The organism is Microbulbifer rhizosphaerae (assembly GCF_014191725.1).
In the GTDB taxonomy this organism is placed as follows: Bacteria; Pseudomonadota; Gammaproteobacteria; order Pseudomonadales; family Cellvibrionaceae; genus Microbulbifer; species Microbulbifer rhizosphaerae.
In genome coordinates this window covers 57,672-115,342 of the sequence record NZ_JACHWZ010000002.1, presented here as the reverse complement: position 1 = coordinate 115,342, position 57,671 = coordinate 57,672, and the positions used below count along the sequence as shown (strand labels likewise).

The 57,671-nt window shown below is 61.1% G+C and carries 39 protein-coding genes, 1 tRNA gene and 1 riboswitch (2 of these 41 cut by a window edge); of the genes, 32 read left to right on the top strand and 8 right to left on the bottom strand.

What is annotated here, in order from left to right:
* From nirB to FHS09_RS02270, 5 genes are all read right to left on the bottom strand, one after another.
* Positions 1–197, bottom strand: partial view of a nitrite reductase large subunit NirB gene (nirB, locus tag FHS09_RS02290; protein ID WP_183456303.1) — the 5' portion only. The gene continues 2,332 nt to the left of window position 1, outside the view; the window shows 197 of its 2,529 coding nt (coding positions 1–197); the start codon lies at positions 195–197; its stop codon lies beyond the left edge, outside the window.
* Positions 198–541: 344 nt separating this feature from the next.
* Entirely contained in the window at positions 542–2,266 is a 1,725-nt protein-coding gene (locus FHS09_RS02285) for a bifunctional protein-serine/threonine kinase/phosphatase (protein WP_183456301.1), read from the bottom strand.
* On the bottom strand, positions 2,256–3,719 hold the full coding sequence (locus tag FHS09_RS02280; RefSeq protein ID WP_183456299.1) for a NarK family nitrate/nitrite MFS transporter: 1,464 nt from the start codon (positions 3,717–3,719) through the stop codon (positions 2,256–2,258). Before FHS09_RS02280 ends, FHS09_RS02285 begins: the two co-directional genes overlap by 11 nt.
* Positions 3,720–3,897: 178 nt before the next feature.
* Entirely contained in the window at positions 3,898–4,965 is a 1,068-nt protein-coding gene (locus FHS09_RS02275) for a CmpA/NrtA family ABC transporter substrate-binding protein (RefSeq protein ID WP_183456297.1), read from the bottom strand.
* Between the two features lie 29 nt (positions 4,966–4,994).
* On the bottom strand, positions 4,995–5,579 hold the full coding sequence (locus tag FHS09_RS02270; protein WP_246394330.1) for an ANTAR domain-containing response regulator: 585 nt from the start codon (positions 5,577–5,579) through the stop codon (positions 4,995–4,997).
* 397 nt (positions 5,580–5,976) lie between these two features.
* A riboswitch (molybdenum cofactor riboswitch) is annotated at positions 5,977–6,118 on the top strand.
* Here FHS09_RS02270 and moaA point away from each other — a divergent pair.
* The 13 genes from moaA to FHS09_RS02205 all read left to right on the top strand — a co-directional run bounded on the left by moaA (position 6,107) and on the right by FHS09_RS02205 (position 17,566).
* Positions 6,107–7,075, top strand: a complete 969-nt coding sequence (gene moaA / locus FHS09_RS02265) for a GTP 3',8-cyclase MoaA (RefSeq protein ID WP_183456295.1) — start codon at positions 6,107–6,109, stop codon at positions 7,073–7,075. Its footprint overlaps the riboswitch before it by 12 nt.
* Positions 7,072–7,659 carry a molybdenum cofactor guanylyltransferase gene (gene mobA / locus FHS09_RS02260; protein ID WP_183456293.1) on the top strand — a complete coding sequence of 196 codons (588 nt, stop codon included), beginning with the start codon at positions 7,072–7,074 and terminating at the stop codon, positions 7,657–7,659. The genes moaA and mobA overlap by 4 nt, the downstream gene beginning before the upstream one ends.
* 177 nt (positions 7,660–7,836) lie before the next feature.
* Positions 7,837–8,355, top strand: coding sequence for a molybdenum cofactor biosynthesis protein B (gene moaB / locus FHS09_RS02255; RefSeq protein ID WP_183456291.1), 519 nt, complete (start codon positions 7,837–7,839; stop codon positions 8,353–8,355).
* Entirely contained in the window at positions 8,355–8,852 is a 498-nt protein-coding gene (gene moaC, locus FHS09_RS02250) for a cyclic pyranopterin monophosphate synthase MoaC (protein ID WP_183456289.1), read from the top strand. Before moaB ends, moaC begins: the two co-directional genes overlap by 1 nt.
* Positions 8,849–9,097: a molybdopterin converting factor subunit 1 gene (gene moaD / locus FHS09_RS02245; protein WP_183456287.1), complete on the top strand. Its 249-nt coding sequence runs from the start codon at positions 8,849–8,851 to the stop codon at positions 9,095–9,097. Before moaC ends, moaD begins: the two co-directional genes overlap by 4 nt.
* A 3-nt stretch (positions 9,098–9,100) precedes the next feature.
* Complete coding sequence (gene moaE, locus FHS09_RS02240) at positions 9,101–9,553, top strand: molybdopterin synthase catalytic subunit MoaE (RefSeq protein ID WP_183456285.1); 453 nt, start codon at positions 9,101–9,103, stop codon at positions 9,551–9,553.
* Positions 9,547–10,434: a molybdate ABC transporter substrate-binding protein gene (gene modA / locus FHS09_RS02235; protein WP_183456283.1), complete on the top strand. Its 888-nt coding sequence runs from the start codon at positions 9,547–9,549 to the stop codon at positions 10,432–10,434. The genes moaE and modA overlap by 7 nt, the downstream gene beginning before the upstream one ends.
* Positions 10,431–11,159, top strand: a complete 729-nt coding sequence (gene modB / locus FHS09_RS02230) for a molybdate ABC transporter permease subunit (RefSeq protein ID WP_183456281.1) — start codon at positions 10,431–10,433, stop codon at positions 11,157–11,159. Before modA ends, modB begins: the two co-directional genes overlap by 4 nt.
* On the top strand, positions 11,156–12,271 hold the full coding sequence (locus FHS09_RS02225) for an ATP-binding cassette domain-containing protein (RefSeq protein WP_183456279.1): 1,116 nt from the start codon (positions 11,156–11,158) through the stop codon (positions 12,269–12,271). Before modB ends, FHS09_RS02225 begins: the two co-directional genes overlap by 4 nt.
* Before the next feature lie 264 nt (positions 12,272–12,535).
* Positions 12,536–14,080 (top strand): Re/Si-specific NAD(P)(+) transhydrogenase subunit alpha, encoded by a 1,545-nt coding sequence (locus tag FHS09_RS02220; RefSeq protein WP_183456277.1) that lies wholly within the window; start codon positions 12,536–12,538, stop codon positions 14,078–14,080.
* A gap of 18 nt (positions 14,081–14,098) precedes the next feature.
* Positions 14,099–15,490 carry a Re/Si-specific NAD(P)(+) transhydrogenase subunit beta gene (gene pntB, locus FHS09_RS02215; protein ID WP_183456275.1) on the top strand — a complete coding sequence of 464 codons (1,392 nt, stop codon included), beginning with the start codon at positions 14,099–14,101 and terminating at the stop codon, positions 15,488–15,490.
* A gap of 68 nt (positions 15,491–15,558) precedes the next feature.
* A complete protein-coding gene (locus tag FHS09_RS02210; protein WP_183456273.1) occupies positions 15,559–17,175 on the top strand; it encodes a S41 family peptidase in 1,617 nt (538 codons plus the stop codon).
* 4 nt (positions 17,176–17,179) lie between these two features.
* Positions 17,180–17,566 (top strand): hypothetical protein, encoded by a 387-nt coding sequence (locus FHS09_RS02205; RefSeq protein ID WP_183456271.1) that lies wholly within the window; start codon positions 17,180–17,182, stop codon positions 17,564–17,566.
* A 114-nt stretch (positions 17,567–17,680) separates the two neighbouring features.
* Here FHS09_RS02205 and FHS09_RS02200 read toward each other — a convergent pair whose 3' ends face one another.
* Positions 17,681–17,983: a YhbY family RNA-binding protein gene (locus tag FHS09_RS02200; RefSeq protein WP_183456269.1), complete on the bottom strand. Its 303-nt coding sequence runs from the start codon at positions 17,981–17,983 to the stop codon at positions 17,681–17,683.
* Between the two features lie 35 nt (positions 17,984–18,018).
* On the opposite strand from FHS09_RS02200, the gene rlmE reads away from it, so the two are divergent.
* The 19 genes from rlmE (at position 18,019) to FHS09_RS02105 (ending at position 55,691) form a co-directional block, all read left to right on the top strand.
* Entirely contained in the window at positions 18,019–18,639 is a 621-nt protein-coding gene (gene rlmE, locus FHS09_RS02195; protein ID WP_183456266.1) for a 23S rRNA (uridine(2552)-2'-O)-methyltransferase RlmE, read from the top strand.
* Positions 18,640–18,909: 270 nt separating this feature from the next.
* Positions 18,910–20,820: an ATP-dependent zinc metalloprotease FtsH gene (ftsH, locus tag FHS09_RS02190; protein WP_183456265.1), complete on the top strand. Its 1,911-nt coding sequence runs from the start codon at positions 18,910–18,912 to the stop codon at positions 20,818–20,820.
* An 83-nt stretch (positions 20,821–20,903) separates the two neighbouring features.
* Positions 20,904–21,749: a dihydropteroate synthase gene (folP, locus tag FHS09_RS02185; RefSeq protein ID WP_183456263.1), complete on the top strand. Its 846-nt coding sequence runs from the start codon at positions 20,904–20,906 to the stop codon at positions 21,747–21,749.
* Between the two features lie 196 nt (positions 21,750–21,945).
* The gene (glmM, locus tag FHS09_RS02180) at positions 21,946–23,289 is read left to right on the top strand and encodes a phosphoglucosamine mutase (RefSeq protein ID WP_183456261.1); all 1,344 of its coding nucleotides are present in this window, start codon (positions 21,946–21,948) and stop codon (positions 23,287–23,289) included.
* 108 nt (positions 23,290–23,397) lie between these two features.
* Positions 23,398–24,126 carry a triose-phosphate isomerase gene (gene tpiA / locus FHS09_RS02175; RefSeq protein ID WP_183456259.1) on the top strand — a complete coding sequence of 243 codons (729 nt, stop codon included), beginning with the start codon at positions 23,398–23,400 and terminating at the stop codon, positions 24,124–24,126.
* Positions 24,127–24,194: 68 nt separating this feature from the next.
* Positions 24,195–24,623 (top strand): preprotein translocase subunit SecG, encoded by a 429-nt coding sequence (gene secG, locus FHS09_RS02170; protein ID WP_183456257.1) that lies wholly within the window; start codon positions 24,195–24,197, stop codon positions 24,621–24,623.
* A gap of 10 nt (positions 24,624–24,633) precedes the next feature.
* Positions 24,634–24,719, top strand: a tRNA-Leu gene (locus FHS09_RS02165).
* Between the two features lie 491 nt (positions 24,720–25,210).
* Positions 25,211–25,720, top strand: a complete 510-nt coding sequence (locus FHS09_RS02160; RefSeq protein WP_183456255.1) for a hypothetical protein — start codon at positions 25,211–25,213, stop codon at positions 25,718–25,720.
* 102 nt (positions 25,721–25,822) lie between these two features.
* Positions 25,823–27,742, top strand: a complete 1,920-nt coding sequence (locus tag FHS09_RS02155) for a tetratricopeptide repeat protein (RefSeq protein WP_343057381.1) — start codon at positions 25,823–25,825, stop codon at positions 27,740–27,742.
* A complete protein-coding gene (locus FHS09_RS02150) occupies positions 27,739–30,930 on the top strand; it encodes a tetratricopeptide repeat protein (RefSeq protein ID WP_343057380.1) in 3,192 nt (1,063 codons plus the stop codon). Before FHS09_RS02155 ends, FHS09_RS02150 begins: the two co-directional genes overlap by 4 nt.
* A gap of 48 nt (positions 30,931–30,978) precedes the next feature.
* Positions 30,979–31,575, top strand: a complete 597-nt coding sequence (locus tag FHS09_RS02145) for a tetratricopeptide repeat protein (protein ID WP_183456251.1) — start codon at positions 30,979–30,981, stop codon at positions 31,573–31,575.
* An 11-nt stretch (positions 31,576–31,586) separates the two neighbouring features.
* Complete coding sequence (locus tag FHS09_RS02140; RefSeq protein WP_246394327.1) at positions 31,587–31,868, top strand: hypothetical protein; 282 nt, start codon at positions 31,587–31,589, stop codon at positions 31,866–31,868.
* 123 nt (positions 31,869–31,991) lie between these two features.
* Positions 31,992–32,762: a MotA/TolQ/ExbB proton channel family protein gene (locus tag FHS09_RS02135; protein ID WP_183456249.1), complete on the top strand. Its 771-nt coding sequence runs from the start codon at positions 31,992–31,994 to the stop codon at positions 32,760–32,762.
* Positions 32,762–33,343 (top strand): ExbD/TolR family protein, encoded by a 582-nt coding sequence (locus tag FHS09_RS02130; RefSeq protein ID WP_183456247.1) that lies wholly within the window; start codon positions 32,762–32,764, stop codon positions 33,341–33,343. The genes FHS09_RS02135 and FHS09_RS02130 overlap by 1 nt, the downstream gene beginning before the upstream one ends.
* Positions 33,340–33,879, top strand: a complete 540-nt coding sequence (locus tag FHS09_RS02125; RefSeq protein WP_343057379.1) for an ExbD/TolR family protein — start codon at positions 33,340–33,342, stop codon at positions 33,877–33,879. Before FHS09_RS02130 ends, FHS09_RS02125 begins: the two co-directional genes overlap by 4 nt.
* 9 nt (positions 33,880–33,888) lie before the next feature.
* Entirely contained in the window at positions 33,889–35,262 is a 1,374-nt protein-coding gene (locus tag FHS09_RS02120) for an AgmX/PglI C-terminal domain-containing protein (protein WP_183456245.1), read from the top strand.
* Between the two features lie 955 nt (positions 35,263–36,217).
* Entirely contained in the window at positions 36,218–49,882 is a 13,665-nt protein-coding gene (locus tag FHS09_RS02115) for a DUF11 domain-containing protein (protein WP_183456243.1), read from the top strand.
* Positions 49,883–49,923: 41 nt separating this feature from the next.
* Entirely contained in the window at positions 49,924–55,158 is a 5,235-nt protein-coding gene (locus FHS09_RS02110; RefSeq protein WP_183456241.1) for an OmpA family protein, read from the top strand.
* A gap of 83 nt (positions 55,159–55,241) precedes the next feature.
* Complete coding sequence (locus FHS09_RS02105; protein ID WP_183456239.1) at positions 55,242–55,691, top strand: REP-associated tyrosine transposase; 450 nt, start codon at positions 55,242–55,244, stop codon at positions 55,689–55,691.
* A gap of 71 nt (positions 55,692–55,762) precedes the next feature.
* Here the strand turns inward: FHS09_RS02105 and FHS09_RS02100 are convergent, their stop codons facing one another.
* Positions 55,763–56,881 carry a PepSY-associated TM helix domain-containing protein gene (locus tag FHS09_RS02100; RefSeq protein WP_183456237.1) on the bottom strand — a complete coding sequence of 373 codons (1,119 nt, stop codon included), beginning with the start codon at positions 56,879–56,881 and terminating at the stop codon, positions 55,763–55,765.
* A 48-nt stretch (positions 56,882–56,929) separates the two neighbouring features.
* Positions 56,930–57,671: the final stretch of a TonB-dependent receptor gene (locus tag FHS09_RS02095; protein WP_183456235.1), read on the bottom strand. The gene runs 1,358 nt beyond the window's last position; the window shows 742 of its 2,100 coding nt (coding positions 1,359–2,100); the start codon falls outside the window, past its right edge; the stop codon is at positions 56,930–56,932.

The window sequence follows — 57,671 nt, the reverse complement described above, 5'->3', positions numbered from 1 at the left end:
ACCTTGCCCAGCGCCAGGTCGTCGGCGGAGCGGCCGGCGAAATACTCCGAGAGGTGCACCCGATCGTAGGCGGGCCTGGGTTCGGCACAGAAGACGGTGACGTCGAAGAGAGCCTTTTCCGGCCGCCCGGCCAGTTGCTCGAGAAAGTGGTGGCCCACCATGCCGTTGCCGATCACGATCAGTTTTTGCTTAACCATAAGTCCTGCCATCTTGTTCTGAATTTTCGGCAGGGAAGGCGCGGTGGCGTGGCACAGACGCTTCCTCTTCTGCCGAAGAGTCCAGGCGCCGTTGCCTCGTTAGGGGAATGAATTTTTGTGTTGGTACCTGTAGACATTCAAGGTTTGTGCCAACCGGGGTTTTGCGGGGTTTTGCGGGACGCCGAGGCGATATGTCGGGTCGCCTTGCAATAAATTGGTGCGCATTAAAACTGTTTGCCCCCGAATGGTGCCTGTAGCTCGTAGGAGCGGCCGTTGGTCGCGATCGGACTTGCAGGCGGGCCTGCGGCCCGCAAGCCGAGCTGGAGTTCCGCGGTTCCGGGGATTCAAAGCAAGTGCAGCAGGTGCGAGAGCAGCAGCAACAGCGCGACAAGCTGCCAGAACAGCAGCGGATTGCGCTCCATCAGAGGGCGGTCTTCTCCCGCGGCAAATTCTGCGTTGGGGGTGTGCAGGTCGTGCACGAATTCCGACAGCGCCGGATAGCGGTAGCGCGGGTCCGGAGCGCAGGCCTTCTGCAGGGCGCCGTCTATCCACTCGGGGATATCGGCGCGGTGCTGCCGGGCACTGGTGTACTGCATCCCGGCGTAGCTTTTCAACTGGTAATGGCGGCTGCCGAAACGCTCCCGGTAGGGATAGTGACCGGTGAGCAGTTCGTAGGTGATCACGCCCAGGGAAAAGATGTCCGAGCGGTGGCTGGGACTGTCGCCGAAGAAGTATTCCGGGGCGGCGTAGTTCTTGCTGCCCGGTGGCGTGCCGTCGCGAAAGCGCAGGTGTTCCGCCAGGCCCGCGGCGCTTGCGCCGCCCAGGTCGATCAGTTTCAGGCGGCCGTCCCTGGTCAGCATGATGTTTTCCGGCTTCAGGTCTCCGTGAATAATCTCCATCCGCTGCAGCCGGCGCAGGGCGCTGACCAATTGGCCGATAAAGTCGCGCACCTGCTCCAACTCCGGCCGGGGGTTCAGCTGCATCCACTGGCGCAGGTTCTGGCCGTCGATCGCCTCCATTACATGGTAGAGAAACTGCCGCTCGGGTTTGGGTGGATGAATCCTGATGATGCCGGGGTGGTCCAGGCGGCGGCCGGTCCACTCCTCGGCGATAAAGCTCTCGATATAGGCCGGGTCGTCGGCAAAGTTGACCGACGGGGTTTTTATCGCGCAGAGAGAGCCGGTTTCCGTGTCCCGCGCCAGGTACAGCTGGCTCCGGGGGCTCGCCTGCAGCTCCTGCAGGATCAGGTAGCCGTCCAGTTTGTTGCCCGGGCTCAGGTCCGGGGGAAAGGGAAGCTGGCGGTTGTGGGCCAGCAGGTCATCTCCCTCCGGCTGGGCCACCCGCTCAACCCGGCACACGGCCGCGCTCAGGTTGTCGCCGGAACCCGCGGCCAGAGCGGCGTCCACCAGTGCCCGGGCCGGATCGTCATCCCCGCGCTGCAGGATTTCCGCCATCGTCGCCGGGGGCAGGTGTTCGTGCACGCCGTCGCTGGTCAGCAGGTAGATATCCCCGGGGTGCAAGGGTTCGCGGCGGTAGTCCACTTCCACATGGGCGTCCATTCCCAGGGCGCGGCTCAAAAAGGTCCGGCCGGGGCCGAGGGCGCGGCTGTGGTCGCGGGTGAGGCATTCCAGCCTGCCGTCGCGCAGCCGATGGATGCGGGAATCGCCGATATGGATCAGGTGGGCACTGGCGCCCTTGAAGATGACCGCGGAGAAAGTGGTGAGCCAGCCCTGGGCTATCTCCCCGCCGCCTCCCTGGCGGTGGAGCCAGCCGTTCAGGGATTGCAACACCCGCGCCGCGGCCTGTTTTATGGTCCAGGTCTCGGGGGTGCTGTAGTAGTCGGACAGGAAGCCGCTGACCGCCGCCCGGGCCGCCGCGCCACCGGCTTCCGCGGAGGCGACGCCGTCGGCCACCGCGGCCAGGGCGCCGCGGTAGCGCAGTTCGACACCGCCGGGCACGCAGGTCGCGCAGGCATCGTCGTTGTGCTCGCGGCGGCCGGCGAGAGAGGCACTGGAGAATTCCAGGGCCTCGACGGTGGTACGGCTCGGTGCTTCCAGCTTAAGCGACATCGATCAGCGACACGCTGCCGTCCGGCAGTACTTCGGCCATGTGCCCCTCGGGTTCTTCCATCAGAAGGGTGGCGGCGAAGCCCAGCACCGCGGTGGCGGCGATCACCAGGAAGAAGACCTGGTAGGAAACCAGGCTGAGCACGGTGAGGTAGAAGACCGCACCGACATTGCCGTAGGCGCCGGTCATACCGGCGATCTGGCCGGTGAGGCGGCGCTTGATCAGCGGCACCACCGCAAACACCGCGCCTTCGCCCGCCTGCACAAAGAAGGAGCAGGCCATCGCCGCGCATACCGCCAGGTACAGGGGCCACTGCGCATTGATCTGGCTCATGGCGAAGTAGCCCAGCGCCAGGCCGATAACCAGGATCAGCAGGGTGGACTTGCGTCCATAGCGGTCGCTGAACAGCCCCCCGGCGGGGCGCGACACCAGGTTCATGAAGGCGTAACCGGAGGCCAGCAGGCCGGCCTTGACCGGGTCCAGCTCGAAGGTTTCGGAAAAGAACAGGGGCAGCATGGAGACCACCGCCAGCTCGGAGCCAAAGGTGGCGAAATAGAGCAGGTTGAGCACCGCCACCTGTTTGAATTTGTAGCGGTGGATGGGCGCCGGCGGGTTGGTGAATACCTCGCGGTTGATGCTCCAGGTTTTCCTGGCGTCGAGCAGGTAGAGAAGTCCCAGGCCGCAATAAATCAGAGTGGCCCAGAAGCTGGATATCATGTTGACCCCCGTGGAGAGCTTCCAGGTGAGCAGCGCCAGCGCCGCGTACATGGGCACTTTCATCACCAGCAGCAGTACGAAATCCCCCGTGCTGGTCACTTCCATGGCACCGATTTTCTTCGGCTTGAAATAAGTGGAACCCTTGGGGGTGTCTGTGACCGTGGCGTAGTAGATAAAACTGTACACCAGCGCCATCAAACCGGTGAGGCCGATGGCGTAGCGCCAGCCGTCGTCCCCGCCGAAAATCAGCGCGACGGTGGGCAGGGTCATGGCCGCGGCGGCGGAGCCGAAATTGCCCCAGCCGCCGTAGATGCCCTCGGCGGTGCCCAGTTGGCGCGCCGGAAACCACTCGGACACCATGCGGATACCGACCACAAAGCCCGCGCCGATAAAGCCCAGCAGGAAGCGGCCCACGGCGGCCTGCACGAAGCTGTCCGCCAGCGCGAAGATAAAACAGGGCACGCTGCCCACCGCCAGCAGCAGCGAATAGGTGAGGCGCGGGCCGTATTTGTCGGTGAGCATGCCGATCACGATGCGCGCAGGGATGGTCAGCGCCACATTGAGGATCAGCAGGGTTTTCACCTGGTCCGGGGTGAGCGACAGGCTGTCGGCAATGGCCATCAGCAGTGGTGCATGGCTGAACCAGGCGAAGAATGAGATAAAGAAGGCCACCCACGTGAGGTGGAGGATTTTGGTTTTCCCGCGGAAGGAAAACAGGTTCAGGGTATCGCTGGACATGGTGGTTTCCTTTTATTCGATTTTGCCGCGGGCATAAAAAAAGCCCACGGGGTTCGGCCTGGGGCCGCTGCCGGTGGACTTCGTTGTCCGTTCATTGATTTTTTGCCACAGGGGCGAACACAAGGTTCGCCCCTACACGCAAATCGTCATGTGGGTTTGGTATTCAAATTACGTGCCATCACTTTTGGCGCTGCAGGAACTCCTCTGTCTGCCGGTACAGCTCCGGGCGGAATGCCCCCGCGGCCTGCGCATTTACCTGGGAGAATTCCCCGCAGAGTTCCAGCAGCTGTGCTGCTTTCTCCTCCGTGGGGCTGCCGTAGTCTCCATCGGCGAACAGGTGCCAGCCGCTATTGGCCGCGGCATCGGAATCGCTGCGGCGATACAGCTGGTCCGCCAGTGACGGTGCCACCACCTCTTCCGGCAGCCCCAGGTATTCCTCCCGCGCCAGCAGCGCGGTGGCGTCCCGGCGTTGGGCGGGCTCTGCCAGCCAGCGGCAGGCCTGCAGCAGTGCGGCGCGCAGGGCCATGTGGGCAACCGGGTGAGCGTTGTGCCAGCTTTCGGTGACCGCCAGCACCTTCTCCGGCATGGCGGGCAGCAGTGTATTGCAGGGGGTGGCGATTGCGCCGATGCCCCTGCGCGCGGCCATGGTGTTCCAGGGTTCACCCACGCAATAGCCGTCGATTTCCCCCCGCTCCAGGTTGTCCACCATCTGTTCCGGCGGCAGCACCAGCAGTTGCAGGTCCCGGTCCGGATCGATCTTCGCGGTGCGCAGCCAGTGGCGCAGCTGCAATGCGTGACTGGAAAATGGGTATACGGTGGCGAAGCGCAGCGGCGCTTCGTCACTTGGGCGCGCGCGCAGGTATTCCTTCAGCGCTCGGCCGACCTGCCCGCCGTCGCAGTCGCAGTCACCCGCTGGCAGTGGCAGCTTGCGATAGAGGGATTCCGCCAGGGTGATGGCGTTGCCGTTGCAGCTCAGGATCAGGCCGCTCAGCAGTCGCTCTCCACACTGGGGGAGGGTTTGTGCCAGGGTCAGCGGCATGGGGGCGAGCATGGCGGCGGCGTCGGCGGCGCCGCCGATCAGCTTGTCGCGCAGAGTGGCCCAGGAGGTCTCCCGCTGCAGTTGTACTTTGAGCCCGAAGCGGCTGAAAAAGCCCATTTCCCGGGCGACGATCAGCGGCGCGCTGTCGGTGAGGCGCAGGTAGAGCAGCTTGAGGTGATTCTTTTCCGGGCTCAGGGAAGTAGGCATGGGTCGCTCAATTTTTTGGGGCTGAAGGCTCAATTTCCGGGCTGAAGATGTTGAATAATTCGCTCCGCCACCACGCGCATGGTGGAGTTACTGCTCATGGCCAGGTTGCGCAGGGTCTTGTGCGCGGCCTCTTCGCTGAGGTTCTTCTTGGCCATCAGCAGGCCCTTGGCCCGCTCGATGGCCTTGCGTTCGTCCAGTTGCTGGCGGGTGCGCTCCAGGGATTGGCGCAATTGCTGGTAGCTGCGGAACTGCGCCATGGCGATCTCGATCGCCGGTGCCACCCGCTCTGCGCTGATGCCCTCGGCCATATAGGCGCTCACACCGGCCTCCACTGCGCGGGCGATAAAGCCCGCGTCGCCGCGGGGGGAGAACATGGCTACCGGGGTGGGATTCTGGCGGTTGATGATCGCCAGGCTTTCGAGGATGTCGCGGTCCGGTGACTCGATATCGATCAGCACGATATCCGGCCGGTGTCTCTCCACATGGAGGAGCAGCCCCTCGGCGCTATTGAGCTGGGCCAGCAGTCGATAGCCGGCCGAGCGCAGCTGGGCACAGACCATTTCCGCCCGTTCGGGGTGGTCGTCGACCAGCATTATGCCGAGAGATTTATTCATCGCTATTCAGTGTCTTATTGTCAGTGACCGGTCTCTGCAGTCCGGTGCCAGCAGTTCGGATCAACAACCCGGTGACACCGAATGCCGCCGGGCTTTCTCTTGCCGCTGGGGAAAAGCAATCAAAAGCTGTGCCAAACGCCAATTTCCAGGTAAACCGCCGGTGGCGGGCTGTGCTACCTTTAGTGGGACCTGTGGCTTTTGCACATTCATGGTGCGGGAGGTGATATGGCGGCCTGTTTTTGGTGCGCATTGAATGTCCCTGCCTTGTTTTGGGCCTTGTGAGGGTGCGGGAACCGGTGGCATGATGATTGCGTTGAATTTTGACGTTGATTTTGAACCCGAACTTGAGCGTTCTCCCGGAGGCTGCCAGCTCAGGACATCCAAACCGATACAAACAAACATTCACAAACACCGAGCCCTCAAACCTAAGTTCTCCGAATAGGGTTTGTTGGCCGTGAACCGGTCTGTCCGGTTCACCAGGGTCGGCGGAGAAATCCGTCGGCCTCCCGAACTTGGAAAGGCGTTTGATGCTAGAAGACAATCTCGGGCGCAGGTTCTATTACCTGCGCCTGTCCGTGACCGATGTGTGCAACTTCCGCTGCAACTACTGCCTGCCGGAAGGCTACACCGCGGCGGACGACAGCCCTCACCTCACCTCCGCCGAAACGGCGACGGTGATCCGCGCCTTTGCCAGCCTGGGCACGCAGAAAGTGCGCTTGACCGGCGGAGAGCCCTCCCTGCGCGCCGATCTCCCGGAAATCATCGCCGCTGCCAAAGGCACCGCCGGCATCCGCCGTGTGGCGGTGACCAGCAATGGCTATAAGCTGCCCAGGGTGATCGATGGCTGGCGGCGGGCGGGTCTGGATCAGCTCAATATCAGCATCGATAGCCTGCAGCCGGACGAATTCGCGCGGATTACCGGCCACGACTGCCTCCCGAAGGTGCTCGAAGGAATCGACCGCGCCCTCGAACTGGGCGTGACCACCAAGGTCAACGCGGTGCTGCTCTGCGACGGTGCGGGGCGGCGCCTGCGGGACTTCCTGCGCTGGCTCCGGGACACACCGGTCACCCTCCGCTTTATCGAACTGATGCGCACCGGAGACAACCGGGAATTCTTTGCCAGCAACCACCTGCGCGGCGAGACCATCGAAGGGCAACTGGTGCGCGACGGCTGGCAACTGTTGCCCCGCGAGCGCGACGCCGGTCCGGCGCGAGAATACAGCCACCCCGATTTCCGCGGACGCATCGGCCTGATTACCCCCTACAGCGAGGATTTCTGCAGCAGCTGCAACCGCCTGCGGATTTCCGCCCAGGGGCGCCTGCACCTGTGCCTGTTTGCGGAGCAGGGCATGGACCTGCTCGAGGAGATCCGCCGCGGCGACACCGAGGTGCTCGCGGAGAGAATTCGCGCGCTGGTGACACAAAAAGCACCCAGTCACTATCTGCAGCAGGAGCGGGTGGGAGCCACGCGCAACCTGGCGATGCTCGGGGGATGAAAGTCTGCCCCGTGATACTCGCCGGCGGCCAGTCCCGACGAATGGGGCGGGATAAGGCGCTGCTGCAATTGCCCGGCGGGCAGACCCTGCTGCAGCGGGCGCAGTCGCTGCTGAGTAGTCTGCATGCTGCCGCGGGTGTGGAGTTCCTGCCTCCGCTGGTCAGCGGAAACCGCCCCAGCGGCATTGCGGACAGCGAACCCGTCCGCGGACCACTGGGCGGACTGCACGCGGTGGCTGAACACCTCCGCCGGGAACAAATAGCCTGCGATGCGCTGCTGGCCATTCCGGTGGATATGCCGCTGCTGGGGGCCGAGCAGCTGGAAAAACTTTGCGCCGAAGGGGTTGGAAGCGGAGAGGGAGCACTCTGTTTTGGTCGCTGTTATCTGCCGCTTTGGCTGCGCCTGGATGAATCCAGCCGCGATTGCCTTCAGGGGGCCATAACGCCGGGAAAAGAGGCCTCGGTAAAGGCGCTGGTCAGGGAATTGGGAGGGCGGCAGCTGGAAATGCCGCCGGGAAACTGGCACATCAACGTGAATCGCCCGGAAGAATTTGCAGAAATCTACGGGGCAGAGAGGCTTTTGTAACTTTGTAGGATGGGCAAAGCTCGCGTAACGGGCGTGTCCATCAAATACTGGTATTTACTACAACGGTTATTTGTAACTGCTCATCCCCGCCGCTCCTACAGGGTGGTTCGCTTAAGCCAATGCACATTCCCTATGAGTGAGTAGTTACGGTTATTTTTGAAAATTGAGAGAATTTCAATGCAGCAGACAGAAAAAGGCACAGCGCTAACCATCGCCATACTGACAGTATCCGATACCCGCACCGAAGAGACGGACACCTCCGGTCAATACCTGGCTGAAGTTGTCGGGGCTGCGGGTCACCGGCTGTGGGAAAAGAAAATTGTTCCCGACGATATCTATCAGCTGCGCGCCCAGGTTTCCCAGTGGATCGCCGAGCAAGGGGTGCAGGTGATCCTGACCACCGGCGGCACCGGCTTCAGTGGCCGCGATTCCACCCCAGAGGCGCTGGCGCCACTGTTCGACAAACAGGTGGAGGGCTTCGGTGAACTTTTCCGGGCCATTTCTTTCGAGGAGATCGGCTCTTCCACCATCCAGTCCCGCGCACTGGCCGGGATCGCCAACAACACCTTGATCTGCTGTATGCCCGGCTCTACCGGCGCCTGCCGTACCGCCTGGGAAAACATCCTCCGCGAACAGTTGGATTCGCGGCACCGCCCGTGCAATTTCGTCGCGCACCTGAAGGGGAGGGCACAGTAATGAGTCTGACGCACCTCAACCGGCGCGGCGAGGCCTGTATGGTGGATGTCACCGACAAGTCGGTGACCGAACGCAGCGCGCGCGCTGAATCCTGCGTGCAGATGAGTACGGATGCCTTTGAGCAAATGCTCGCGGGGCAGAATAAAAAGGGCGACGTGTTGGCCACCGCGCGTATCGCCGGCATCCAGGCGGCGAAGAAAACTGCCGACCTGATCCCCCTCTGCCATCCACTGGCGCTCACCAAGGTGCAGTTGGATTTTGTTTTGGAGCGCGAGACCCTCAGCGTCAGAATTCTCAGTTTCTGCCGCCTGGCCGGGCGCACCGGGGTGGAAATGGAAGCGCTGACCGCGGCTTCGGTGGCGGCGTTGACTATTTATGATATGTGCAAGGCGGTGGACCCGGCCATGGTGATCGGCCCCACTCGTCTGTTGGAAAAAAGCGGCGGCAAGCTGGGTCACTGGCGACGGGCGCCGGACCTGGAGGAGGAGTACTGGTGATCAGGGTATTGTTTTTCGCCGGGCTGCGGGAAAAGCTCGATTGCGCCGCACTGGAAGTGGACAGCGGGGGCCTCGAGACCCTGGCGGATCTGCGCGAGAAACTGGGCGAGCGCGGCGATCCATGGCGGCGGGCGCTGGCAGACGCCAGCCTGCAGATGGCGCTCAACCAGCATCTCGCTACGGCGGCCAGCCCGGTGGCGGCCGGTGACGAAGTGGCTTTCTTTCCGCCAGTCACCGGAGGCTGAAAAATGGCTGTTTCGGTAGCGGTGCAGCTGGAGGCCTTCGATGTGGGCGCGGAGTATGCGCGGTTGCGCGAGGGGAATACCCGCGACGGCGCCGCGGCGATGTTTGTGGGTTCGGTGCGCGATTTTAACCTGGGTACCGGCGTCAGCCGCCTGGAGCTGGAACACTACCCGGGCATGACCGAACGGGTGCTCGGAGATATCGCCGAACAGGCGCGCCAGCGCTGGCAGCTCGGCCGGGTGTGCATCGTGCACCGGATCGGCCCGTTGGACCCCGGCGAGGATATCGTCTTTGTGGGGGCCACCGCGGAACACCGCCAGGCGGCACTGGACGCCTGTGCCTTTATCATGGACTGGTTGAAGAGCCGCGCCCCTTTCTGGAAAAAAGAGAGAGGTCCGGGCGGCGAACGCTGGGTGGAGGCGCGGGAAAGTGACCAAGAGGCACTGGAAAAGTGGTAAAAAACCTGTTCTTCGGAATTTTTTGCTGCCTGTTTCTGCTGTCTTGCAGTGAGCCGCCGCAGGCAAAACTGCGTATCGCCACCGCTTCCAATTTCCGCCCGGCACTGGAAATCCTGCGGGTGGATTTCGAGAAGAGTTGCCACTGCCGGTTGGAGATCGCCAGCGGCGCCACCGGTATGCTGTACAGCCAGATCCGTGAGGGCGCACCCTACGATATTTTTCTCGCTGCCGACAGCGAGCGGCCGCGCCTGCTGCAGCGCGACGGTCTGATAGCACCGGGCAGCTACCGCACCTATGCCCGGGGCCGGCTGGCGCTGTGGATCGAGCGCAGCCTGCTGCGCACCGAGAGCGGGGCGGATCTCCCGGGGTTCGTGCCCGCGGCGCAGATTGCGCCGCCCCATTTGGCCCTGCTGCTGGAAAACTGGCGAAGCAAAGTAGTGATTGCCGATCCCCAACTGGCCCCCTACGGAGATGCCGCCGTGCGGCTGCTGCGCCGGCTGAAGCTGTGGCGCCACCTGCGCGGACAGATGGTTTACGCCGCCAATGTGGGGCACGCGCAAATACTTCTGCGGGAGGGGCACGCGCAGCTGGGACTGATTCCAATGAGCCTGGCGCTGGCCTCCGGAAAGGGGGGTGACTATATGGCAATTCCGGAGGATCTCTATCCGCCCCTGGAACAGCGGATGGTGATATTGAAAAGCAGCCGCAACAAAGCGCTGGCACAGCAATTCGCCGACTACCTGCTGGCCCCGAAAACCCAGCAGCGTCTGGGGGAACTGGGTTATTTTTCGGCGGCCGGCGCCCCGGTGGCCGGCACTCCGGTGGCCGGCACTCCGGTGGCCGGCACTCCGGCGGCCGGCGCTCCGGTGGCTGGAACATGAATCTCTCCGCGACAGACTGGCAGGCGCTTCTGCTGACCCTCAAGCTGGCGGGGGTGACCACTCTGTTGCTGGCATTGCTGGGTATTCCTCTCTCCTGGTGGCTCGCCAACCGTCGCGGACGGCTGCGCCCATTGCTGGAAGTGGTGCTTTCGTTGCCCCTGGTGTTGCCGCCGACGGTACTGGGCTTTTACCTGCTGTTGCTTCTGTCCCCCAACCAGCCGCTGGGCGCGCTCTGGCAACAGCTGTTTAACCGGCCGCTGGTGTTTTCCTTCCCCGGTCTGGTGGCGGCCTCCATGCTCTACTCGCTGCCGTTTATGGTGCAACCGCTGCTGGCCGCCTTCGACCAGCGCGCGCTGCCCCTGGCCCAGGCGGCCGCGGGGCTGGGCATGCCGCCCCTGGCGCGCCTGCGCTCTGTGGTACTGCCGGCTTGCCGCTCGGCACTGGTGGTGGCGCTGTCCATGACCTTTGCCCACACCCTGGGAGAGTTCGGCGTGGTGCTGATGATCGGCGGCGCGATTCCCGGAGAGACCCAGGTAGTCTCCGTAGCGCTTTACCAGCATGTAGAGAATCTCGATTACGGCGGCGCCCACCGCCTGGCACTGGTGCTGTTGCTGCTCTCCGTTCTGCTGTTATTGCTGGGTCGTTACTGGGGTGGGCGCCTCTCCGGTGTACTGCTGCCCAGCCGGAAATCGTCTGTGGAAAGCGCGCTGGAGGCGAGGCCGTGACTACGTTATTGAGCGAGGTTGCGATAAAAGCGGCACTGGCGAAGGGCACCGAAGGTCTGGTCGTCGACGGCCTGTGTACCGGGGTGCACACAACACCTGTCGATTTGCAATTGCCGGTGTCCGGGGTGATTGGGGTTTGTGGTCCCTCCGGTGCCGGCAAGAGTGCGCTGCTCTCAGCGCTGGCGGGGCTGATGCCGGCCCGGGGCTCTGTCTCCTGGTGCGGTCAGCGTTGGCAGGGCCGGCGTTTCTCCCTGCCGATGCACCGGAGATCGTTGTCCCTGGGTTTTCAGGAGGCGCGGCTGTTCGCCAATCTTACGGTCGCCCAGAACCTGCAGTTGGCAGAGCGCTACTGCCGACGCCCGTTGCAGGAGCCGGAGCGGGAGGCGCTGCTGGATGCTCTGGCCCTGAAGCCGCTGCTGTCGCGCCCTGTGGAGCAACTGTCCGGGGGGGAGGCACAGCGGGTGGCGCTGTTGCGCCAGTTGCTGAACAACGCTCCAGTGCAGTTTTTTGACGAACCATTATCCGCGGTGGATATGCCATTGCGTATTCAGCGTATCGTCCCCGCTCTGAAAAAGTTCTGGCGTGACAATCCGGCGCTGGTTTTATGGGTAAGTCACGATGCTGATGAGTTGCAACTGCTTGCGGAGCATTTTGTGCACGTGACTGAAGGGAGAGTGACCGTTGCAGAAAAACCACCGGCGTCTCTCCACAGCGAAAATCCCCTTTCGGCTGCCCTTAGCCATTTGACGTTGCGGGTGCGTGAATTCCTGCCGGAGCATCAGCTGCTGGTTCTCGACCTGGAGGGCGAAGTTCTCTACGCCGATCGTGCCCGCGGGCGCTACCGCGCCGGGGAGACTGTGCGTGCGATGCTTTCCGCAGCGGATATCAGCCTCTCCGTCGGCCGGCCGTCACCGAGCAGCCTGCTCAACTGCCTGCCGGTGACCCTGGTGGACAGCCGCCCCCTGGACGACGGCCGCGTGCGTCTGCACCTGGACTGTGATGGTCGGAAACTGTGGGCGGAAATCTCCAAATATTCCTACAAAAAGTTACAGTTGAAACCTGGGCAATCACTTTTTGCACAGTTCAAGGCGGGGAGTTTGCAGGGGTTGTAGAGGAAGTTAGTGTGTAGCGGCGGTCCTCCAATAGCATACCGTTGTTCTTTGAGCATCGATCGCGATGCGAAGACCTCAGATCCCATAACTTGTACTACATGTTATAGGTCCTACTAATTGCCGTTATTAATGAATTTGCTTTTCATCTTCTTCGAGGGCGTTTACACTCTCGCCGATCTGGTCTGACCAATTATTTTGAGGGTAGTAATAACAGGGAATAGTTTAATTTGTAACTAAATGACGGTTATTGGAGGGAGCATAGCGGTGATTATAGCGATACCAAAAGAATCCGTGGCGGGTGAAGCACGAGTGGCCGCCACGCCGGAATCTGTGGGGCGCCTGCGCAGCCTGGGTTTTTCCGTGGCGATGGAAAAGGGGGCCGGTGCCCCGGCCAGTTTTACCGACGAGGCCTACCGCGAGGCCGGTGCGGAAATCCGTGACGATATTAAAAGCTGCCTGGATGGGGCGGGCCTGGTACTCAAGGTACAGGCACCCACCGACAGCGAGCTGGAACTGATCCCCTCAGGGGCGACCCTGGTGGCCTTTCTCAAACCGGCGCAAAGTCCCGAACTGCTGGAAAAACTGGCCGGAAAAAATATCAACGCACTGGCTGTGGAATCCGTGCCGCGCATTTCCCGCGCGCAGAAAATGGATGCTCTCAGCTCCATGGCGAATATTGCCGGTTACCGCGCGGTGATCGAGGCTGCGCACAATTTCGGGCGCTTCTTTACCGGGCAGATTACCGCTGCGGGCAAGATACCGCCGGCCAAGGTGCTGGTGATCGGCGCCGGCGTGGCCGGACTCTCCGCCATCGGTACGGCCAAAAGCATGGGCGCCATAGTGCGCGCTTTTGATACCCGTGCTGAGGTGCGCGAACAGGTAGAGTCCATGGGAGCGGAATTCCTCACTATTGAAATCGAGGAGGAGGGCTCCGGTACTGGCGGTTACGCCAAGGAAATGTCCGAGGAATTTATTGCCGCGGAAATGGCCCTGTTCCGCGAGCAGGCCAAAGAGGTGGATATCGTTATTACCACCGCGCTGATTCCCGGCAAACCCGCGCCCAAGTTGTGGCTGGCCGACATGGTGGACAGCATGGCCGAGGGCTCGGTGGTTGTGGACCTGGCGGCGGAAAACGGCGGCAACTGTGATTACACGGTAAGCGGTGAAAAGGTGGAAAAAAGTGGTGTGACCATTATCGGTTACACCAACTTGCCCAGCCGTGCGGCCACCCAGTCCTCCAGCCTCTATGCGACCAACCTGGTTCACCTGCTGAGCGAGCTCACCCCGGAAAAAGACGGTGAGATCGTCATCGATTTCGACGACGAAGTGATCCGCGGTGCGACTGTGGTGAAGGAGGGTGAGGTTACCTGGCCGCCGCCCCCGCCCAAGGTTTCCGCGGCGCCGCAACAAAAACCCGAGCCGGCGGCTCAGGTGCAAGCGGAGAAAAAACCTGAAAAGAAAAAATCGCCCCTGTCGTTGCTGGTTTTCTGGCTGGTGGCGGGCGGTCTGCTGCTGACTCTCGGACGGGTGGCGCCGGCAGAATTCGTATCCCATTTCACCGTATTTGTTCTGGCGGTGTTCGTCGGCTGGCAGGTGATCTGGAATGTAACTCACGCGCTGCACACGCCGCTGATGAGTGTCACCAACGCCATTTCCGGCATTATTGTGGTGGGCGCACTGTTGCAGGTGGGAGGCTCTGGCTCAGGCCTGGTGACCCTGCTCGCATTCGTCGCGGTACTGGTGGCAAGCATCAATATTTTCGGTGGCTTCTTCGTGACCTACCGTATGCTGAAAATGTTTCGTCGCTAAGGAAAAAGGAGAAAGACAATGAACGGTATGATTTCCATGGCTTATCTCTTTTCCGCGGTGATGTTTATTTTGAGCCTCGGAGGATTGTCCAGCCACGAGACCGCGCGCCGCGGCAATATCTACGGCATGGTCGGTATGGCGGTGGCGATTATCGCAACCATTGCCGCTATCGTTTCCGGCGCCTATTGGATGGTGGCGCTGGCGATGGTAGTGGGTGCGGTGATCGGTCTGTCGCTGGCGCGGCGGGTAGAGATGACGCAGATGCCGCAGTTGGTGGCACTGCTGCACAGCTTTGTGGGCCTGGCGGCGGTGCTGATTGGCTGGGGCGGTTTTCTCGATCCCCGGGTACAGCTCACCGGTGCCGAACATATTGTGCACAATACCGAAATTTATCTGGGGGTATTCATTGGTGCGATCACCCTCACCGGTTCTCTGGTTGCCTTCGGTAAATTGCAAGGGCTGGTTTCCAGCAGACCGCTGACCCTGCCCGCGCGGCACTGGCTCAACCTGTTGGCGCTGGTGGCGACCGTGGTACTGGGCGCGCTGTTTGTGCCGGCGGACCTCTCCGCGGGCACGGTAACCAACCTGCTGATCATGACCGGCATCGCCCTGCTACTGGGCATTCACCTTATCGCCGCCATCGGCGGTGCCGATATGCCGGTGGTGATTTCCATGCTCAACAGCTACTCCGGCTGGGCCGCTGCGGCCACCGGCTTTATGCTGGGCAATGACCTGCTGATCGTGGTGGGCGCGCTGGTGGGTTCCTCCGGTGCCATCCTCAGCTACATCATGTGTCGCGGTATGAACCGCTCCTTTGTCAGCGTGATTCTCGGCGGCTTCGGCTCCGACGGCAGCGCGGAAGTGGAGGGAGATATCGACGGCGAGGTGCGCGAAACCTCCATCGACGAACTGGCGGACGACCTGAAGGCGGCCGACAGCATCGTGATTACCCCCGGCTTCGGTATGGCTGTGGCCCACGCCCAGCAGGCGGTGAGCGACATCACCGACAAGTTGCGCAAAGCGGGCAAGACCGTGCGCTTTGGCATCCACCCGGTGGCCGGCCGCCTGCCCGGGCACATGAACGTGCTGCTCGCAGAGGCCAATGTGCCCTACGACATAGTGCTGGAGATGGACGAAATCAACGGCGATTTTCCCGATACCGACCTGGTGCTGGTGATCGGCGCCAACGACACCGTCAACCCGGATGCGGTTGAAAAGCCCGGCTCCCCCATCGCCGGCATGCCGGTGCTGGAAGTGTGGAAAGCGGGCAAGGTGGTGGTGCTGAAACGTTCCATGGCCTCAGGCTATGCCGGCGTAGCCAACCCGCTCTTCTACAAGGAGAACGCGCGGATGCTGTTTGGTGATGCCAAGGACAGTTTGCAGGCGGTGTTGGGTAAATTGACAGGTTAGGTCTATCGTCCGGCGGTGGAGGGAATGGTAATCTTGGAGGCTTCAATAAGTACAAGGAGCCCCGAATCATGGAAGTTACCTTCCACCGCTTGAGTCTGTCGACTTTTTTTGCCCTGAGTGCCTCTGTCCTCGCCGCCTGTGGCAGTGGCAGTGGCAGCAGTAATGAAACCACCACCCTTAGTGGCAATAACCCCCCAGTGGGTTGGCAGTCGGGTGTCTTTCAGAGTGCGGACACTTTCGCCACCCGATGCGCCTCGCCGCGCTCCGGTACCGATCCCAGCACCGATAAACCCTATCTGGATGTGGCGGGCTCGGTGCTCGACGAAAACAACTGGCTGCGCTCCTGGAGCCACAATACCTATCTCTGGTACGACGAAATCGAGGACCGCGACCCGGCCGGTTACGTCGATCCCACCAAATATTTTGAGGTGCTTAAAACCGACGGCTTAAGTCCCACGGGTGCAGCGAAAGACAACTTCCATTTCTGGATGCCCACGGACGAGTGGAACCAGCAGTCGCAGTCCGGGGTTTCGGTGGGCTACGGCTTCCACTGGGCGATCGTCCAGTCCACTGCGCCGGGACGGGAGATATTGGCTGCCTACAGCGATAGGGAAAGCAGTTGGCCGGAGGGGATCTCCCGCGGCGCCAAGGTGCTGGCGGTGGACGGTGTGGACGCGGTCAACGCCGACGACCAGGCCAGCGTGGACGTCCTCAACGCCGCTTTCTTTCCCTCGGAGAGTGGCGAAACCCACGAGTTCCAGGTCGAGTATCTGGATGGCACCACCGCTACCGTTACCTTGACCGCGAGTGCCGTTACCTCGGAACCGGTGCAGAATGTGAATGTTTTCGAGACCTCCGGGGGAGAGCGAGTCGGCTATATGCTGTTCAACGACCATATCGCCACTGCAGAGAAAGGGCTGGTCGATGCGGTCAACGAACTGAAAACGGGCGGCGATATCCAGGAACTGGTACTGGACCTGCGCTACAACGGCGGCGGCTATCTGGCGATTGCCAGCCAACTGGCCTATATGATTGCCGGTGGTGAGGCCACTGCCGGAAAGACTTTCGAGCAGTTGGAGTTCAATGATCAGCATCCCACCCGAGACCCGGTCACCGGCGAGCCGCTGGACCCTATACCCTTTATCGATGTTACGGTCGGTCTGTCGTCGATGTCGGAAAACCAACCGCTGCCCACCCTGAACCTGGACCGTGTCTTCGTGCTTACCAGCCCAAACACCTGCTCCGCCAGCGAGGCGATTATCAACAGCCTGCGCGGTGTGGACATAGAGGTGGTGCAGATAGGTGCGGGGACCTGCGGCAAGCCCTACGGCTTCTATCCCACCGACAATTGCGGCACCACCTATTTCACCATCCAATTCCGCGGCGTAAACGACAAGGGCTTCGGCGATTACTCCGACGGCTTTATGCCCAACAGCAACTTCGACGATGGACAAGCCGTGGTGCGCGGCTGTGAGGTGGGAGATGATTTCAGTCGCCCCCTCGGTGATACCGGCGAGGGGCGTTTGGCCACAGCGCTAAACTATATCGAGGAGGGGAGCTGCGGCAGTTTCTCGGCCAGCAGCTTTTCCACCGAAGCGGCATTTGGAACTCGTCTCTCCGCCAGTGACGGCCGCATTGCCAAATCCGCCTGGCGGCAGAATCGCATTATGCTGATGAGCAGGTGATGGTATGAAAGCGATAAATATGACCTTGTCCATGGCCGCTCTGGCCCTGCTTGTCGCCTGCAATTCGCAGCCGGCCCGGGGTGGGGAGAAGCCGGCTTTGATCGCCGGGGCTACGCTCGAAAGCCGTGCCGAACTTCAGCGTCTGGTCAGTGAGGCGCTGCATGGCGCTCCGGTGACCCTGGCAGAGGATGCATTCACCCGCGAGAGCACCCTGATCATTGAGCGTAATCCACCGCAGAACCTGCAGCAGCGTCCCCTTCAAGGGCGCGATATGGACCGACCAAAGAAGTTCCGATTGCTGCTCAGCGGCGAGCGCTGCTGGCTGGAGCGGGAGTCCGACGGTGAGCGCTGGGAGCTTCTGCAGGCGAAGTGCGTGCCCGCCGGCGGTTAGAGGCTTACCCGCCACCCTATCCATTGTAGGAGCGGCCGTTGGCCGCGATCGGTCTTGCTTACGTAGCGCAGGCTGATCGCGGCCAACGGCCGCTCCTACATAGGATAAGGAGGGTCACCGCAACAGATTGGAAAGCCTGGCGTCAGGTTTCTCCGCGGCACGGTAGATCAGCGCTATCTTGCCGATCTCCTGCACCAGCTCGGCGCCGCTCTTCTCACACAGTTCGCCGATCACCCGATGGCGCAGCTCCCGGTCGGTCACCGCCAGTTTCACCTTGATCAGCTCATGGTCCTCCAGCGCCCGGTTCAGCTCCTCCAGTACGCCTTCGGTCAGCCCCTTGCCGGCAACGGTGACCACGGGTTTGAGGTTGTGGCCCAGGGTGCGTAGGGCTTTTTTGCGGTCGGCGGTTAAAGGCATACAATACTCCATCCTTATTTAAGCGTTGTATTGTAATGGGCCGATCCAAGAGCAGCCACCGCTGGCTGCGCGAGCATTTCAATGACCAGTACGTCAAGCAGTCACAGAAGGAGGGCTACCGCTCCCGTGCCAGCTATAAACTGCTGGAACTGCAGCAGAAAGACCGACTGATCAAGCCGGGTATGATGGTGGTGGATCTGGGGGCGGCGCCGGGGGGCTGGTCCCAGGTGGCGGCGGAGCTGGTGGGTCACAAGGGGCGGGTGCTGGCTTCGGATATCCTCCCGATGGACCCGATCGCCGGGGTGGAGTTCGTGCAGGGCGACTTTACCGAGGAATCGGTGCTGAACCAGCTGCTGGAGCGGCTGGGCGGGGACCGGGCGGACCTTGTGATTTCCGATATGGCCCCCAATATGAGTGGAGTGCGGGACGTGGACCAGCCCGCGTCCATGTACCTGGTGGAACTGGCCGTGGATATGGCCCGGCAGGTGCTGAAGCCCGGTGGCGGCTTTGTCGCCAAAGTGTTTCAGGGCGAGGGCTTCGACCAGTTGATTCGCGATCTGCGCGCCAGCTACGCCAGTGTGGTGACCCGCAAGCCTGGCGCCTCCAGGCCTCGCTCACGGGAGGTCTATGTAGTGGCGCGGGGTTTCAAAGGCTAGTAGTCCTGTCGGACTTAGGCGTTGTTTGGGTAGTGTCGACAGACGAGACTTTCGGTTATTTCTGACCTCAGCCCCCGATATGGTATAAGGGCTTCGCGAACCCTCTCGCCAGGGGCGGGCGCGGAGATACAGAGTCGCATGCCTATAATGGTGTGAATGCAATTGAACCGGCGTTGGTGGACCTTTGCTCCCGCGGGTCCCGCAGGCCGCCACCGGCGGCGGCCAGAGAGCTGGATAAACGAAGGCAAGAGGGCGATCCTTTTGAACGATATGGCAAAGAATCTCGTACTGTGGTTGATTATCGCGGCGGTGCTGCTGATGGTCTTCCAGAACTTCAAGCCGCAGTCGCGGGATGAGTCCCTCAGCTATTCCGACTTTGTGCAGGATGTGCAGGCCGGACAGGTCAAGAGCGTGGTGGTGGACGGCCTGGTGATTACCGGCGAAAAGGCCGATGGCAACCGCTTCAAGACCATCCAGCCGCAGATTATCGACGACGAACTCACCAACGAACTGGTGCGCAGCAATGTGCAGTTCGTGGGCCGCGAGCCGGAGTCTCCCAGCATCTGGCAGCAGCTGCTGGTGGCCAGCTTTCCGATCCTGATCATTATCGCCGTCTTCATGTTCTTTATGCGTCAGATGCAAGGGGGCGCCGGCGGCCGTTCCGGGCCCATGGCGTTCGGCAAAAGCAAGGCGCGCCTGCTGGGCGAAGACCAGATCAAGACCACTTTCGCCGATGTGGCGGGCGTGGACGAAGCCAAAGAGGATGTGCAGGAACTGGTTGAATTCCTGCGCGACCCGTCCAAGTTCCAGCGCTTGGGCGGCAATATCCCCCGAGGTGTGCTGATGGCGGGCCCTCCCGGGACCGGCAAGACGCTGCTCGCCAAAGCCATCGCCGGCGAAGCCAAGGTACCTTTCTTCTCTATCTCCGGCTCCGACTTCGTGGAGATGTTCGTGGGTGTGGGCGCCTCGCGGGTTCGGGATATGTTCGAGCAGGCCAAGAAGCAAGCTCCCTGCATCATCTTTATCGACGAGATCGACGCCGTGGGCCGCCACCGGGGTGCCGGCGTGGGCGGCGGGCACGACGAGCGGGAACAGACCCTGAACCAACTGCTGGTGGAAATGGACGGCTTCGAAGGCAACGAGGGCGTAATCGTCATCGCCGCTACCAACCGCCCGGATGTTCTCGACCACGCGCTGCTGCGCCCGGGCCGCTTCGACCGCCAGGTATTCGTCGGTCTGCCGGATATCCGCGGCCGGGAGCAGATCCTCAAGGTGCATATGCGCAAGGTACCGGTGGACGACAAGGTGTCCGCGCAGACCATCGCCCGCGGCACTCCCGGCTTCTCCGGTGCCGACCTGGCCAACCTGGTGAACGAGGCCGCGCTGTTTGCCGCGCGGGCCAACCGTCGCACTGTGACCATGGACGAGTTCGAGCGCGCCCGCGACAAGATCATGATGGGCGCTGAGCGCAAATCCATGGTGATGAGCGAGAAGGAAAAGACCAACACCGCCTACCACGAGGCCGGTCACGCGATTATCGGCCGGCTGGTACCGGAGCACGACCCGGTGCACAAGGTCACCATCATCCCCCGCGGCCGGGCCCTGGGCGTCACCCAGTTCCTGCCCGAGGAGGACAAGTACAGCATTTCCAAGCGCGCCATCGAATCCCAGCTGTGCTCCCTGTTCGGCGGGCGCATCGCCGAGGAGATGACCCTGGGGGTGGACGGTGTGACCACCGGCGCCTCCAATGATATCGAGCGGGCTACCGAACTGGCGCGCAATATGGTCACCAAGTGGGGCCTTTCGGAGAAGCTCGGCCCGCTGCACTACGGCGAGGACGAGAGGGGCCAGCCCGGCGCCGGCAACCCTGTATCCGGCAAGACCACCTATGAGATCGAGGCCGAGGTACGCCGCATTATCGACAGTTGCTACGAGCGGGCGAGCCAGCTTCTGGAAGAGAACCGGGATATCCTCGAGGCGATGAAAGATGCGCTGATGGAATATGAGACCCTCGACGCCGAGCAGGTGAGCGACCTGATGGCGCGGCGCAAGGTGCGCCCGCCGAGGGATTGGCACGACAACAACCTCGGCGGTGGCAGCGGCCCGGCGGAGGACACAGACAAGAGTCCCGCCGCCGACGACAAGGGCAACCCGGTGGGTGGTCCCCTCTCCGGACACTGACCAATAAATGATGAATGCGGAATGCTGAATGCGGAATGGGATAATCCACTCCGCATTCAGCGTTCCGTTTTTTGTATCTGCTTATGAAAATAACTTGCGGCAAACACACCCTGGACCTCACCCGCCATGTCGTCATGGGTATTCTCAACACCACCCCCGATTCATTCTCCGATGGCGGCACCTACTATGCCGGCGGCGCCCTGGATACGGATCTGGCGCTCAGGCGCGCGGAGCAGATGGTGCGCGAGGGCGCGGCGATCGTCGACGTGGGTGGCGAGTCCACCCGCCCCGGCGCCGCGCCAGTCAGCGAAGCGGAGGAACTGGAGCGGGTAGTGCCGGTGGTGGAGGCCATCGGCGCCGAGTTGGATGTTGTGATCTCCGTGGATACCAGCTCCCCCGAGGTAATCCGCGAATCCGCGGCGGTCGGGGCCGGACTGATCAACGACGTGCGCGCCCTGGAGCGCCCCGACGCCCTGGAGGCGGCGGCGGCCACCGGATTGCCGGTGTGCCTGATGCATATGCGCGGCCAGCCGGGCAGTATGCAGAGAGATCCGCACTACAGTGATGTGGTGGCGGAAGTGGCCGCTTACCTGCGCGAACGCCAGAGAGCCTGCGAGGCGGCGGGCATTGCCAGGCAGCGGCTGATATTTGACCCCGGTTTCGGCTTCGGCAAGACCGATGAACACAATCTGGTCCTGTTGCGGAACCTGTCCGAACTGGCGCCATCGGATATCCCGTTGCTGGTGGGGTTGTCGCGCAAGTCGATGATCGGCCGCCTGCTGGACCGGGAGGTGGATCAGCGCCTCCCCGGCAGCCTGGCCCTGGCTATGCTCGCCGCCCAGCGCGGCGCGCGGATACTGAGAGTGCACGATGTGGCGGCCACGGTGGATGTGTTGCGGATGCAGCGGCTGGTAGATAACCCGCAATAATCTTCGGGACTCGGGACTCGGGACTCGGGACTCGGGACTCGGGACTCGGGACTCGGGACTCGGGACTCGGGACTCGGGACTCCAGCTCACCGTGGCATATCCTGCTCCCCTCTCCCGCTTGCGGGAGAGGGGTTGGGGGAGAGGGGCGGGCCATGGCCCGCTGTAGGGAATAAAGAAGACGGAAGAGAAGTAATTGATGACGAGACGATATTTTGGCACCGACGGCATCCGCGGCAAAGTGGGTGAGGGAGTCATCACTCCGGAATTTATGCTGCGCCTCGGCTACGCCGCCGGCAAGGTCCTGGGGGTGCAGAAGGGCGGTGGCCGCTCGCGCATCCTGATCGGCAAGGATACCCGCGTGTCCGGCTATATGTTCGAGGCCGCGCTGGAGGCGGGCCTGATTAGTGCCGGCGTCGACGTGGGACTGCTGGGCCCCATGCCCACCCCCGCCATCGCCTACCTGACCCGTACTTTCCATGCCCAGGCAGGCATCGTGATCTCCGCCTCCCACAACCCCTACCAGGACAATGGTATCAAGTTCTTCAGCGCCGAGGGCGGCAAGCTGCCGGACAGTGTAGAGCAGGATATCGAGGCGGCGCTGGAACTCCCGATGACCACCTCCGCGGACCTGGGCAAAGCCTGGCGGATCGACGATGCCGTCGGCCGCTACATCGAATTCTGCAAGGCCTCCACTCCCTGGGGCTTCTCCCTGGAGGGGATCAGTCTGGTCCTGGATTGCGGCAACGGCGCCACCTATCATATCGCCCCCAAGGTGTTCCGCGAGTTGGGGGCCGAGGTTTCCTCCATCGGTGTCAGCCCGGACGGGGTCAACATCAACCTGGATTGCGGTTCCACCAAACCGCAGCAGCTGCAGAAGGCGGTGCTGGAACAGGGCGCCGACCTGGGTATCGCCTTCGATGGCGACGGCGACCGGGTACTGTTTGTGGACAGGAACGGCGAACTGGTGGACGGCGACCAGTTGTTGTTCACCATTGCCATGCACCGCCAGCAATTCCTGGGCGGCTGCAACGGTGTGGTGGGTACCCAAATGAGCAATTACGGATTCGAACTGGCGCTCAGGGAGCGGCAGATCCCTTTCGCCCGCGCGAAAGTGGGTGACCGCTATGTGCTGGAGAGGATGCGCGCCAACGGCTGGGCCCTGGGCGGCGAATCTTCCGGACACATTATCTGCGCCGACGCCACCACTACCGGTGACGGCATCGTTTCCGCGCTACAGGTATTGCGCGCGATACGCGATTTTGATGAACCCTTGCACCAGCTCAAGGGGCGCATGAAAATGCTGCCCCAGCACATGATCAATGTACGCTTGGCGAGCCGCGACGGTGTGCTCGAACACCCGGATGTGACCGCTGCCGTTGCCTCTGTGGAAGGGGAACTGGCGAGCCGTGGTCGCGTACTGCTGCGCCCCTCCGGTACCGAACCCCTGATTCGCGTCATGGTGGAGGGGGAGGACGCCGCTCAGGTGGAGCAACTGGCCGCGCAGATCGCCACGGTGGTGGAGCGGGCAGGTGGTAAATGAATGATGAGTGCGAATTCGTCTTCTTGCAGAACTGAGTTATACCGCGCATTCATCATTTACATCCCCCGCCAATGCCGCTAAGATTTGCGCCCCTTGGAAGGAGCACTTATGCGTACGCCGCTGGTAGCAGCCAACTGGAAAATGAACGGCAGCCGCGAGTTCGCCGAGCAGTTTTTCAAGGGCCTCGACCTGGAAGGGGTCGGTGCCCAGGTGGCTATCTGTCCTCCTTTCCCCTACCTGTCGCTGCTGGCGGAGAAGGCGGGAGAGCGGGTCGCAACAGGAGCGCAAAACCTCAGTGAGCAGCCCAGCGGCGCCTTCACCGGGGAGGTCTCCGCGTCCATGCTGGAGGATTGGGGTGTCCGCTATGTTATCGTGGGACACTCGGAGCGACGCTCCCTCTACGGAGAGAGCAGTGAGCTGGTGGCGCGCAAGTTCAGCGCCGCCCGGTCCGCGGGCCTGATTCCGATTCTCTGTGTGGGCGAGTCCCAGGAAGAGCGGGAGCAGGAGCGCACGCTGGATGTGATCGATGCGCAGCTGCAGGCGGTTGTCTCGATCAACGGCGGCGACTGCTGGGAAAATGCCGTGGTCGCCTACGAGCCGGTCTGGGCCATAGGTACCGGAATGACAGCCACTCCGGAACAGGCGCAGGAAGTCCACCGGTTTATTCGCAACCGTCTGGGCGAGGCCGGGGCCAAAGTGCAAATACTCTATGGCGGCAGCGTCAAGAGCGGCAATGCCGCAGCGCTTTTTGCCCAGGCGGATATCGACGGCGCACTGGTGGGGGGAGCCTCACTGGATGCGGAAGAATTCTCAAAGATCTGCCGCGCCGCACAATGAGGCCGCAGCGGAAACAGAATTTTGAACAACAGGGTTGATAGAACCCGGGGAAAACAGGTTTCCTGTCAATGGAAAAATTGGTTTTAGTCGTACACGTCCTGACCGCGCTCAGCATTGTCGGTCTGATTCTGCTGCAGCAGGGCAAGGGCGCGGAAGTGGGAGCCTCCTTCGGAGGAGGAGCCTCGGGCACGGTATTCGGCAGCGCGGGTAGTGGCAACTTCTTTTCCCGCCTGACTGCCGTTATGGCCACCGTATTCTTTGTGACCAGCTTCGGTCTCGCTATACTGGCGCGGCAGAGCGCGGACGCCAATATCGAGGAAGGCCTGCCGGAGATTCCCGCGGTGGTGGAGCAGCCCGGCGACGTGCCGGAAGTGACCACGCCGGAGGCCGGTGCTGATATCCCCCAGTTGGACGCCCAGCCGGCGGATGAAGTGCCGAGTGCCGAGGAGGCTCCGGCCGCTGAAGAGGAGGCCCCCGAGGCCGACGAGCAGCAGTAACAGTTTTTTTGCCCAGGTGGTGGAATTGGTAGACACGCTATCTTGAGGGGGTAGTGAGCATAGCTCGTGCGGGTTCAAGTCCCGCCCTGGGCACCATCTTGAAAAGCCGGCTCTGAGAGCCGGCTTTTTTTGTGCTGGGCTACAACAGAGCACAAATTTGCCTTTGGGTCGTTGGCTGCGCTCTGCGCAGCGACGACTCTGTCTTATCAGTGGAAGACTGAGCCGGTAGCGCATTCCGTCCCCGCAAAGTGGGATTTTCTTCTTTCGCTATCCTAAACAGCTTCACATCTTTGGAAGTTTGTTCCCTCCAATTGCGCACACCATCACCTTTTAAGGTTGCAGCAGATGCCATGCTGCTGCAGCTAACACGGCTGAATAAAATCCCGCGACAAGTTTTTTTTCTCGGGCGGGGAACAATTCAGCGCGCTGGATCGCGTAAGATTTGACCTGCCTCACATTTGGCTGTGCCCCGATTGCAATACAATCCCGCAGGCAGCGATGTGGATCAAAAGCCTTTTTTATACACCCCGAAGCGGCTATTGGGGCAAGGGCGTTCATTGTTAGAGGTAGGGTCAGAGGTAGGCAATATGTGTAGAATTCTACAAATAACAATACTGATGCTGCTGGCGTCTGTCTGTTTCGCCCAGAGTGTGAGCCGCGACGAGATCCGCGGGCTCGATGAACAGATTCAGGACGTCAAAAAAGATGTGATCGACCTCACTGCGGAGCTGGCGCAGTTGGAAGAGAAATTGCTCTTCCCCTCCAATACCCAGGCTTCCTTCTTTGTCTCCCTGGCGGGTGATAATGCTTTCAGCCTGGAAGCTGTGGAACTCAAATTGAACAACGAAATTGTCGCCCACCACCTGTATACCTTTCGGGAAATCGAAGCGTTGCAGAAAGGCGGTGTACAGCGTATTTACACCGGCAATGTACAGACCGGCAACCACCCACTGGAGGTGAGCTTTATCGGCAAGTCGGCGTCAGGGAAGGAGTATCGGGCCAGTGCTAATTACACTGTAGACAAGGAAGTGGGGCCCAAATTTGTCGAAATCAAAATTGCCGGGGCCGAGTCCGCGATCAATTTCAAGGACTGGTAAACAATGCTGCCGCGTCTGGTTTCGACTCCGCTCGGCGTCGCGCTGTCTTCGCTGTGCACGTTTTCCTTTGCGTTGGGGATATCCTCCGCAGCAGCCGCTCCTGTGCGCGAGAAGGAAAACCTCCGGGATCTGTTTTTCGGGCAGGCGCTATTCCAGGCCTATCAGGAAAATTACTTCGATGCCATTGTCTCCCTGGACACCGAGCTGAACCAGTACCGCCGGCTGGATGAGCCGGAACTGGACCCTTTTACCACCCACTACGGTCAGGCGGAGTTCTCCGTCGGTGACCTGGAACTCTCCTACCGCATGCACCGCGAGGCCGGCCGCGCAATCGAAGCGGTGCTGAAGGGCAATGTGCCCCAGCCGGTGCGCAACGAAGCGGCCTATCGGCTGGCGAAAATCCAGTACCACAAACAGCAGCCGCAAAATGCCCTGCACGCCCTGGAGATGATCGAGGGGCGGGTTCCCGAGCGCGTGCGTGCGGAAGAGCGCTTCCTGCGCGCGCGGGTGTATATGGAGCTGGGCCGTTTCGAGGAAGCCGTGGAGCTATTGAAGGACCTGAAGGGCGAGTCCTCCCTGGCAGGCTTCGTGGAGTACAACCTGGGCATCGCGCAGATGAAAGCGGGCCAGGAGGAGCGGGGTGTCCTTGAACTCACCGCGCTGGGCAAGACCGGCAGCTCCGATCCGGCCAGGCAGGCACTGTCGGACAAGACCAACCTGCTGCTCGGTTATCACCTGATGGAGACGGGCGAGCTGGAACTGGCCAGGCCCTATTTCGACCGGGTGCACCTGGAGGGGCCTTTTTCCAATAAGGCGCTGCTGGGGGCCGGCTGGGTCGAGGCCCGGGCCGGCCGTTTTGATCGCGCACTGGTGCCGTGGAAGTTGCTGCAGGATCGCCAGGCTACCAATGAAGCTGTGCAGGAGGCGCTGCTCGCCGTGCCCTATGCCTACGGCAAGCTGGACGTGCACAGTACAGCGGCAATCAACTACGGACGCGCGCTGGAAACCTTCAGCCATGAAATCGATGTGTTGAGCAACTCCATCATCAGTATTCGCGAGGGCAAATTCCTTGAGGCGCTGCGCCGCAAGGAGGCGGACCAGGTGCAGAACTGGGTAGTGGCCCTGCGCAATCTGCCCGGTGCACCGGAAACCCATTACCTGCTGGATCTGATGGCGTCCAACGACTACCAGGAATTCCTGCGCAATTACCACGATCTCAACGACCTGTTCGAGCGCAACGAGAGCTGGCTCGGCAGCCTGACCGCTTACGAGGATATTATCGAGCTGCGTCGCTCCTACTACGAGCCGCTGCTACCGGGTATCGACGACAAGTTCCGCGAGCTGGATGCGCGCATCAAGCTGCGCATTGAACAGCGGGATAAGTTTGCCAGCCGCATCGAACAGATGCTGGTCAGCCGCCGCCCGGAATATCTCGCATTCGCCGATGAGCAGGAGGCGCGCCTGAAGCTCGCGCGTATGCGCGAAATACTCGCCCGCGGTCCCCGGCACTACAGCGAGGAAGCTGAGGCGCGTATCGCGCGCCTGGAAGGTGTTCTCGAGTGGCGCTTGTCCACCGAGTACGACCAGCGTCTTACGGAAGCCTACAAGCACCTGCAGCAACTCAATGAAGAAATTAAAAAACTGCAGGTGGTGTATCACTCCTTTGTGCGCAGCCGCCAGGCGGCGACCCACAGCTATACGGGCTATAACGACACCATCGCACAGCTGCGCAGCCGCCTGAAAATGGCACAGACGAAGCTGGAAATCCTGATGGCGCGCCAGGGCACCATGCTGGAAGCCCTCGCCGTCAACGAACTGGACCGCCGCCGCGCGCAACTGGAGAGCTACCAGATCAAAGCCCGCTTCGCCCTGGCGGACAGCTACGACCGCGCCAACGAATTGCAGGAACAGCGCCTCGACCAAAGGAAGATCGAACAGCACCGCAGCTCCCAGCCGGAAGCCCTACCGCAGGACAACCCGCCGGAACTGGAAGCGTCCACCGAAGAGGGGGACGACGCGTGAAACTGCCATTGTCCCTCTCTGTAGGAGCGGCGGGGCGGCCATCCGCCGCTGGCCGCGAACACTCTTTCCGGCTGGCAAAAACCTATCGCGGCCAGCGGCCGCTCCTACAGTACGTCACTCTGGTATCGGTGACTGTGCTGCTGAACGCCTGCGCGACTAACAGCGGCAAGACCATCGCCAGCCTCAAGAAAGTCGATATCGAAATCAAGGAACAGCATATCGACGGCAGCTTGGAAAAAGCTTTGGCCAGCTACCAGAAATATCTGCAGGAAACTCCGGAAACCGCGTTGACGCCGGAGGCCATGCGGCGTATCGCCGACCTGAAAATCAAGCAGGCCCACCGCGCGGAAGATGCGGTGATCGACAATGCCGTCACCGCGGCAAACAGCAGCGGTGCGGTGGTTTCCATTGATGCCGAGGCGGCGGACAGCAACGACCAACGTCTCGACGCCCCCAGCCGTATCGACGCCCCGGTAGGTACAGCCCCACCCGCCGCCTCCGGCAGCATTGCCAGCCGCGGGGGTGAGTCCGACCGCGCATTCGAAGAGCGCGCCAGCGCCGGTGTGGATATCGCTGCCGATGACAGCCCGCTGGCCGTGCCCGGTGGCGATTCCGATTCGGTCCTTTCTGCCAATGCGCGCGAGGCGATCGCGCTGTACAAAGACCTGCTGGCGAAGTACCCGTTATACGACCGCAACGACCAGGTGATGTACCAGTTGTCCCGCGCCTACGAAGAGACCGGGGAAATAGACAACGCGGTGGACGTGTTGCACCAGATGGTGGCCAAATACCCCAACTCCCGGCATATCGACGAGGCCTATTTCCGCCTGGGCGAATATTACTTTATCCGCAAGAAATATCTGGACGCCGAGGAATCCTACGGCAAGGTGATCGGAATCGGCGTCGCCTCAAGTTTCTACGAGCTTGCGCTGTACAAGCGCGGCTGGTCCCTGTTCAAGCAGGACATGTACGAGCTGGCACTCGACGACTACGTCGCCATGCTCGACCACAAAGTGTCCCAAGGCTACGACTTCGAACAGCAGACCAACGATGTCGAGCGCAAGCATATCGAAGACACCTTCCGCGTAATCAGCCTGAGTTTCTCTTACTTGGGCGGGGCGGATTCCATCGTGGACTACTTCTCGCGCAAGGGCGCGCGGGACTACGAATCCTATGTCTACAGTCACCTGGGTGAGTATTACCTGGACAAGCGCCGCTACCAGGACGCGGCCGAATCCTACAACGCCTTCGTGGACCGCAACCCGCTGCACAAGGTCGCACCGGATTTCTCCATCCGCGTGATCGAAATTTACCAGAAGGGCGGCTTCCCCAAGCTGGTACTGGATGCGAAAAAAGACTTCGCTACCACTTACGCGCTGAACGCTCAGTACTGGACCGTATTCGATATTGCGGAATACAGCGAAGCGGTGGAATTCCTGCAGGGTAACCTGATCGACCTGGCCGGCCACTACCATGCCGCCTACCAGGATAAGCGCCTCAAGGACCAGAAAGCGGAGCACTACAAGGAAGCCATTCACTGGTACCGTGCCTACCTGCAGTCGTTCAGCGACAAACCGCGTGCGCCGGAAATCAATTACCAGATGGCCGGTCTGATGCTGGAAAACCGCGACTTCCACAACGCCGCCCTGGAATACGAGCGCACCGCCTACGATTACCCGGCGCACAAGGATTCCAGCGAGGCCGGCTACGCCGCGGTCTACGCCTACCGGGAACACCTGGGCACCGCACTCAAGGACGCGGGCGTGCCGAAGCGCGCGCCCTTCCAGCGTGAAATTATTCGCTCGTCACTGAAATTCGCCGACACCTTCCCGCAGCACGCCAAGGCGCCGCAGGTGATGGTGGGCGCGGTGGAAGATCTCTACAGCCTCAAGGATTTCCCGCAGACCATCCAGAACGGTCGTCTGTTGCTGGAGAAATTCCCCACCGCAGAAACGGAAATCCGCCGTTCTGCCTGGATGCTGGTGGCCCACGCCTCTTTCGATACCGAAGCTTTTGTGGAGGCGGAAGCCGCCTACGGCGAGGCACTGGTTCTCACTGCAGTGGACGCCGAGGACCGCGCAGGCCTGATCGACAACTTGGCGGCATCCATTTACCAGCAGGGCGACCAGGCGCGCAAACAGGAAGATCACGCCCTGGCCGCGCAGCACTTCCTGCGCATCCGACAGGCGGCGCCAGGCGCCTCGGTGCTGGCTACTGCGGAATACGACGCGGCGGCATCGCTGATTGTTCTGAAGGACTGGACCCAGGCGGCGTCGGTACTCAATGGTTTCCGCCAGCATTTCCCCGAGCACGAGTTGACCAGGGAAGTCACCAAAAAACTTGCCGTGGTTTACCAGGAGAGCGGAGAGCTACTGTTGGCCGCAGCTGAATTCGAGCGTATCGAGCGGGAGTCGGAAGACGAAGATGTGCGCCGCGAAGCGCTTACCCAGGCGGCGGACCTGTACAGCGCGGCCAAAGACAGCGAAAAGGCCCTGCGCGTGCTGCGCCGCTATGTAAAACTTTTCCCCGCGCCTATGGAGCCGGCACTGGAGACCCGGCAGAAAATTGCCGGCCTGTATAAAGCCGCCGGCGATCAGCAGAGCTATATGGGCGAGCTGCGGGAAATGGTGCGCATCGAGGGCCGCGGTGGCGAGGAGCGCAATGACCGCACCCGCTACCTGGCCGGCAACGCCGCGCTGGTACTGGCGGAACCCGAATACGAGGCCTTTACCCAGGTGCGTTTGGTCGCACCGATCGAACAGAACCTGAACACAAAGCGCATACGTATGAAGCGCGCTATCAGCGCCTATACCGACCTGATCGATTACCAGGTGGCCGATGTCACTGCGGCCGCCACCTATTACCTGGCGGAGATCTACTTCCATTTCAGCCGCGCGCTGAAAGACTCCGAGCGGCCCACAAATCTCAGCCCGCTGGAGCTGGAGGAGTACGAGCTGGCGCTGGAAGACCAGATCTACCCGTTCGAGGAGAAAGCCATCTCGGTGCACGAGAAAAATGTCGAGCTGTTGGGTATGGGTATCTACAATGCCTGGGTGGAAAAGAGCATCGGCAAGCTGGCCGGCCTGGTGCCGGCGCGCTACGCCAGGGCCGAGGATGCTGGCCAGTTTTTGCAGACCATAGTGCCTGTGCCTGAAGTTCCTGAGCCGGAAGAACCCAAGGGCTCCTGACAAACCGTCTTGTAGGAGCGGCCGCTCCTACAGCAGAAGAGATAGCCTATGAATTTGAAGGCCGTAAAAATAATTTTGCACAGTTTCGCCGCACTGTCTCTGGCATTGCTGCTGGCCTCCTGCGCCTCCGGCCCGCAGACCGGCAGGGTGTCCGATTACTCCTCGGTGCGGGTTTCCGGCAGTGTCAGCCGCGATTTCGAACGCTCGCTGGAGTATCTGCAGGAAGAGAACTACGCGGCGGCCATTGAACTGTTACAAGCGGTTATCGAGCGCGAACAGCGTCTGCCGGCTCCCTACATCAACCTGGGCATCGCCTACTACAAGCGCGGTGACGAAAAGCACGCGGAAGAGGCCTTTTTGAAAGCGCTGGAGCTGGACCCGCAACACCCGGTGGCCACCAATGAACTGGCGGTGCTCTACCGCAAACAGGGCCGCTTCGCCGAAGCGAAGAAGGCCTATACCAATGCGTTGGCGGAGAATCCGGACTACCTGCCGCTGATCAAGAACCTGGGTATTCTCTGCGATCTGTACCTGCAGGATTTGCAATGTGCCATGGCCCAGTTCCAGCAATACCTGCAGCACGAGCCGGATGATAAAGACGTAAGTATCTGGATGGCCGATATCAAGAGACGGGCCGGTAACTGAGGCACAAGATTATGAAAAGACTCTTTGCGTGTTTCCTGCTTCTGCTGCCCTGCCAGTTGTGGGCCGAGGAAGAAAAGAAAGTCGACAACGAGGTCAAGGAATTGTCCGGTATTTCCATTATCGGCAACAAGGAAGCTCCCAAGTCGCTGTACATCGTCCCCTGGAAGAGCTCCGAGGTGGGTGTGGAGAGCGATCTGGTGTCCAGCCTGATGGACGGCAAGATGAAACCCCTGGACAAAGAGGTCTTTATGCGCGAACTGGAGTTCTACGAGCTCAGCCTCTCCGGGGAATAAATAAACCGGGCTCCTGATGGGCACGCTTCGCTTTGCCCATCCTACGAAAGAAAAAACGTAGGTATGCAGGCACACCGGGTTAACGAGAATTTACCGCAGTATTTTTTATAAAGAGGGTTTGTAATGGACTTTTTCAACAGCGTAATCGCGTTCTTCCAGACTGGTGGTACTTTCATGTACCCCATTCTTGTGGTGGCAGCGCTGGGGGCCGCGGTGGCAGTCGAACGCTATATCCGCCTGCTTTATGAACGCCACACCAACCGCGCCATGTGGGACAAGCTGCAGCCGGTCCTGAATGCAGGGGATTTCGACCGCGCGCGCAACCTGGTCAAGCAGGATAACTCCGGCGTGAGCAAAGTGCTGGCCATGGGATTGGCCCGCCAGGGCACTGTGCGCCGCCGCGAGGATATCGAGATCGCCATGGAAGAAGAGATGATGGAGATTATTCCGCAACTGGAAAAGCGCACTCCCTATATCGCTCTCTTTTCCAATATCGCCACCCTGCTGGGTCTGCTCGGTACCATTATGGGCTTGATCGAAGCCTTTACCGCGGTAGCCAACGCCAATCCGGCGGAGAAAGCCGATCTCCTATCCGCCAGTATCTCCGTGGCCATGAATACTACCGCCTTCGGCCTAATGACCGGTATTCCTCTGCTGGTGGTGCATGCGCTGCTGAACTCCCTGACCGGCCAGATCGTCGACAGTCTGGAGATGGCTTCGGTAAAAGCTCTGAACATTATTTCCACCTCCACCCGCCGCCGCAGCGAAGTGGCTGCGGACAACGACCCGGTAGTTGCCGCCGCGCAGGCCGGGGAAGAAGCCGCTGTGCAGGAAACTGCGGCGGATAAGGCTGATGAATCCACTGGCGAAGAACAGCAGCTGGAAAAAGTGTAATGAGAAGTCGGCGTCACGCTAGAAGCAAAGAAGCTCCAGAGCTGGACATCACCGCCTTCCTCAACCTGATGGTGGTGCTGGTGCCGTTTCTGTTGGTATCGGCAGTCTTTTCCCGAGTCACCATCCTGGAGCTGAATATGCCGTCCGGCGCGGGCGGCGGTGCACCTGACGACCCCACGGTGACCGTGGAAGTGGTGGTGCGTAAAGACGTGTTGGAGATCAGCGATGGCGAAAAGGTGATCGCCCGCTTCCCCAACCTGAATGAATCCGGACAGCCGTCGGGGGAAGGCGCGGAGAGCGCTCCGATAGAAGAGGGCGAAGGTACTCCCATACTGCCCACGGAAGAAGTCTACGACCTGAAAAAACTGGCCAAATTCCTACTGGAAGTAAAAGCCAGTTATCCGGAAAAAACCGATTCAATCCTGCTAATGGAGCCGGAAGTTGCCTACGAACATCTGGTGGGAGTGATGGACGCCGTACGCGGCGCCGAAGTGCGGCAGGAGGGCAGCGACCCGAATGATCCGGAAGTGGTGGAAAGAGTGGTTCTCTTCCCGGATATATCCATAGGAGATGCGCCGTGAAACGTGAAAGCCGACGCATGAAGCGTATGGCCCGGAGCCATAAGCGCAAAACCCCGGGCATGAACCTGACATCGCTGATGGATGTATTCACCATCCTCGTGTTCTTCCTGCTCACCAACACCTCGAGCAACGAAGCGCTGGAGCCGCCCAAGGTGATCACCCTGCCGGATTCGGTGGTGGAGTCCAAGCCGCGGGAAACCGTAACACTGATGGTGACAGACGAAGAGATACTGGTCGAATCCAGATCCGTCATCGCCACCGCCGAAGTGATCGACAGCGAGGGGACGATAATCCAGGCCATCAGGGAGGCGATGATTGCGGAGATGGACAAGGCGATAACCGTCGCTGCCGCCGAAGTGAAAGAGGGCGCTGAGGATACAGGCGAAGAAGAAGCCCAACCGGAACCACCGGAGGTCAACATTCTCGCCGACAGGACCATCCCGTTCAGTCTGCTGAAGAAGGTGATGTCCAGCTGTACTGATGCGGGCTACACACGGGTCTCCCTGGCGGTTATTCAGAAAGCATCTCAAGGTTAGTAGAAGTTCGTGAGCAATTTTCAACAACAAAGGCAGGCAGTGAGCGGTGAGCTGGAGGCAGTCCGGCACCGCATCAGTGTGCTCGAAGATGAGCAGCAGCTGATCGATGCCCAGCTGGCGGAACTGCGCAAGGATGAGCCCAAGCACCAGTTGCTGGACGAAATCTCCGAGCGCCTCGGCAAGCTGGAAGAAGCCGGTGCCGGAGAGCTTTTCTGGGCAGACGACTACCGGGAAGGTGCCTCCGATGCTGTTATTCGCCGCATACAGCATACCGTCAGCGTCTATAACGACAGCCTCAACCTGCTACAGGAAAAGCGTCGGCGGGTGCTCAGCAGGATCGAGGACTGCAACGAAGAAATTTTCGAGCTGGACGACCGCGCAGAGGAACTGCGCCGGCAGGAAGAGGAAGTCCACTATGAGTTCGAAATAACCCGGGAGATGGAGTCGGAGGAATACCGGCCCATGAACATGCCCTGGCATACCCGGGGCGAGGACGAGCGGCGCTTCCGCCTCTGTCTGCTTGTTTCGCTGCTGGTGGCGCTGCTGCTGGGTTATACGGTGCCTCTCTGGCAGCTCCCGGAGAAAGAAGACGAGGTGGTGGAGATTCCCGAGCGCCTGGCCAAGCTGGTGATCGAGAAGAAAACCAAGCCCAAGCCGCCACCGGAGCCGGAAAAACCCCAGCAGAAGAAGGAAGAGAAAAAGCCCGAGCCCAAGCAGGAGGTGGCCAAGGAAGAGCCCAAGCCCAGCAAAGTGGAGAAAAAGCAGGCTCGCAAGAAAGCCGAGCGCGCTGGAGTACTGGCCTTCAAGGACAACTTCCAGGACCTGATGCAGGACGACCTGGACAACCGCCTCGGGGAGCGCACCCAGCTCAGCACCGCGGGCAAGAAGGAGAACCGCAGTCAGCGCTCGCTTATCACCGCGGCCGCCACTGCCGGCAGTGGTGGTATCAACACTGCCGAACTCAGCCGCAATGTGGGTGGAACGGGATCGTCGCTGGAAGGTGTGGCCTTCTCGCGGGTTGAAAGCTCAATCGGCACCGAGGGGGATTTCGCCGGCGAAGAGCGTCCGCTCAGCGATGGTGTGGGCCCATCCCGCACCGACGAGGAGATCCAGATCGTCTTCGACCGTTACAAGGCCTCGCTGTACAGGATCTACAACCGAGAGCTGCGCAACAACCCGGCCCTCCAGGGCAAGATGGTGCTGAAAATCACCATCGAACCGGATGGCTCGGTGTCCCTGGCGCAGGTGGAATCCAGCGATATGGACTCGCCGACCCTGAACAGCAAGATCGTGGCGAGGGTAAAGCGGTTCAACTTCGGCCCCAAAGAAGGCGTACCGACCATCACCATCCTCTACCCGATCGACTTCCTCCCCGCGGCCTAGTGCCACCCTTGGCTCCCCTCTCCCATTTATGGGAGAGGGGCTGGGGGAGAGGGCCCCCGGGAACGCCGAGCCCCAGCTCGGCAAACGGGCCGCAAGGCCCGCTATCCCAATTGCCGCTTGTACGCAAAGATGCTCTGGCTTACGTATAACCTGTCGAGGAACCCTCGAGACACAACCCCTGGTACCCCACGGTAAGGGCTGGGCGGGCAAGCTCGAAAAATTACTAAAAATGCCGGAAGACCTTTGCCTGGGTGGAGCCCCTCTAACAGGGGGCATTGAGAACTGATTGGCAATAAACGGGAAACTTTGCAGCCAACCAGCTGATCTTGAGCTGCTTCACGGTCGGGCGCTGTCCCACTGGTTAAACTCCCACGATCAAGCATGAGTCAATAGTCCCCCGGGACCGCGGAGCTCCAGCTCCGCCTTGATCCTCCGCAAACGAAGAGAGGGCCCCCGGGAACGCCGAGCCCCAGCTCGGCAAGCGGGCCAAAGGCCCGCCACAGAAGCCTGCCAACAGTTGGGCAACCTTGTAGGAGCGGCGGGGCGGCCATCCGCCCATGGCCGCGATCAATCTCTCACCAGGGACGAGGAGCAAATCAACAACCGAGGGTGACCCAACCAGCCACCCCGCACCCACCTACCCGCCACTTAAGAATTCACCTCAAGTTCCCTTGAGAACTGCTTGGCAAACCTAAAAAAAGTTCCCTGTCAACCCAAGTATTTTTGACCTGCTTCACGGCCGCCTCTTGTGTTTCTGAATAAAGTTCCACCACCGGGTAGTGTCCGCCCGGCGGCGGTGCCGTGCCGGCATTGCGGGCAGGAAACTTCAAACAAGAATGGCGGCTGATAAGTGACGATGATGTCGGAAGTAACTGGACGGAAATCTCTTAAAAATGCGCTTGTTGGCTTGGTACTTGCCTGCTGGAGGATGCCGCTGGTTTCGCTGGGGCGGTTGTTGGCGACTGCGCTGCTGTTGGTGATATCGGGGGGAGCTTGGGCGGATTACGGTAATATCTGTGTGGCCGATGAGGAGAACCCGCCCACTAACTTGGTGACTGTGCAGAATAGCTACTGCGAGTTCTGTGGTTACGGGTTTGTGGAGGTGCAAATCACCAACCCATACCGGGCAGGCACCAATACCCCGGACGGTGAAGAGCCCTATGAAACTCAGGTGATTCAGGAATGGTATAACCCTCCCGGCCCTGGGGGAGGGTCTTTTGTCGATGTCACCCAGAGCCGTCGCAACCCGGATTACGGTTCTCCAAACCCGGCGCTCGATTTCGGAAGTAACGGCCTCACGATTGCCCTGACTAACGGGCTTGAGCGTTATACCGGCGTTGCGCCTACGCTCCCGCTGGGCGGTGGTATCAGTGGTTCCAGCACCGTGACCATCAGTAATATGTCGGATCTGGCTCCGGGCCAGACTGTTACGGTGCGCATTCCGGTGCACCGCAGCCCGACCAATAGCCCGGAATCTCTTTACGGTACGACCCCTCAGGCCACTGCCACTATTAACTACACTATGGCGGATGGTTGTAACGACAATCCCGGACGCCGCCACAATTGGCGGAATGGGGGTTGGTACGACAACTTCCCCCCGGATCCAAACAACCCGCCCACGGAATTCTGGCAAAGCTACAATCGCCCCGCGAACCAACACACCGGCAGCGTCGATATCCGCCAGCCGGGTATCGCTCTCAACAAACAGGGCTGGAACTACGACAGCGGTCAGCGCTTGGATACGCGCAGCGACCAAATCTTCGGCCACAATGACGACGATATTGTCTGGCGCATCAACATCCGCAACACCGGTAACGCTCCTCTGCAGGATCTACGCATCGACGATGTCCTGAGCCGTGCCGATGTGATGGATGCGAACTATGTCTGTCCGACGGCTGCGGCAGCCGATGCGGTCGCAGCCAATAATGGCACGCTGCCTGTAGGTTCTAGCTGTGTGGCCACCGATGCCGCCACTGGCACGGTCCTCGCCAACTGGGATGTGGATGCGCCCTTCGGCGATAACGCCAATGTCGGCAATCCCTACGCCACAACCATGAACAACGCTCTTGCGGGCAGCGCCACTGATGCAATTGATATTAGCCAGGGCGGCAATATCAATCTCTATGTGGTCGGTAAGATCCACGACGACGGCTCCTGCGCCTCTGGTCAGCTGATCAGTACCTTCAACGACGTAGAGTTTGGCTGTGCGGTGCAGACGCCGCCCGGTGGTATTGACTCCAACCAGTCGGAAACCGCGCGACTGGATACCTACTACGGTCTAGGCAGCGGCACCAACGCCTTGCGCGTAGAGCGGCAACTGACCGGTATTACCGGTACCGGCCCAGTGGGCATGCGCGGCCTGATGACCATCACCCTGCGCAACGAAGGCCGCGGCACCGTTTGGTTCGACCCTTCCATGGCTTGGCATTTGCGCGATGTTCTGCCGGATGAGTATGTGGTGGACCCCAGCTATGAGCCCACCATCGAAAACGCCTATTCCCTCTATGGTGCATATCTCGGGCGGGTCGACAACCTGGAGTGGGTCAATGCCCAAGGCGCGATTCCGGGGAACACCAGCGACACCACCAGCTATCTCAATAACTCCGAACCGCAATTCAAGCTGACCAGTAACAGCTCAGATACGGATGCCGACCAGGCCGAGGAAAGCACCGGCCTGATGCGCCATGGCGATGTGGTCGTTATCCGGTTCGCGGTGGTGATGAAAGACGCGGACTATTTCGACCGCGCCGCCGACCTGGATGTGCAGCAAGAGGATCCGAGCACGAACCTGTACCAGCGGCCAGAGAGGACCGACCCGGATCTGAACAGTTTCTCCAGTTTTGACAACACCCTGGAAATACAGATCAAAACACTCTGTGATACTCAGGGTGTGTTGCAATCCACCATGACTGGCAATGGCCAGAATAATACCTTTGCCGCCACTGATACTGGTATGCCGGTGGCGTTCGCTCCAGAAGAGCTGGATATCAGTATCAACCAGCCCACATTCATCCTCACCGATGATCGCAGCCAGACGACGCCTCTGTCCGTCACCCTGACCAACAGAGGCGGCGATGAAGCGCGGGACTTCCGCGTTTTCATCAGTTTCGGGGCCACTATCAATGTGGTCAATGACATGCCGCCGGCGGGTTTCAGCTGCGCCCCCGTTGCGATTAGTCAGACCGGTGTGGACGGCAATGGCCGCCCCATGGGCCAGCCCGATCCGTACAAGGTGTGGGCGGTAAACCCGGGGCCGGACGCAGTCGACAATATGCACATGTTGCTACCCGTCGATGGTACTGTGTATCAGTGTCAGCCCGATGGAGCACCCTTTAACGCAGCACTTGCTGCCGGGGCCAGCGCCACCTTCGAATTCGAGGTCAACAAGACCACGAACCCGTCCGGCATTGCCGCCGATGACCTGACCTTCCGCGCAGATGTGGTTGGCGAAATCTTCACGCTCAGTGATTTCACCATCGCTGCTACTCAGGTCAGCGCCAATACGGTCAACGTGAACCAGGTCACCAACGGAGGCAACCGAGGCATTACCGGGGTTACCGTCAACAATCCGACCTCTATCACCAATGGCGATCCGTTGTGGTTCCCGGCCCCGGGCAGCATGGGCAATGCCCGCAGCGACGGCGAAGTGGATCGCGGCAACCTCTATTCACTGGATACCCACTGGTCGCGGGGCATCGGCTTCAATTTGAAAAAGGACCAGGTGACTGCGGGTGATACCTCCTCCGGCAATTTCGGTGAACAGCCGGATCTGGGGCACTGTAACGAAAACATCGGTGATGTCAGCCGCGCGTCCGCAAATACCTTCCCTGGCCAGACGAAGCCCGCCGAGCATGTGCAGATCGGTGAGGAATGTACGGTGCGCATCCAGACCGGCGGCTGGTTCGGTTTCGATTCCCGCGGATTCAACTTTATCGGCGTGCGCGATATCCAGGTGCTGGACCAGATTCCGAATGGACAGAGCTATATCTCAAGCACCGTGCCACTGGTAACGCCACAAATTGCTGGTGCTACCCAAGGGCCCAACGATCCTTCCACAACGCCCCTAAATGAACTCAGTCCGTTTGGCTGGCGTTTTTCGGGTAACCAGGTCTCCGGTTACAGCGGTGCGCCAAATGAAGGCACTTACATTGTCGACATAGATCAGTGGTTCACCATCAACGCTACCAGCCGTCTGCTCAACAAGGTGCAGAACGACAGGGCCGCACCCAACCAACATGGCAGTGACAGTGCCAATGTATTGGACTCAAATTTCAAGGGTATTTTCCTCAACAGCAACACTGGCCAATGGGAGGAATTAACGTTCGGTAGCTATGCTGGCGGCACTACTGTCGGCTACCCCAAGGAACCCATCCGTCGCGTCGATGTTGTCGTCACCGAACCTCTGATCGAGGTGGTGAAGGAAATCTGCGAGGTTTCTAATTTTAACGCCGCGACCGGAACCTGTGGCGCCGGTTGGACCGCTGACTACCAGGGCGCTGTTACCACCAACGACTACATCTATCGCCTTACCGTCAGCAGTGAGGACGCAGCTGCTGGCCACCCCCGCACTCCGGTCTATGACTTGATTGTGGAAGACACGCTGCCGGACTTGCTGAGAATCGTTGACCTGGATACCGACGGTATTGATAACGATGGCGATGGCGTCGTGGATGAAGGGGGTGGTGAAGGTGTCATCGTTGGTAATGTCATGAACGATGGCAACGGCACTTCCATTACCTTCTCCCACGCCCAAGGCGTGGATGGTACCGGCCTGCGTCGGTTGGAGCCGGGCGCTAGTCTGCATCTATATTACAGAGTGGATCCGGACGATCGCATCGCCCCGTCCGAAACGCTTACCAATACCGTAGCCGTGACCTACTACGATTCGCTCGAGGGCAGCGGTAATGATCACGGTAATCAGACCGTCGTTATGCCTGGCAGTGGCGAGCTAGGTGGTGCACGCACCTATCCGGCTCCTGGTGATGCGAACACTGAAGCTGAAGCCTCGTTGACCTTCAGTGAACCGACCACCGAGCCGAAAACCATCAGCCAACTGTCGGAAACGCCACTGGCGGGCAGTGGCACGCAACAAGTCAAAATCGGTGAGGAAATCGAATACACGCTCACCGCCGAGCTGCCGGTGGCACAGTTACGTAACCTCACGGTCACCGACGAATTGCCGACGGGCCTGGTCTGCGCAGATGCGCCCACCATCGACCTGAGCAACGACGCGCCCTGGAATGCCGCCGGTTTCAAGCGCCCGAATCTCACCGATGTGGGTGATGTTACGCCCACTTGTACCGACAACCAGGTGCAATGGGCTTTCGGCGATGTGGTGCTCTCGAACCCGTCGTCAGATCGGGATCCGAACCGCTTCACTTTCCAGCTCACCTTTATTGCTCGGGTGCAGAACAGTGCCGCTAACGATGACGGCGACACGCTCGCCAATGGCCGACCGGCCACTAACGCCACCTTGGAATGGCGAGACGAAAGCAACAACGATCACAGTCTTGATTACGGCCAGGTGGACGTTCAAATCACTGAACCGCTCATTGCTCTGACCAAGAGCTGGGATGCGAGCGGCGACCTGGATGCAGGTGATGTCATTACCATCACCCTCACTGCGACCAACAACGGCACTGCCAACGCCTACAACCTGCGTATTTGGGATGACCTGCTCGATAGCGAAATGACCTTCGTTGAGGCGAGTGTCACGGGAAGCGGCGCCCCGGATAGTGTGGATATCAGCACCTTTGGTGCCAACCGGCCGGTGTTTGTCTGGAACCCCGAAAACCCGCTGGCACCGGGAGCAAGCCGCGAATTCAGTTTCCAGGTACGGATCGATGACAAGGCCCAGCCATTGCAGCAATTAAATAATGTCGCCCATGCTGCCTGGACCTCTCTGCCGGGACAAAGTACCGCGCTCAACCCGGCCGGGCAGATTGGCGCAGACGGTGCTCTTGATGGCCAGCGTATTGGCGAGCTGCCCAATGCCGATGACGCGATTAACGATTATGAAACCAGCAGCAACCCGGTCGACGTCACCTTGGCTGCGCTTTCCATCGCGAAAGAGGACATCACCGAAAATGGCGCAGCGACTGAAACTCGCACGATTGGTGCCCACCGCGAATTCCACCTGGAAATATCCCTGCCGGAAGGTGTCAGCAACAATGTCCGGATTACCGACAGCTTGGCGGCAGGCGGTACCAGCTACGTGCTGGCCCGGAATGCCAATTATGAAATTAGCTGTAGCTACCAAGGTATCCAGTTGATCAACGGCGTAGCGCCGGCTGCAGATTGTGCTGCGTTTACTGCGGTACCAGCTGTGGATGCTACTGGCGATGTGGTATGGGATATCGGTACCGTAGATACCGATAGCGAGGATGACGTTGCAGCTTCCGCCATTACTCCGATCATCACCATCAATTACTTCGCTCGCGTCGACAATGAAATTGTTGAGACCCAGAGCGGTAACAGCCTGCGCAACGACGCAGTACTGACCTATGATAATGGCGACGATGGTTCAACGGTAACTTCTCCCCCCGTTTCCACAGCGATTGTGACGGCGGTGGAACCGGAATTGCTGATCAGTAAGGCCGTGACTAATACGACCGGTGCGGCGAATCTTGCCCAGGGCGGCGATGTTCTTGAATACGAACTGACCATCACACATACCAGTGCTTCCTCCGCCGATGCGCTTGACATCAACGTGCTCGATCTGCTGCCGCCGGAAGTGCAATTCAACGCGGGTTCGGCCTCGGCCACCATCAACGGCGCCGCTGTCGATGGTTTTGTCGCCGCGCCGTCGACACCGGCGGCCGGTTCACTGGTATGGGGCCGAGAGAACGGCGATAACTCGCTAGATCTTCCTCTGGGAAGCACGTTGGTGATCACCTATCAGGCGACAGTGGTGTCAGTATTTGGCCAGCCGGTAACGAACGAAGCTTACGCCGATTGGACATCTCTGGACGACAACGTCACTGGCCAGGAGCTGTACGAGCGCCACGGTATCGGCTGCCCAGCAGTGACCAATCCAAACAACTACTGTACCGGCCCCGCCCAAGCCCAGATAAACACCGAGGACAACTCAGGTCTGGAAAAACTGGTGCTCGAGGACAGTTATGGCGATTCCGCGGACAGCACCGTGCGTATCGGCGATACCATCACCTACCAGCTGACGCTTAATCTGCAGCCGGGTACCACCAACGCGGTGCAAGTGACCGATGTTCTGCCGCCAGGACTCACGCTAGAGTCCTTTGCCATCGACGACGCTGCCGGCGGCTATGTCTTTACCCCGGTCAGCCAACCGGTACCACCTGCGACAGGCTCGCAGGTATGGAATCTCGGCAATGTGACCCGTGAACTGGGCACCGCGGCACCGCTGCTGATCCAATATGTGGCGCGGGTTACCGAGGATGCCGGAATTCCCCATGTGGCCAGCACTACGCTGACCAATAACGCGAGCCTGACCTACACCGATGCCGGCGGCAATCCGCCTGCCGCCGATCCTCGCCTGGAGAGCAGTGCCACCATCACCGTGTTGCAGCCACTGGTCGATAGCCTCACCAAAACTGATCGAGATGGTCGTAACAGCCCGTATCTGGTTACCGACCTAGCCGGTGATGTAATGCGCTTCAACCTGCACGCCTGTAACTCCGGTGATGCACCGGCGTATAGCTTGCAGCTCACCGATGACCTGCCGATGGAACTCGACGAGGTATCGATCGAGAACCTGCAGGTAAGTATCGACGGTAGCCCGGTTGAGGCCGGGAACTACACCTACACTGCGCCAACGGCGCGCGGTGGAGAAATGATTTTCGTACTGACCAACATGTCCTTGGATGCCGGGCAGTGCCTGGATATCGACTACGATATCGGCTTCTACACCGATGTGGGCGGCGACCAGATTTGGACAAACAACTTTGCGGTAGATGAATACTGGTCTTTCCCGCCGAGTGACGCGCAGCGCTATGGCCCAGTTGCATTGCCTGCGCCCTACCAGATGTCCACTGCGCCGACCAGTGTCGACCCGCTGCAGAAAATCCTGATGGCACCCGCTGATGGCACTGCGGCGGTGGGTGAGGAAGTGGTTTACCAGTTGCTGGTGCCCTCGACCAATACTGCGTCGGCCATTCACGATGTCGTGATTACTGATGAGCTCGACCCGAGCCTGGAAATTGTCAGCGTGGCGGAGATCAGCGGGAATGGCCTGACCGTCGATGACAGTAACACCAATGGCAACAGTCTAGACCTACGTATCGATCTGCTGCCGGCCGGCACCCAGGCACAGATTGAAATTCGTGCACGTGTAGGTAATAACACTAACGCGCAGGCGGGACACAGCTTCGAAAACGCCGCCAGTTACACCTATGCCGAAACCGATGGCGGCACCGCCGTTGATGGAGGGGCCGGTAGCGCCGCGACACTGACCATCGTCGAGCCGGAACTCACCCTGGCGAAAACCGTCGCCAACCAGACCAGCCCCGGAAACGACCCGGACGCCGGTGACGTACTGCGCTTTACCCTGGACCTGACTGCCGCGGGCAACCCGGAAAATTCCGATGCCTTCGACCTGATCGTCAACGAACAGCTGTCCCTGGGACTGGAACTTGTTCCGGGCAGTGTCACCTTCGGCGGTGCTGCGATTGCCGACCCGGCGTTGACCGGCGACGGAGTCAACACTGCGCAGGCCCTGGACTGGAACCGCACCAACAGCAATCTGGATATCGCCGCCGGCGGCAACAGCCAGTTGGTGTTCGACGCCGTGGTGCTCGACAGTGTGCTGGCCGCCACCGATCTCTCCGGTACCAGTCGCATCGAGTGGACCAGCCTGGACGAAGACAACACCAGTCCCTACGAGCGCAACGGTTCCGACGGTGTGGGCGGGCTGAACGATTATGTGATCGAAAACGCCGTCGCCCAGCTCACCGCCACGAACGACAGCACTATCGCCAAAACCCGCCTGGACGACAGTTACGGCACCGGCGATGCGCAGCTGCGCGTGGGTGACTTTGTCGAATACGAACTGCGCCTGAGCCTGCCGGAGGGCAGTGCGCCCAATGCGGCGATTACCGACACCCTGCCGCAGGGCCTGGTGTTCGACGGCACCCTGGCGGTCAACGGCGACAACAGCGCGCCCTTTGTCGCGCCGGCGCCATTCAGTCATGGCGATATTATCGAGCCGATACCGGCTGGCGATCCGGCTACGGGGCCGACCACGGTGACCTGGAATATTGCCGACCTGGTCAATGCCGGCGATAACAATGCGGCCAACGACGAGTTCGTAATCCGCTACCGCGCGCGCGTGCTGAACCAGGACGCTCATCCCTGGCCGGCCAACAATACGCCGCTCACCAACAATGTGGAGTTTGGTTTCGACGCCGCCACAGGTGCCGAAAATCGCAACGATGGTGAAACTCTGGATCTGCTGCAGCCGAACCTGGCCGTGGCGATCACCTCCAACCCGGCGGACGGCAGCACTCTCGCGCCCGGCGATACCGTCGACTACACGGTGACCATTACCAACAGCGGCTCGGCGCCCGCCTACGACACGGTGTTCCGCGACACTATCCCGCTCGGCCTGCGCCAGGGCGGTGTCACCGTGCAGTCCACCAGCGTCAACGGCGCCGCGGTTGCCGATCTTGCGCCTGTCTACGATGTTTCCACCGGCGAGGCGGTATGGAATTTCGGCACCGGCACCGCCTATGCCATCGATCCCGGCCAGACGTTGGTAATGACCTATCGCGTACAGGCGGACCCGAACCTGGGCGCCGGCCTGAATATGCAGAACGCCGCCTCTGTCGAAATTTATTATTCACTGGACGACGACGACCTGCCGACGCTCGCCGGCGCCACCGCAACCGTGGATATGCGCGAGGACTACGGTCCCACCGCGCCGCAGAGCGTGCAGTTCAATACCCCCAACGCGGCGCCGCTGCTGATTGAAAATACCCAGCCCACCGCGTCCATCGGCGAGCCCTTCCGCTATCGCGTCACTATTCCGGAAACGCCGCAGACGACTGCGCTGCACGATGTGCGGATATTGCTGAACCTGGGCGCTTCCGCCGCGGATCTGGTGTTCGTCGAGGCGGCCAAGGTTTCCGGCAGCGCGGTATTTACGCCGATCAATACCGGTTCCGACACCGACCTGGTGATCGAGGACACCACCAACGGCATCGACGTGCCGCCGGGTGAACAGGTGGTGGTCGATATCACTGTGCGCCTGCGCGACGTCAATCCGCCTAACGTGGACGGGCTGACCTTCAACAACAGCGCCAGCTACAACTACAACTACGAAAACGACAACGCCGCGGCGGGGCAGGGCGCCGGTGCGGGCAACACCACCGCGGATATGACCGTGGTGGAACCCACCGACCTCACCATGACCAAGACCGGCCCCGCCAGCGTGCAATCCGGCCTGCCCGGTCGCTTCACCCTCGACGTGCACAATATCGGCACCGGCCCGGCCTGGGATATCACCGTTACCGATCTGCTGCCTAATAACAATCCGGGCGGCATGTGCGAGACGCCGCCGGCAAACTTTGCCGCGGTTATCGCCGACGGCACCGGCAATACCGTCGCCACCCTGAATGCCGGCGAACACTTCAATACCGCCTTCGATCCGGCCAATTGCACCCTGACGGTAACCACCGTCGGCGCCACGGCGGCTATACCTGCGGACCACCGCCTGCTGTTCAGCTACGACGCCTACCTGGATGCGGACACCGCCGACGGCGACTCGCTCATCAATATCGCCGGTGTGGAGCTCTGGCACAGCTGGGACAGCACCGGCCCGGATGCGCGGCAGTACACCCGTGCCGCGCCCACCGACGGCACCCCGGGAACCCTGGACCATGAGGACGCCTACACCATCACCGCCGCGGTGCCCAGTGTCTCCTTCTACAAAGTGGTGGAGAATGTCACCAGCGGCGACAGCCCGGCCAGTACCGCCACTCCCGGCGATACGTTGCGCTACACATTGACGCTCACCAATCTCAGCAGCGTCGATGTGGACGATATCGCAATCACCGACGAACTGGGCCGCCTCAACAGTCTGCCGCTGTACCAGTCCGGTTCGCTGCAGATCGTCTCCGCACCGGCGGGCGCCGATACCAGTGGCACCGATGCCGCCGGCGGAGCTCATGGCAGCGGCCTGCTGAGCGCGGCCGACCTGTCGCTGGCGACCGGCGACAGCCTGGAAATCGTCTACGAGGTGGCGCTGGCGGCGGTGATCGACAACGACACCGCGGTGCTCAACCAGGCCCAGGTGCAACTGCCCGGCCAACTGCTGGCGGACAGCGACGATCCCAATATCAACGGCGCCGACGATCCGGATGTGGTGGGCGATGAAGATCCCACCCAGGTAGTGGTCGAATCCGCTCCCGAACTGGCGGTGGAAAAAATCTCCCAGGACATCACCGGCGACGCCGACCTGCTGATGCCCGGCGACACCTTGCGCTACACCATCACCATCGAAAATACCGGCGATGAAAATGCCATTGCGGCAACCCTGCGCGACCAGGTGCCGGCGAACACCACTTATGTGCCGAACTCCACCACGCTGAACGGCGCGGCGGTGGCCGATGTGGACGGCAGCACGCCGCTGTCTGCCGGACTGGCCATTAATTCTCCGGGAGAAGAGGAAGGTTTTGTCGGCGCCACCGAGGGCACGCAGCCGGTGACGGTCACCTTCGACGTGACCATCAACGATGTGCGCGACGGCACCATTATTTCCAACCAGGGCTTCGTCAATGGCGAGGGCGCCGGCAGCGGTCCCTTTGCGGAGCAGCCCTCCGACGATCCCACCACGGAGGCACCGGACGATCCCACCATTGATATCGTCGGTGATGTGCCGCTGCTGATAGTGCAGAAGACGGTGGAAATTGCCGTGGACAATGTGTCCGCGGGCATCGTCGATCCCGGCGATACCCTGCGCTACACCATTACCGTCACCAATATGGGCGGCGTGGATGCCACCGATGCAGTGCTCACCGATCAGGTACCCGCCGACACCACTTATGTAGCCGGTACCACGATGCTCAACGGCATGGCAGTCACCGACAACGCCGGCGGAATGACGCGTCTGGACAGTGGCCTGCCGATTTCCTCCAGCGACCTGACTCCGCCACTGCCCGGCGCCGGCGAGGGTGTGATCACCTCCGCGCAAGCCGCCACCATCACCTTCGACGTGCAGGTGGACGCGGACACGGCCACCGGCACGGTGATCAGCAACCAGGGCAGCGTGGCTACCGAGGAACTGCCGCTGACCCTGACCGATGCCGACGGCAATCCGTCCAACGGCGCCCAACCCACGGAAGTGGTGGTGGGCGATGCGCAGCAGCTCTCCATTACCAAGGAAGTAGCGGTCGTGGGCGGCGGCGCGGCACTGCCCGGCGCGACCCTGGAATACCTGGTGCGCGTCACCAATATCAGCGCGGTGCCGGTCACCGAGGTAGTGATCACCGACGACCTGCTGGTGGCCGGCGAGGGCGTACTTACTTACGTCGCGGATTCCGCGCTGCTCAACGGCCAGCCCGGCGGCATCAGCGTGGCCGGTTCGGTGATTACCGCCGACTACGGTGCGACTTACGGCGAACTGCCGGCGGGCGAAGTGGCGACCCTGCGCTTCCAGGCAAAACAGGGTGAAAACCTGGAGATCGGCTACCAGGTACTGAACACCGCGGAAGTGGCCTGGAATGATCCGCCCTCCACCGAGCAGGCCAGTGTGATCATCGATGTGGGCGGCACCCCGGGCATCGCCAACCTGAGCGGCTTCCTCTGGCACGATGTGAACTTCAACGACCAGTTGGATGGGTCAGAGCGTCTGCTCAGCGGCTGGACCGTGGAGCTGTACTTCAACAATGCCCTGCTCGACAGCCTGCAGGCGGACGAGGACGGCTACTTCCAGTTCGCCGGCCTGGTGCCGAACTACGCCTCGAGCACAACAGCGGGGGGCGCCAGCTACGAGCTGAGATACCAGGCCCCCAATGCCACTGAGACCACGGCGTCGCTGGGCAATACCAGTTCCGACTTTACCAACGGCCCGCAGCAGATCACCGAGATCTTTGTCGGCTCCGGCTCCAACCCGCAGAACCTGAACCTGCCGATTACCCCCAACGGCGTGGTCTACGATTCGGTGCTGCGCCAGCCGGTCTCCGGCGCGATGCTCACACTGCTGCGCGCATCCGGCGGCCAGGAACTGCCGGATCGCTGCTTCGACGATGAAAAACAGCAGGGCCAGGTCGTTCCGGACGGCGGCTACTACAAGTTCGATATCAACTTCAGCGATGCCGCCTGTCCGGCCAATGCGGATTACCTGATTCAGGTGCAGGTGCCCGGGGATGGCTATGTCGATGGACAGTCCCTGATCATCCCGCCGCAGACCGATGAGGAGACCGCAGGCTTCGATGTGGGCGCCTGCCTGGGCAGCAACGGCGACGTCGTACCGGGCACTGCGGACCACTGCGAGGTACAGGAATCCTTCTCCGCACCGGGCGTGGACGTGGACGCGCGCGATCCGCGCACCGACTACTACTTGCGCCTCACCTTGGACGACGACCGCATTCCGGGCGAGAGCCAGCTGTTCAACAACCACATTCCGGTGGACCCGCTACTGGAAGGTGCGTTGTCGATCACCAAGACCGCGAGCATGCTGAACGTCACCCGCAGCCAGCTGGTGCCCTACACCATCACCTTCAGCAATACCCTGCCGGTGCCCCTGGCCGACCTGCAGCTGGTGGATTTCTTCCCTGCTGGCTTCAAATACGTGGCCGGTTCCGCGCGCCTCGATGGCTTGGCCGAGGAGCCGGAAGTGGAGGGGCTGCAACTGCACTGGAACGACTTGCGCGTGGACCCGGACCAGACCCGTACGGTGAAACTGCTGCTGGTAGTGGGCTCCGGCGTGGGCGAGGGCAAGTACGTCAACCGCGCGCAGATGTTCAACCAGCTCTCCGGCCAGGCCGCCTCCGGCGAGGCCTCGGCCACGGTGCGCGTGGTGCCCGATCCCACCTTCGACTGTTCCGACGTGATCGGCAAGGTGTACGACGACAAGAATATGAACGGCTACCAGGACCAGGGCGAGGGCGGCGTACCCGGCGCGCGGGTGGTTACCGCCACCGGTCTCAACGCCACCACCGATGCCCACGGCCGCTTCCATATCACCTGTGCGGTGGTGCCGAACCGGGACCGCGGCTCCAACTTCATCATGAAACTGGACGACCGCAGCCTGCCCAGCGGCTACCGCCTCACCAGCGAAAACCCGCGTGTGGTGCGCGCCACCCGCGGTAAGGCGATCAAGGTGAACTTCGGGGCCAGCCTGCACCGTGTGGTGCGCCTGGATATGGCCGAGGGCGTGTTCGAGCCCGAGACCACCGAACTGCGCCCGCAGTGGCACTCGCGCACCGAACTGCTGCTGGAGAAACTGAGCGAGGCACCGTCGGTGCTGCGTCTCTCCTACCTGGCGGAAAACGAAGATCCGGACCTGGTGGAGCGGCGTCTGCAGACCATCAAGGCACAGATCGCCGGGGATTGGGCGGAACAGTATGGCGATTACGAATTGACGATTGAAACCGAAGTCTTCTGGCGCCGCGGCGCGCCGCCGAAGCAGGGAGGATTGGAGTGATGTCCTCTAATGAATGCGGAATGATGAGTGCGGAATGCGGAATGAATGAAGAGGTATCTATCGGTGTAGGAGCCTGCTTGCAGGCGAATATTGCCCGGCAAGCGCGGAAATTCGCCTGCAAGCAGGCTCCTACATGGGGCTCGCGGTTTATTCCGCATTCCGCGTTCCGCATTCCGCATTTAACCGCGCTCGCTTTCCTGCTCGCACTACCGGTCTACGCCCAGGAAACCGAAGAACCCCAAACCCCCGACACCCCCTGGTGGCAGGTCTGGCAAAAAATCCCCGGCCTGTCCCCGCAAATCGAGGAGCCCGGGGTCGAATACACCGAAAACCCCGTCGGCAACAACACCGAGTCCATGCTGTTGGGCCAGCCGCGTCGCCAGTGGGTGCAGGACGCCACTCTGTTCTCGGAGGCGATGGAACCGGTGATCGAGGAAAATATTATCGAGCCGCTGCCTTTCGAGGCGGTGGCGGATGATATTTCCCCCGAATCCGTCGAGGTACTGAAAGAAAAACTGGCGGAACTTGGCGATGCCTACAACCTGAAACTGCACTTTATCGGTCACACCGACAGCGAGCCGCTTACCCCGCAGCAGCTGGCGGAGTACCTGGACAAAACCGAATTCACCCGCGCCCGCGCGCAGCTGGTGGCGGAATTTTTCCAACTGGCCCTGGACCTGCCGGAAGAGGCGATCTCCTTCGAGGGGCGCGGCGACGTCGAGCCGGTCGCGGACAATATCACCACTACCGGGCGAGAGCTGAACCGCCGCGTACAGGTGCGGCTCAGCTACGACGAACTGGACGAAGAGGCCCAGGCGGAACAGGCCCGCGCCCAGGCGCTGGCGCTGAACCGGGTCAAGGTGTGTCGCCAGGAAACCGTGTGCAGGCTGCGCTACACCGCCGGCAGCGAACAGCGCGCGCGTTTGAAAAACCTGGTCACACCCCTGCGTATAGAGCCGGGCCAGGTGGATCTCCCCGAGGCCTTCGCGCGCCGCATCCGCGAGGTGCGCGCCAACCTGGCGGACAAGAACAACCTGGTGATTCACTTCGTCGGCCACACCGACAGCCTGCCCCTGCCGGACCGGCCCGCGCAGTTGTATAGCGATCATATGGCGCTGTCCCGCGCCGAGGCGCGCCGGGTGGCACTGGCGGTGCGCGATATGCTGGGGCTGCCCAGCTACGCGGTGACCAGCAGCGGCAAAGGCGCCAGCCAACCCATCGCCAACAACGATACCCCCAAGGGCCGCGCATTGAACCGCCGCGTGGAAGTGGAGTTCTGGTACGACGACCCAATGGAGACCGCTGGTGACGGCGTACAGGCCTGTCCGGAAGCGGCTAGCGCGGAAACCATCACCATCGCCCACGAGTCCCCCACCGGCGCGCTGCAGCCGATCCGTTTCGAACAGGGCGACCCGGTGATCTCCCAGTCGCAGCTGGAGCATATCCGCCGGTTGATGGCGGAGGTTGCGGACAAGGCGAATGTGCGTGTGGGTTTTGTCGGCTACAGCGATAACGAGCGCATGGAGCGCCGCGAGGCCATGGTCTACGGCGACGACGTGGGCCTTTCCTCCGCGCGTGCGCGCCGCGCCATGGAAGCGGTGCAGCAACACCTGAATCTCAGCGATGAACAAGTGGAGTTCGAAGGGCGCGGCTATGTGCAGTCCGACGACGTGGTGACCACCGGCTTTATCCAACTGGATGGTGCCCGCGTGGAAGTGCAGGTGCTCTACGACGAACTGGCGGTGCTCGCGGATAAGGATCGTCTGGAAATCGAGCGCATCCAGCGCGAGGCCCGGGCCAACAATCCCTATGCCCTGAACCTGATGCGCATCACCGTGGATGGCGAGCCGGAGTACGACCCCTATAAAAACTCCGCCGACCTGCAGCGCTGTACCGACGTAGCCCTGGAGAGTGCCAATATCCAGTTCCGCTTCGACAACAAGAAAATGCAGCCGCGGCTGAATGTCAGCGCCTGGCCCAACACCATCCGTTACGCCGACGATCCGGAGACGGAGGTGGCGGACAGCCGAGTGCAGTTCCGCAGCTACACCAACTACCCATCCTTTATCGAACGCGCGGAAGTGCGCCTGTTCGAGGAGGAGCAGTCGGTGCGCGACATGCCGCTGGCAGTGGTGGAACTGGATGTGAACGGCAGGGGCGAGTGGGAAGCGGAGCTGGAGGAGTTCCGTGCACCGCTGAAAAAACTGCAATACCTGTTGCGCGTCTACGACGAAAAAGGCCGCTACGATGAAACCGAGCCCCAGACCCTGTGGCTGGTGGACCGCCTGGATGCGCCCCTGGAGGATACCGACGTGGAGCGGGAGCTGCTGGTGGGCTACGGCGAAAACCGCCTGGCACACCGCAATATTCCCCTGGACGGCAACACGGTACTGGTCAACGGCTCGCAGATTCCCGCGGAGCACACCGTGTGGCTGGGCGGCAACCCGGTGCCGGTGAGCGGGCAGGGCGAGTTCGTCGCCGAGCAGATTTTCGGCAAGGGCCTGCACACGGTGGAAGTGGCGGTGCTGGACGAGCAGGGCAACGGCGACCTCTTTCTGCGCGATTTGCGTTTCGCCAACGACGACTGGTTTACCGTGGGCATCGCCGACCTGACCATCGGGTACGACAAGACCAACGGTCCGGCGGCGCTGGTGACCGGCGACGAAACCCACTACGACAACTCCGTCAGCTACGACGGCCGCCTGGCGTTCTACACAAGCGGCGGTTTCGGCGAGGGCTGGCGCCTGGCCGCCAGCGCGGATACCGAAGAGGGTCCGGTGGACGAACTCTTTTCCAATTTTATGGAAAAATCCCCCGACGAACTCTTCCGCCGCATGGACTCGGACCTCTACTACCCGACCTTCGGCGACGACTCCACGGTGGTGGAGGATGCGCCCACTTCCGGCAAGTTTTACGTCAAGCTGTCCAAGTATGACGACTACGGTTTGTGGGGCAATTTCAAGGCCGCCTACACCGACAATGAACTGGCTCATATCGACCGGGCCCTCTACGGTGCCAACGCACATTTCGAGAGCGATGCGGTGACCAGCTTCGGCGAAAAGCGCTTCCAGATCGACGGCTTCGGCGCCGAGCCGGGTACCGTCGACGGCCGCGACGAATTCCGCGGCACCGGTGGTTCGCTGTACTTCCTGCGCCACCAGGATATTTCCACAGGCTCCGAGCGTCTGAGGGTGGAAGTTCGGGACAAGGATTCGGACATAGTACTGGCGGTGAGAAACCTCACCGCGGTGGTCGATTACGATATCGATTATATCCAGGGTCGTGTGCTGCTGAACAAACCCCTGTCCGCGCTGGCCAACGACAACCTGCTGATCCAGGACGGCGCCTTCAACGGCAACCCGCAATACCTGGTGGCGCGCTACGAGTACACCCCGGGGTTCGAGGAAATGGATACCCTCGCCGTGGGCGGGCGCGCCCACTACTGGCTCGGCGATTACGTCAAACTGGGCATCAGCGGCACCCAGCAGGACGAGGAGGACAACGAGAGCTCTCTCCATGGTGTGGATCTCACCTTGCGCAAGAGCGCCGGCAGCTGGCTGAAAATGGAAGTGGCGGACAGCCAGGGGGGCAACCTGGACCGCTACTCCTCCCTCGACGGCGGTTACAGTTTCGGCAATGAGAGCGCCCTGGACCCGGATGCCAAGGCCGGCGCCTCGCGGGTGGAGGCCAGCCTGCAACTGGCCGATTTCTTCGAGAGCGCACGGGGTTCCGGCACCCTCTACCACCAGGAGCGCGAGGCCGGATTTTCCGCGCCGGGCCAGGAGACCCTCAGGGATACCACCCAGTACGGCGCCAGTGTCAATCTGCCCATCGGTGAACGCTTTGATGTGGGCCTGAAGGCAGACAGCAAGGAGCAGGACCTGGGGCTGCACACCGAGGCGGTGGATATGGAAGTGGGCTACCGGATCAGCGACCGCTGGCGACTCGCCACTGCCGCCCGCGCCGACACCCGCGAGGACTTTTCGCCGGTGGTGCCCGCCACCCAGACCCAGGGCGACCGCACCGATATGGCGGTGGAAGCCGCTTACAACTCCGGTGAAAACTGGAGCGCCTTCGGTTTCGTGCAGCGTACCCTGGAAGTCACCGGCACCCGCGAGGAGAACGACCGCGTGGGTCTGGGCGGCGCCTATCGGGTGAGCGAACGTCTGACCCTGGACAGCGAACTCTCCGGCGGCGACACCGGTACCGCCGCGCGCCTGGGTACCGATTACCTGATCTCAGACCGCACCAACCTGTACCTGAACTACGCCCTCGACAACGAGCGCACCGACACCGGCCTGCGTGCGCGCAAGGGCAATATGAGCACCGGCTTCCGCAGCCGCTACTCCGATACCCTGAGCATCTACGGCGAGGAGCGATACAGCCACGGCGACGTCTCCACCGGCCTGACCCATGCCCTGGGGGTGGATCTGGCCCCCAGTGACCGCTGGAGTTACGGCACCAGTGTGGAGGCGGGCACCCTGGAGGACCCGCGCACCGGCGCGCAGACCGAGCGCCGCGCCGTCGGTTTGAGTATGGGGTACGACTCTGAAAACACCCGCCTCTCCTCCGCCGTCGAGTACCGCACCGATATCCAGGAAACACCGGTGGATGAAAGCACCGTTTCCGAATCGGAGCGGGATACCTGGCTGCTGAAAAACACTTTCAGCTACCAGGTCAGTCCGGATTGGCGCCTGGTAGGAAAGCTCAACTACTCCGACAGCAAGAGTTCGCAAGGCGAATTCTACGACGGTAAATATACCGAAGGGGTAGTGGGCTACGCCTACCGTCCGGTGGACAACGACCGCTGGAACACCCTGTTGAAGTACACCTATTTTTACAACGTGCCCACTTCCGACCAGGTCACGGTGAACAACACAGCCACCGAGTTTATCCAGAAGAGCCATATCTTCTCGGTGGACACCACCTACGACATCAGCCGCCGCTGGAGCCTGGGCGGCAAGTACGCCTACCGCCTGGGGCAGGTAAGCCTGGACCGCGAGGACCCGGAATTTTTCGACAGCCGCGCCAGCCTGTACGTCCTGCGCGCGGACTGGCACTTCGTCAACCGCTGGGACCTGCTCGTCGAAGGGCGCATGCTCGACCTGCCGGATGCCGAGGACAGCCGCAGCGGCTTCCTGGTGGGCCTCTACCGGCATATGGGCAAGCACTTGAAAGTGGGTTTAGGCTACAACTTCACAGACTTCTCCGACGACCTGACGCAACTGGATTTCGACAGTCAGGGCGTGTTCCTGAATGTGGTCGGCAAGCTGTAAAGGTTCGCCTGCAAGCAGGCTCCTACAGGGCACCCTGTAGGAGCCTGCTTGCAGGCGAACACTGCTTGCGATAAAACGGCCCCATGTCCACAAAAGCACAGGGTTACCGCTTGCGGTTAGGCCGACACAGCGAATCAAACCGTATCTATCTGATTACCGCCGTTTGCCACCAGCGGCAAAAGATATTTTCCGACTTTTGGGCTGGTCGTCATTGTGTTCGCGCGTTAATGGAAGTGAAGGACAGCGCAGCTACACTCTGCTATGTTGTAATGCCGGACCATATCCACTGGCTGGCGCAATTGGGAGAATCGGTTGATCTTTCGCAAACCGTACAAAAAGTAAAATCGCTGCCGACCATGGCTTTGCGCGACGAATGGCAGGGCCCCGTATGGCAGCGCGGCTTTCATGATCACGCTTTGCGAAAGGAAGAGGACCTACAGGCCACAGCTCGTTATATCGTCGCCAACCCCTTGCGGGCAGATCTAGTTTCCTCCCTGCGCGATTACCCGCTCTGGGATGCCGTCTGGCTCTGATTTCCCATGTAGGAGCCTGCTTGCAGGCGAATAGCTACGAAGCCCGGCCGTTTTCGCCTGCAAGCAGGCTCCTACAACGCTAGTTGGCCCAGAACACCAGCGGTCCTGTTTGCCAACTGCCGCTTCTTCCACCAGAGATAAAACCCGGTAAAAAACAACAGCCCCGGCGCCAGCCCGGTGATCAGCACTAGCCAGCGCCCGACCAAACCCAGCGCATCGCCGTTGTGCAGCGGAAACTGCCAGGTGAGAAACTGGTTGCCGGCGGCGATTTTGGTTGCGTCGTGGACCATCAATACTTCACCGCTGTACTGGTCCAGACGCACAAAGCTGGCGCCGTGGTTGCGCCAGGGTTCGCCCATCTGCCTGAAGGTCAGTCCGTAGCTGTCGGCGGCGTTTTGCGGCAGGTATATACGCTTCAGTTCCCCCTGCGGAAATATTTTCCTGCTTATGGCGACGGCGGTGTCGGGATCCAGCGGCGGTGCGCCGGTGATCTGCGATTGACCCCAGGAGCCGCGCGGCTCCAGCGGCATCATCCAACTCACCAGTTTTTCCACTTGCAGCGGAAACACGATGCTGACACCGGAAAAGGCGATCACCAACAATACCGGCAATAGGTAAATACCACACACCTTGTGCAGGTCGAAGTAGAAACGGAAACGGTTGCCGTTGCGCTTGATGGTGAAAGCCCGTTTCCATCGCCTCCCCCGAGGCCACCAGATCACCAGTCCGCTGATGCAAAAAATCAGCAACGCCAAACCCATAAAACCGACCACCGTCTTGCCGGTATTGCCGGCCAGCAGCGTGTAGTGCAGCCGGTAGATCCAGCTCATTGTGTACTCGCCCCAGCCGCGCACGGCCAGTACCTGGGCGCCGGTGGGGGAAACGCTGACCTCTATCGGCCCCGGTGCGCCCTCGGGACCGGGAAAGCGTACCACGTGGGGGCTGCCTTCGGCGCGGGCGATGTGGACACGCTGGGGTATGCTGCCGGGCACGGCTGCGCGCGCGGCGGCCACTATTTCGGTGAAGGTGGCGAGGTTGTCGGAAGGGGTGAAGTCGACGGTCTGCGGTGCGAGTTTTTCGTCCAGCGTGTGGTCGAACACCAAGAGGCTGCCGGTGGCGCCGATCAGCGCCAGCAGCAGGCCGAGAGTCAGTCCCGCGTATTTGTGCAGGGTAAAGAATATTTTTCGCATTTATGTTTTCGCACGAACTCTTCGCCTGCTTGCAGGCGAAAAAATGAGTTAGAACAACCGCGAGTAGGACAGGTTTACGCTGCGGCCCAGCCCCTTGAAGTTGCGACCGTCATTGCCGGCGGTTTGCGAGTAGTAGGTGAAATAATCCTCGTTGGTGAGATTCTGCAGGCCCAGGGTGAAGTCTCCGCCCAGCGCCGCGAGATTGGCACTCAGGTCGATAGTGGTGTAGCCATCGAATTCGCTGGCGGTTTCCCCTGCGCTGTTTTCGAAGTCCCGGTCCAGCAAAAAGTTGGCCTGCAGTCGGGTGCTCAGACGGTCGCTCCAGTTGCTGGTCCAGCTCAGGTTGGCGCGGTTGGGGGCGATGTTGCGGCCGTCCAGGTCGCTGTCCACGCGGCCGTCCTGGTTGGAGTCGTAGAGGCCGTCGCTCTCCGCATAGCGCAGTTCCAAAGTATTGGATTCCGTGACGAACCACTGGCCGCGGAATTCCCAGCCGTCAATTTCCGTTTTCTCGCGCTTGACGCTGTAGATACCGTCGGCGTCTGCCTGCAGTCGCTGGCCGAAGTCGGAATCCGAGCGGTAATAGGCGAGCTGCCCGGCAAATTTCTCCAGGCTGAAGTCGACGCCGGCCTCCCGGTTTTCTGTGAGGATCGGCTTCAGGTTCAGGAAGGTTTCCACATCCTGGCCCGGCATATCGATGCCGCGCAATACGCGACCCACGTCGGGCATGGAGTAGCCCTCGGCGTAGTTGGCAAACACCCGCCAGACGTCGTTGAACTGGTAGGTAGCGCCG

Excerpts from the sequence above, each read along its gene's own strand:
- FHS09_RS02285 (WP_183456301.1), bottom strand. The coding sequence starts at position 2,266 with ATGTCGCTTAAGCTGGAAGCACCGAGCCGTACCACCGTCGAGGCCCTG.
- FHS09_RS02280 (WP_183456299.1), bottom strand. The coding sequence starts at position 3,719 with ATGTCCAGCGATACCCTGAACCTGTTTTCCTTCCGCGGGAAAACCAAA.
- FHS09_RS02275 (WP_183456297.1), bottom strand. The coding sequence starts at position 4,965 with ATGCCTACTTCCCTGAGCCCGGAAAAGAATCACCTCAAGCTGCTCTAC.
- FHS09_RS02270 (WP_246394330.1), bottom strand. The coding sequence starts at position 5,579 with ATGAATAAATCTCTCGGCATAATGCTGGTCGACGACCACCCCGAACGG.
- moaA (WP_183456295.1), top strand. The coding sequence starts at position 6,107 with ATGCTAGAAGACAATCTCGGGCGCAGGTTCTATTACCTGCGCCTGTCC.
- mobA (WP_183456293.1), top strand. The coding sequence starts at position 7,072 with ATGAAAGTCTGCCCCGTGATACTCGCCGGCGGCCAGTCCCGACGAATG.
- moaB (WP_183456291.1), top strand. The coding sequence starts at position 7,837 with ATGCAGCAGACAGAAAAAGGCACAGCGCTAACCATCGCCATACTGACA.
- moaC (WP_183456289.1), top strand. The coding sequence starts at position 8,355 with ATGAGTCTGACGCACCTCAACCGGCGCGGCGAGGCCTGTATGGTGGAT.
- moaE (WP_183456285.1), top strand. The coding sequence starts at position 9,101 with ATGGCTGTTTCGGTAGCGGTGCAGCTGGAGGCCTTCGATGTGGGCGCG.
- modB (WP_183456281.1), top strand. The coding sequence starts at position 10,431 with ATGAATCTCTCCGCGACAGACTGGCAGGCGCTTCTGCTGACCCTCAAG.
- pntB (WP_183456275.1), top strand. The coding sequence starts at position 14,099 with ATGAACGGTATGATTTCCATGGCTTATCTCTTTTCCGCGGTGATGTTT.
- FHS09_RS02210 (WP_183456273.1), top strand. The coding sequence starts at position 15,559 with ATGGAAGTTACCTTCCACCGCTTGAGTCTGTCGACTTTTTTTGCCCTG.
- FHS09_RS02205 (WP_183456271.1), top strand. The coding sequence starts at position 17,180 with ATGAAAGCGATAAATATGACCTTGTCCATGGCCGCTCTGGCCCTGCTT.
- FHS09_RS02200 (WP_183456269.1), bottom strand. The coding sequence starts at position 17,983 with ATGCCTTTAACCGCCGACCGCAAAAAAGCCCTACGCACCCTGGGCCAC.
- rlmE (WP_183456266.1), top strand. The coding sequence starts at position 18,019 with ATGGGCCGATCCAAGAGCAGCCACCGCTGGCTGCGCGAGCATTTCAAT.
- ftsH (WP_183456265.1), top strand. The coding sequence starts at position 18,910 with ATGGCAAAGAATCTCGTACTGTGGTTGATTATCGCGGCGGTGCTGCTG.
- folP (WP_183456263.1), top strand. The coding sequence starts at position 20,904 with ATGAAAATAACTTGCGGCAAACACACCCTGGACCTCACCCGCCATGTC.
- glmM (WP_183456261.1), top strand. The coding sequence starts at position 21,946 with ATGACGAGACGATATTTTGGCACCGACGGCATCCGCGGCAAAGTGGGT.
- tpiA (WP_183456259.1), top strand. The coding sequence starts at position 23,398 with ATGCGTACGCCGCTGGTAGCAGCCAACTGGAAAATGAACGGCAGCCGC.
- secG (WP_183456257.1), top strand. The coding sequence starts at position 24,195 with ATGGAAAAATTGGTTTTAGTCGTACACGTCCTGACCGCGCTCAGCATT.
- FHS09_RS02160 (WP_183456255.1), top strand. The coding sequence starts at position 25,211 with ATGTGTAGAATTCTACAAATAACAATACTGATGCTGCTGGCGTCTGTC.
- FHS09_RS02145 (WP_183456251.1), top strand. The coding sequence starts at position 30,979 with ATGAATTTGAAGGCCGTAAAAATAATTTTGCACAGTTTCGCCGCACTG.
- FHS09_RS02140 (WP_246394327.1), top strand. The coding sequence starts at position 31,587 with ATGAAAAGACTCTTTGCGTGTTTCCTGCTTCTGCTGCCCTGCCAGTTG.
- FHS09_RS02135 (WP_183456249.1), top strand. The coding sequence starts at position 31,992 with ATGGACTTTTTCAACAGCGTAATCGCGTTCTTCCAGACTGGTGGTACT.
- FHS09_RS02130 (WP_183456247.1), top strand. The coding sequence starts at position 32,762 with ATGAGAAGTCGGCGTCACGCTAGAAGCAAAGAAGCTCCAGAGCTGGAC.
- FHS09_RS02110 (WP_183456241.1), top strand. The coding sequence starts at position 49,924 with ATGAATGAAGAGGTATCTATCGGTGTAGGAGCCTGCTTGCAGGCGAAT.
- FHS09_RS02105 (WP_183456239.1), top strand. The coding sequence starts at position 55,242 with ATGTCCACAAAAGCACAGGGTTACCGCTTGCGGTTAGGCCGACACAGC.
- FHS09_RS02100 (WP_183456237.1), bottom strand. The coding sequence starts at position 56,881 with ATGCGAAAAATATTCTTTACCCTGCACAAATACGCGGGACTGACTCTC.